The organism is Streptomyces sp. NPDC127114, from assembly GCF_042677525.1.
Classification (GTDB): Bacteria; Actinomycetota; Actinomycetes; order Streptomycetales; family Streptomycetaceae; genus Streptomyces.
The window spans coordinates 1-57,671 of the sequence record NZ_JBHXTJ010000042.1 but is presented as its reverse complement, the minus strand read 5'-3'; the positions used below and the strand labels follow the sequence as shown (position 1 = coordinate 57,671).

The following is a 57,671-nucleotide window of genomic DNA, read 5'->3' as shown; positions in this document are numbered from 1 at the left end:
GGCGCGGTCAGGCGTTCGTCGAAGGCCGGGGCGGTCGGGGGCACGGAAGGCTGCTGCATGCCCCAAGCTTGGCACGGCGAGACCCTTGCCCGGCCGCGCGGGTAAGGTCTGCGCCTGTGACTGGAACATCTGCCGCTCTCACGCCGCCGGCCGACGCCATACCGCCGGTACGCCACCCCGACGCGCCCGCCCCCGGCGAGCTGCTCGGTGCGCACTACGAGTACTGCTTCGGGTGCGGCGGCGGGCAGCCCCACAGGCTGCACCTGGAGGCGCGGGCGGGCGAGGGCGTGACGGTCACCGCGGAGTTCACCGTGACGACCGACCACCAGGGCGCCCCGGGCCTCGCGCACGGCGGCGTCCTCGCCACCGCGCTCGACGAGACCCTCGGCTCCCTGAACTGGCTGCTGCGGGTCATCGCCGTGACCGGCCGCCTGGAGACCGACTTCGCCAGACCCGTACCCGTCGGCACCGTGCTCCATCTCCAGGCCGAGGTCACCGCCGTGCACGGCCGCAAGATCTACTCGACCGCCGTCGGCCGGATCGGCGGGCCCGAAGGCCCCGTCGCCGTCCGCGCCGACGCCCTCTTCATCGAGGTCAAGGTCGACCACTTCATCGACAACGGCCGCCCGGAGGAGATCCGGGCCGCCATGGCCGACCCCGACCAGGTCAGGCGCGCCCGCGCCTTCGAGGTGAACCCCTGATGCGCAATCCCGTCGACGTACTCATCCGCCGCGTGGACCCGGAGGTGCCGATCCCCGCGTACGGCCACCCCGGCGACGCCGGCGCCGACCTGGTGACCACCGAGGCCGCCGAGCTCGCCCCGGGGGAGCGGGCCGTGCTGCCCACCGGAGTCTCCATCGCGCTGCCCGACGGCTACGCCGCCTTCGTGCACCCGCGCTCCGGTCTCGCGGCCCGCTGCGGAGTCGCGCTCGTGAATGCCCCGGGGACGGTCGATGCCGGGTACCGTGGAGAGATCAAGGTGATCGTGGTCAACCTGGACCCGCGCGAGAGCGTGCGGTTCGAGCGGTTCGACCGGATCGCCCAGCTCGTCGTCCAGCAGGTCGAGAAGGTGCGCTTCCACGAGGTCGCGGAGCTTCCCGGCTCCGCGCGGGCCGAGGGGGGCTTCGGGTCCACCGGCGGTCATGCCGCCGTGGACGGCACTACGGGTGGGAATCGATACGCTTCGGTCGTATCCGACCGGGAAGGACAGTGACGTGTTCGGACGTCGCAAGAAGAGCGGTGCCGATGACGCCGCGGGCCAGGCCGAGCAGGTCGTCGACGCGGTGACCCCCGAGGACGGGGCGGACGCGACCGACGCTGCCGAGGGGCAGCGCCGGGTGAACCTTCCGCCGGCGCCCCGGCCCGACGGTCCCTGGGACATCTCCGAGGTCGGCAAGCCCGAGGAGGGCCGCGTCGACCTCGGCGGCATGTTCGTGCCCGGCGTCGAGGGCATGGAGCTGCGTGTGGAGGTGGCGGGCGACGCGATCGTCGCGGCCACCGTCGTGCTGCGCGACAGCGCCGTCCAGCTACAGGCCTTCGCCGCGCCCAAGAAGGAGGGCATCTGGGGCGAGGTCCGCGAGGAGATCGCGAACGGCATCACCCAGCAGGGCGGTGTCATCGACGAGGTCGAGGGTCCGCTGGGATGGGAGCTGCGCGCCCAGGTGCCCGTGCAGCTGCCGGACGGCAACCGGGGCGTCCAGCTCGTGCGCTTCGTCGGCGTCGACGGGCCCCGCTGGTTCCTGCGCGGTGTGATCTCCGGTCAGGGCGCGGTGCAGCCCGAGGCCGCCGGTCTCCTGGAGCAGATCTTCCGGGACACCGTGGTCGTCCGTGGCGAGGGCCCGATGGCCCCGCGTGACCCGATCGTCCTCAAGCTGCCGAACGACGCCCAGATGGTGCCGGACGGCGTGCAGCAGGAGGACCAGGGCGGCTCCCGCTTCTCGGGCGGCATGGGCCAGCTGCAGCGCGGCCCGGAGATCTCCGAGATCCGCTGACGCAGACGCAGACGCTGACGCAGACGCAGACGCCGATGCCGTGCGAGCGGCGGCTGACAGAGCCCGGTGGCCGCTCCCGAACGGGGGCGGCCACCGGGCTTTCCACAGCCCCGTCCTCCCCGCCGCCGCAAGCCCCCGGCGGGTTGTCCACAGGCCTGGCACGCGTCGCCGCCCTGTGCCCATACTGACGGCGCACGCGTTCGATCCAGGGGGGTATCACGGTGAGCGACAGCAACGCGCGGACCGGCACGGCCGTCGTCGACGACCCGGCCGGCGCGCCGATGGTCAGGGTGGAGAACCTGCACCGCTCGTACGGGACAGGGGCAGCCGCCGTGCACGCCCTGCGTGGCGTGTCCTTCGACATCCCACGCGGCGAGCTGGTCGCCCTGAAGGGCCGCTCGGGTTCCGGCAAGACGACCCTGCTCAACCTCGTGGGCGGCCTCGACACCGCCGACCAGGGACGCGTCGTCATCGACGGCACCGACCTCGCCCGGCTCGGCGAGGAAGGCCTCCTGCAGCTGCGCCGGGACCGGATCGGATTCATCTTCCAGTCCTTCGGCCTCATACCGATCCTGACCGCCGCCGAGAACGTCGGCGTGCCGATGCGGCTGCGCGAGGCCGATCCCCGGGAGCGCGAGGAGCGGGTCGCCCTGCTGCTCTCCCTCGTGGGGCTCGCCGATCACGCCGCCCAGCGCCCCGGAGAGCTCTCCGGCGGACAGCAGCAGCGGGTCGCCATCGCCCGCGCCCTCGCCAACCGGCCCGCGCTGCTGATCGCCGACGAGCCGACCGGACAGCTGGACGCCGAGACCGGCCTCGCGGTCATGGAGCTGCTCCGTGCCGTGGTGCGCAGCGAGGGCTGCACGGCCCTGGTCGCCACCCACGACTCCCAGCTCCTCGGCCTCGCCGACCGGGTCCTGGAGCTGCGCGACGGCGAGATCATCGAGCACTGAGACGGCGAGCTCAGGCGAATCGAGCGCCGGAGGCGGCGAGCTCGTCGAGCACCGAGACAGCGCGCGTCAGGATCACGTCAATACGTCCCCGCCGGGTCCGTACCCGTGCGGAATGTCCGATTGGCTGGACGTAAGGTCATGGGCATGGGACGCGGCACACTACGGATCTACCTGGGAGCGGCACCGGGCGTCGGCAAGACGTACGCGATGCTGTCCGAGGCGCACCGCCGCGTCGAGCGGGGCACCGACGTCGTGGTCGCGTTCGTGGAGCACCATGACCGGCCCCGCACCGAGGTGATGCTCCACGGCCTGGAGCGGATACCCCGGCGGCGGATCGAGTACCGCGGCACCGACTTCACGGAGATGGACGTGGACGCGGTGCTCGCCCGGCGGCCGGCGGTCGCGCTCGTCGACGAACTCGCGCACACCAACGTGCCGGGCTCGCGGAACGCCAAGCGCTGGCAGGACGTCGAGGAGCTCCTCGCGGCCGGGATCGACGTCGTCTCGACCGTGAACATCCAGCACCTGGAGTCCCTCGGCGACGTCGTCGAGTCGATCACCGGTGTGCGGCAGCGGGAGACCGTGCCGGACGAGGTGGTGCGGCGGGCCGACCAGATCGAGCTGGTCGACATGTCGCCGCAGGCCCTGCGGCGGCGCATGGCGCACGGCAACATCTACAAGCCGGACAAGGTCGACGCGGCCCTGTCCAACTACTTCCGGCCCGGCAACCTCACGGCGCTGCGCGAGCTGGCACTGCTGTGGACCGCCGACCGGGTCGACGAGTACCTGCGCTGGTACCGCGGCGAGCACGACATCCGCTCCACCTGGCAGGCGCGCGAGCGGATCGTCGTCGGCATCACCGGCGGCCCGGAGGGCCGCACGCTGATCCGCCGGGCCGCGCGGCTCGCGGAGAAGGGCGCGGGCGGCGAGGTCCTCGCCGTGTACGTCTCCCGCAGCGACGGACTGACCTCCGCCTCTCCGAAGGAGCTCGCGGTTCAGCGGACCCTCGTCGAGGATCTGGGCGGAACGTTCCACCATGTCGTCGGCGACGACGTGCCCCACGCGCTCCTGGAATTCGCGCGCGGCGTGAACGCCACGCAGATCGTGCTCGGCTCCAGCCGCCGCCGCACCTGGCAGTACGTCCTCGGGCCCGGCGTGGGCCAGACCGTGGCCCGTGAGTCGGGCCCCGACCTCGACGTCCACATCGTCACCCACGAGGAGGCCGCCAAGGGCCGTGGACTGCCCGTCGCCCGCGGCGCCCGCCTCGGCCGCGCCCGGATCCTCTGGGGCTGGCTGGTCGGCGTCGCCGGGCCCGTGCTGCTCTCCCTGCTGCTCACCCATGTCGACGCGGACCTCGGGCTCGCCAACGACATGCTGCTCTTCCTCACCCTGACAGTGGCCTCCGCCATGCTCGGCGGCTTCCTGCCGGCCCTCGCGTCGGCGGCCATCGGCTCCCTGCTCCTCAACTGGTTCTTCACCCCGCCGCTGCACCGGCTGACCGTCGCCGACCCGCTGAACATCGTGGCCATCGCCGTCTTCTTCGGCGTCGGCATGGCCGTGGCCTCCGTGGTCGACGTGGCCGCCCGCCGCACCCAGCAGGCCGCCCGGCTGCGCGCCGAGTCCGAGGTGCTGTCGTACCTCGCCGGCAGCGTCCTGCGCGGCGAGAGCAGTCTGGAGGCCCTGCTCGAACGGGTCAGGGAGACCTTCTCCATGGACTCCGTCGCCCTCCTGGAGCGCCAGGGCGACCTCGAACCGTGGACCTGCGCCGCGAGCGTCGGCAGCCGTCCCGTGTCGCGGCCCGAGGACGCCGACGTCGACATGCCCGTCGGCGACCACCTGGCGCTCGCCCTCAACGGCCGCGTCCTGCCCGCCGAGGACCGCCGGGTGCTCGGCGCGTTCGCCGCCCAGGCCGCCGTCGTCCTGGACCGCCAGCGGCTCGTCGACGAGGCCGAGGAGGCCCGCAAGCTCGCCGAGGGCAACAAGATCCGCACCTCGCTGCTGGCCGCCGTCAGCCACGACCTGCGCACCCCGCTGGCCGGCATCAAGGCCTCCGTGTCCTCCCTCCGCTCCGACGACGTCGAGTGGTCCGAGGAGGACCGGGCCCTGCTCCTGGAGGGCATCGAGGAGGGCGCCGACCGGCTCGACCACCTCGTGGGGAACCTCCTCGACATGTCCCGGCTACAGACCGGCACCGTCACCCCGCTGATCCGCCCGACCGACCTGGACGAGGTCGTGCCCATGGCGCTCGGCGGAGTCCCCGAGGGCAGTGTCGAGCTCGACATCCCCGAGACGCTGCCCATGGTCGACGTCGACCGCGGCCTCCTCGAACGGGCCGTCGCCAACATCGTCGAGAACGCGGTCAAGTACAGCCCCGACGGCGTCCCGGTCGCCGTCTCCGCCAGCGTCCTCGGCGAGCGCCTCGAACTGCGGGTCACGGACCGCGGCCCCGGGGTCCCGGACGAGGGCAAGGACGGCATCTTCGAGCCGTTCCAGCGCTTCGGCGACGCCCCGCGCGGCGCGGGCGTCGGCCTGGGCCTCGCGGTCGCCCGCGGCTTCGTCGAGGCCATGGGCGGCACCCTCGCCGCCGAGGACACCCCCGGCGGCGGGCTCACCATGGTCCTCACCCTGAGGACCGCCCTGGGCGGCGCCCCGCCGCCCCCGGAACCCGGCGCCGCCACGACGCCCCTCCGCAGCCTCACATGACCCGGACCTCCGCCCCTCCCGGGGCCGCACCCGCGACCGGTGACCGGGTCCCTCGCCCGGCCCGGCCCGTACCCGTGAGTGGTGACCCGGGCCTTCGCCGGCCCCGGCCCGTCCCCGTGCCCCGGGCCTTCGCCCGGCCCGGCCCGTACCCCACCTCGCCGGGCCCGTGACCCACGCGGCAGCGCCGTAGCCGTAGCCATATCCGTAACGACGAGCCGTACACGTACCCGACCAGCCGTACACGTAACGACGAACAGGAAGGTCCTCCTCCATGACCCGGGTCCTCGTGGTCGACGACGAGCCACAGATCGTCCGCGCCCTGGTGATCAACCTCAAGGCGCGGAAGTACGAGGTCGACGCGGCGCCCGACGGCGCCACCGCCCTCCGGCTCGCCGCCGAGCGCCATCCCGACGTCGTCGTCCTGGACCTCGGACTGCCCGACATGGACGGCGTCGACGTGATCAAGGGCCTGCGCGGCTGGACCCGGGTGCCGATCCTCGTGCTGTCCGCCCGGCAGACCTCCGACGAGAAGGTCGAGGCGCTCGACGCGGGCGCCGACGACTACGTCACCAAGCCCTTCGGCATGGACGAGCTGCTGGCCCGGCTGCGCGCCGCGGTCCGCCGGGCCGAGCCGGTCGGCCGCGAGGACGGCGTCGTGGTCGTCGAGACCGCCGGCTTCACGGTCGACCTGGCCGCCAAGAAGGTCCACCGGGACGGCAAGGACGTCCGGCTCACCCCGACCGAGTGGCACCTCCTGGAGGTGCTGGTCCGCAACAGCGGCCGCCTGGTGAGCCAGAAGCAGCTTCTCCAGGAGGTCTGGGGCCCCTCGTACGGCACCGAGACCAACTACCTGCGGGTGTACATGGCGCAGCTGCGCCGGAAGCTGGAGCAGGACCCTTCGCACCCGCGTCACTTCGTCACCGAACCGGGCATGGGCTACCGCTTCGAACACTGACTCCGGTGCCCGTTCCGGTGCGGGGTCCGGGGCCGGGTTCGGTGACGGCGGCGGCCGGTACGCTTTGAGGTATGAGTGCCGCACCGCGTACAGAGAAGCCCGCCGGACGCTTCCGCCGCATGCTCGACCGCCTTTCCACCTCCCAGGCGGAGCTGGAGTCGGTGGAGCTGCAGGAGGACTCCGCGGCCTCGGGGTGCACACGGATCTCCGACTGTTCGGACCGCGAGATAGTCAAGGTGACTGGTACGTTGCGCACGGTCACCCTGCGCCCTCGGGCGGGCGTGCCCGCGCTGGAGGCCGAGCTCTTCGACGGCACGGCGCCGCTGGACGTCGTCTGGCTGGGACGCCGCTCCATCGTGGGCATCGAACCGGGCCGCAAGCTGATCGCCTCCGGCCGCATCTCCATGAGCCACGGCCGGCGGGTCCTCTTCAACCCCAAATACGAGCTCCGACCGCTCGGACAGGAGTAGCCGGTGACGTCAGTCGACAAGCCGACCACCGACCAGGGCGCCGAGGCCGGCCCGGGCACCCCCGACCAGGGGGCCCAGACGGACAAGGCGGTGACCGAGGCCGCGCTGTTCGAGGCCTTCGGCGGAGTCCGCGGCATGGTGGAGACGGTCCTGCCGGGACTGCTCTTCGTCACGATCTACACGATCAACAAGAACCTGCACTTCTCGGCGATCGCCGCGCTCGGGGTCTCGCTCGTCCTCGTCGCCGTCCGGCTGATCCGCCGCGACACCGTCAAGCACGCCTTCAGCGGCGTCTTCGGCGTCGCGTTCGGTGTCGTCTTCGCGATGATGACCGGCAACGCCAAGGACTTCTACCTGCCGGGCATGCTGTACACGCTCGGCCTCGGCCTCGCGTACATCATCACGACCCTGGCCGGCGTGCCGCTGATCGGTCTGATCCTCGGCCCGGTCTTCAAGGAGAACCTCTCCTGGCGCACCCGTAACCCGGGCCGCAAGAAGGCCTACGCGAAGGCCAGCTGGGCCTGGGGCCTGATCCTCCTCGCCAAGTGCGCGATCCTCTTCCCGCTCTACTGGTGGGCGGACACCACCCAGCTCGGCTGGGTCCTCGTCGCCCTCAAGATCCCGCCGTTCCTGCTCGCGGTCTACTTGACCTGGGTGTTCCTCGCCAAGGCGCCGCCGCCGATCGACGTGTTCGCGGAGATGGAGGCCGAGGAGAAGGCCGAGAAGGAGCGCAAGGCCGCGGCCCAGGGCGGCCGCTCGGAGCGGTAGCCCCTCGCGGTAGCCCTCGTCTGCACGGAAGACCCTGAAACGGAAAGGGGCCCGGGACCTGTGACAGGTCCCGGGCCCCTTCCGCGTACCGTACGCGCTCCGGACGCGGCGCTGTTCGCGCTATTCGGCGCTCTCCCGGCGGACCGAGAGCAGCTCCTCCAGCTGCTCCTCGCGGGCCTGCGTGGCCACGAACAGCAGCTCGTCACCCGCCTCCAGGGTCTCCTCCGGGCTCGGGGTGAGGACCCGGGAGCCGCGGATGATGGTCACCAGGGAGGTGTCCTGCGGCCAGGCGACGTCCCCGACCTGCGTGCCCGCGATCGCCGACTCCGGCGGCAGCGTCAGCTCCACCAGGTTCGCGTCGCCGTGGCTGAAGCGCAGCAGCCGGACCAGGTCGCCGACGCTCACCGCCTCCTCGACCAGGGCGGACATCAGGCGCGGCGTCGAGACGGCGACGTCCACGCCCCAGGCCTCGTTGAACAGCCACTCGTTCTTCGGGTTGTTGACCCGGGCGACCACGCGCGGCACGCCGTACTCGGTCTTGGCGAGCAGCGAGACGACCAGGTTCACCTTGTCGTCGCCGGTCGCCGCGATGACCACGTTGCAGCGCTGCAGCGCGGCCTCGTCCAGCGACGTGATCTCGCAGGCGTCGGCGAGCAGCCACTCCGCCTGCGGCACCCGCTCCACCGAGATGGCGGTCGGCGCCTTGTCGATGAGGAGGACCTCGTGGCCGTTCTCCAGGAGCTCGCCCGCGATGGAACGGCCCACCGCGCCCGCGCCCGCAATAGCGACACGCATCAGTGACCGCCCTCCTCGGGACCCTCGGCGAAGGCCGCCTCGACCTTGTCGATCTCGTCCGTGCGCATCATCACGTGCACGAGGTCGCCCTCCTGCAGCACCGTCTGAGAGGTCGGCAGAATCGCTTCGCCCAGCCGGGTGAGAAAGGCCACGCGCACGCCCGTCTCCTCCTGGAGCCGGCTGACCTTGTGGCCGATCCACGCGGAAGAGGTGTGCACCTCGGCGAGCTGCACTCCGCCGCTCGGGTCACGCCACAGCGGCTCCGCGCCCGAGGGCAGCAGCCGGCGCAGCATCTGGTCGGCGGTCCAGCGGACCGTGGCGACCGTCGGGATGCCCAGACGCTGGTACACCTCGGCGCGCCGCGGGTCGTAGATGCGGGCGGCCACGTTCTCGATGCCGAACATCTCGCGCGCGACCCGCGCGGCGATGATGTTCGAGTTGTCGCCGCTGCTCACCGCGGCGAAGGCACCGGCTTCCTCGATGCCCGCCTCACGAAGAGTGTCCTGGTCGAAGCCCACACCCGTGACCCGGCGTCCGCCGAAGCCCGAACCCAGCCGGCGGAAGGCCGTCGGGTCCTGGTCGACGACCGCGACGGTGTGCCCCTGCTGTTCGAGGGTCTGCGCGAGAGCGGCTCCCACTCGCCCGCAGCCCATGATGACGATGTGCACGTCCCCTTACCCCGCACTCCTGATCGTCTTGCTGACCTGCGAATACACCCTGCTCACAACTTTCCTGGCCCGTATGGCCCGGGCCGTGGCGGACACGCACAGGCGTGCGCTCCGGTCCGAGCTTATGCGGCAACCCTGACGCCGACCCAGCCGAGGTGGCGATCAGCCCATTCGGGCGGGGAGCTGGGAGATTCGGTGCGGATCGGGGTGATGGTCCTCGTGGCCTGTTTCGAACGCTTACGATCCTCTGTTGTGTCCAAACTGACCGACGTGCCCAAACGGATCCTCATCGGACGGGCCCTGCGCAGCGACAAGCTCGGCGAGACCCTCCTCCCCAAGCGGATCGCCCTTCCCGTCTTCGCCTCCGACCCGCTGTCCTCGGTGGCGTACGCACCGGGCGAGGTCCTGCTCGTCCTCTCCGTCGCGGGCCTGTCGGCCTACCACTTCAGCCCGTGGATCGCGCTCGCCGTCGTCGTGCTGATGTTCACGGTCGTCGCCTCGTACCGGCAGAACGTGCACGCGTACCCGAGCGGCGGCGGCGACTACGAGGTCGCCACGACCAACCTGGGACCCAAGGCCGGACTGACCGTCGCCAGCGCCCTGCTCGTCGACTACGTCCTCACCGTCGCGGTCTCCATCTCCTCGGGCATCGAGAACCTCGGCTCCGCCGTGCCGTTCGTCGTCGAGCACAAGGTGGCCTCGGCGGTCGCCGTCATCGTGCTGCTGACCCTGATGAACCTCCGCGGAGTGAAGGAGTCCGGCGGCCTCTTCGCCATCCCGACGTACGTCTTCGTCTTCGGCGTCTTCGCCATGATCGTCTGGGGTGCCTGGCGCGGTCTCGTCCTCGACGAGACCATGACCGCCCCCACCGCGGGCTTCGAGATCAAGGCCGAACACGAGGGCCTGGCCGGCTTCGCCCTGCTCTTCCTGCTGCTGCGCGCCTTCTCCTCCGGCTGTGCGGCGCTCACCGGCGTCGAGGCCATCTCCAACGGCGTGCCCGCCTTCCGCAAGCCCAAGTCGAAGAACGCGGCCACCACGCTGGCGCTCATGGGCGGCCTCGCCGTCACCATGTTCTGCGGCATCATCTTCCTGGCCATGGCCACCGACGTCCGCATGGCCGAGAACCCCGCGCACGACCTGCTCCGGGACGGCAAGCCGGTCGGCGAGGGCTACGTCCAGGACCCGGTGATCTCCCAGGTCGCCGCCGCCGTCTTCGGCGACGGGACGTTCTTCTTCGTCCTGCTGGCCGCCGCCACCGCGCTCGTCCTCTTCCTGGCCGCGAACACCGCGTACAACGGCTTCCCGCTCCTCGGCTCGATCCTCGCCCAGGACCGCTACCTGCCCCGCCAGCTGCACACCCGGGGCGACCGCCTCGCCTTCTCCAACGGCATCGTCCTGCTCGCCGGCGCCGCCGCGCTGCTCGTCTGGATCTACGGGGCGGACTCGACCCGGCTGATCCAGCTCTACATCGTCGGCGTCTTCGTCTCCTTCACGCTCAGCCAGGTCGGCATGGTCCGGCACTGGAACCGGCACCTGAAGACCGAGAAGGACACCGCCAAGCGCCGCCACATGATCCGCTCCCGCGCGATCAACGCCTTCGGCGCCTTCTTCACCGGCCTCGTCCTGGTCGTCGTCCTCGCCACCAAGTTCACCCACGGCGCCTGGGTCGCCCTGCTCGGCATGGTGATCTTCTACGTGACGATGACCGCGATCCGCCGGCACTACGACTCCGTCGCCGACGAGATCCGGGCCGCCGAGGAGCGCCCCGACGAGTACGTCCGGCCCTCCCGGGTCCGCTCCGTCGTCCTCGTCTCCAAGCTCCACAAGCCCACCCTGCGCGCCCTCGCCTACGCCAAGCTGCTGCACGCCAACGAGCTGGAGGCGCTCACCGTCAACGTCGACCCGGCCGAGACGAAGGCGCTGAAGGAGGAGTGGGAGCGGCGCGGCATCAACGTGCCGCTGAAGATCCTCGACTCGCCGTACCGCGAGATCACCCGGCCGGTCATCGAGTACGTGAAGAACCTCCGCAAGGAGAGCCCGCGCGACGCCGTCTCGGTCTACATCCCCGAGTACGTCGTCGGCCACTGGTACGAGCACCTGCTCCACAACCAGAGCGCCCTGCGCCTGAAGGGCCGGCTCCTCTTCACCCCGGGCGTGATGGTGACCTCGGTCCCGTACCAGCTCCAGTCCTCCGAGGCCGCGAAGAAGCGGGCGCGCAAGCGCCAGGAGTGGAACGCGCCGGGCTCGGTGCGCCGCGGCCCGGTCGAGAAGGGCCAGAAGGAAACGGCCGGAAAGAGCAACTAGACTGGTGGGCTGCCGTCCGAACGGCGGCCCACCGTCACTTTTCCCTTGGAGCTCCCCGCCATGCAGAACACCCCTGTCGAGTCGCTGGTCGGGGAGGAGTACGAGGTCGAGGTCGGCCCGGTCGCCCACGGCGGTCACTGCATCGCCCGTACGGAGGCCGGGCGGGTGCTGTTCGTCCGCCACGCGCTGCCGGGGGAGCGGGTCCTGGCCCGGGTCACGGAGGGCGAGGAGACCTCCCGCTTCCTGCGCGCCGACGCGGTGGAGATCATCACGCCCTCCAAGGACCGCATCGAGGCGCCCTGCCCCTTCGCGGGTCCCGGCAAGTGCGGCGGCTGCGACTGGCAGCACGCGAAGCCCGGCGCCCAGCGCCGGCTGAAGGGCGAGGTCATCGCCGAGCAGCTGAAGCGGCTCGCGGGCCTGACGCCGGAGGAGGCCGGCTGGGACGGCACGGTGGTGCCGGCCGAGGGCGACAAGCTTCCCGCGGGCGAGGTCCCGCAGTGGCGCACGCGCGTCCAGTACGCGGTCGACGAGGAGGGCCGGGCGGGCCTGCGCAAGCACCGCTCGCACGAGGTCGAGGTGATCGACCACTGCATGATCGCGGCGCAGGGCGTCTCGGAACTCGGCATCGAGAAGCGCACCTGGGAGGGCATGGCGTCGATCGAGGCGATCGCCGCGACCGGCTCCCAGGACCGCCAGGTGATCCTCACCCCGCGCCCGGGCGCCCGGCTGCCCCTCGTGGAGCTGGACAAGCCGGTCTCGGTCCTGCGCGTCGAGGAGAAGGACGGCGGCGTCCACCGCGTCCACGGCCGCCCCTTCGTCCGCGAGCGCGCCGACGACCGCACCTACCGCGTCGGCAACGGCGGCTTCTGGCAGGTCCACCCGAAGGCGGCCCAGACCCTCGTCCTCGCCGTGATGCAGGGCCTGCTCCCGCGCAAGGGCGAGACGGCCCTCGACCTCTACTGCGGCGTCGGCCTCTTCGCGGGCGCCCTCGCCGACCGCCTCGGCGAGACGGGCGCGGTCCTCGGCATCGAGTCCGGCAAGCGCGCGGTGGAGGACGCCCGCCACAACCTGGCCGACTACCCGCGCGTCCGCATCGAACAGGGCAAGGTCGAATCGGTCCTTCCGCGCACCGGCATCACGGACGTCGACCTCATCGTCCTGGACCCCCCGCGCGCCGGCGCCGGCAAGCAGACCGTCCACCACCTGTCGGAACTCGGCGCCCGCCGCATCGCCTACGTGGCCTGCGACCCGGCGGCCCTGGCCCGCGACCTGGCGTACTTCAGGGAGGGCGGCTACAGGGTGCGGACGCTGCGGGCGTTCGACCTGTTTCCGATGACGCATCATGTGGAGTGCGTGGCGATTCTGGAGCCTGCCGAAAAAGGCCGCTGACCTGCAACTTTGTTGAGTGTGCATTATGTGCGTTACGCGCGTTACGGGCGACCTCTTGACGCATGTTCGACGCACGTGACGCACGTGACGCACGTTCGACGCATGAATGGCCCGTTGTCCGGCCCTTCGCTTCTCGACCGTGACGTTCCGTGATGCGGAGGTGGGTGTCGGACGGATGCCGTGTCAGGGGCCGTAGGAGCTTCAGTGCCCGAGGAAGAGCTTCAGGTCGTCGGCTCGTGGTTCGGGGAGGTCGGCACCCGGGGCGGCGTGCTCAGCGGGTCGAGGTGCGCCATGGTGGCTGCCGCCCAGTCGATTCATGCCTGGGATTCGGTTCGGGTTTGGCCCAGCGGCATGGTCTCGACGGTGTGCCTGCTTCGATCTCGTCGAGGCGCCTGCGTTAGGCGGCTTCGCCGCGAAGGGTGACCTCCTGTGTGAACTCGGCGAGCTGGTCTTCGAGGGAAGACGGTCGGGGTGCCTAGGCCCGCACGACGCGGAACGCCGAAGGGGCGCCCGGTGGGAACCGGGCGCCCCTTCGGCGTTGTCCTTCCGTACCGCTTCTGTCGCTCAGAGGGGCGGCAGGCCGTCCTCGTACCCCACGACCTCGAAGGTCCGGAGCATCTTGGACACGCTTTCCCTGATTGTTCCCCTCAGGAGGGGGATCGCGTTGACCAGGTACTCCCGGTCGTCGAGCAGGCTCTCCAGGACCTGGAAGTACACGGCGCCGCGGGTGTGCTCGGTGTCGATCGCGTAGACCTCCTCGACGAAGCCGAAGCACCTGCGCAGAAGGTCCTCGTCCCGCTCCGGCGTCGCCAGGGCGGGCTGGAGTACGGTCCTCACCAGTCCGTCGAGCAGGTTCCCGTAGAGGTCCGCCCCGGTGTCCGAGACCGGCAGCGCCTCACCCGGCCGGAGGCCGTACTTCTCCTCGAAGAAGGGCCTCGTCTCGGGAACCGTCTCGACCATGCGCGCGAGGATCTCGTCCGGGGTCACAGCTGATCTCCTCTCTCTGTCAGTAGTAGACAACGGGACACTCGCCGAACATGCCGCAGCGGAAGGTGAGCCCGGTTGCCGCCTCCGACATCCCCAAGGGGTCCAGGACCGATTCGAGAGTCGATTTGGACGCTTCTGCCCAACCGTAGTTGTAGACGTCCACGGGGTAGGACAGGACGGCGGCTCCGCTGCCGATGATGCCGAAGGCCTTGCCGAACCCTCGCAGGTTCTTCGCGTCGCCCTTCGGCTTGGGTGCCTTGTACGGGACGGGCTCGAATTGCTGTCCGGTGATCTCGGAGAGCGCTGCCGTCTTCAGGACCTCGGTCCGGGCCTTCTGCATGGCCCGCTTCATCCCTGGGTCACCGTCCACCACCGCCGCGACGTTGCCGGTCTTGTCGGGTGCGGTGAGGGCGTTCCACAGCTCGGCCGCCTCCGCGCGGGCCAGTTTCACGTCGGCGTCACTGAGGAGGGCCTTCTCGGCCTGAGCGGGCTTCATCAGTCCGGCCCGGGCCCTGTCGTTCGCCTCCAGGGCGTCCCCGAGACCCTTCATAGTCTCCCAGCCCTTCTGGACGTGCCACTGTGAGACGCCGTCCAGCCGCGTACCCGTGTTCATCTCGTGGAGCAGGGCCGTCGCGATCTTCCCGTCTCCGTAGACCTTCTGGGCCTGGGGCTTGGCGTAGATCTGCGCGAGCAGACCCTGGAGGACCGGGCTCGCCGCGGTGGGCACGGGAGCGCGCGGCTTGTTGGCGTCGGGAATGAAGGTGGTGACGGGAGGAAGGGGAGCGCCCGCCCGCTGGTCCCTGCGCTGGCGCTCCCAGTAGTCGTACTCCTCCGGGTCGCGCAGGCCCGTCGGGTCACTGCGGGAGATCGGACTGTTGTGGCTGTACGCGTATCCGTTCATCTGGAGCGGGTCGGCGTGGTCCACGACCGGGTCGGCGGAGACGAAGCGGCCGGCGGCCTGGTCGTATTCGCGTGCCCCCATGTGGGTCAGGCCGGAGGCGTCGTCGATGCCGACACCCAGGTAGGAGCGGTTGTTCGGCCAGGCGGAGGGCTTGGCGCCGCGCAGTTCGCCGTACGGCTTGAAGGTCCGGCGCGTGATGGGCTGCCCTGCCGTCAGAGCGATGACCGTGTTCACGGTTCCCTGGTGGTCGGCGAGGAGCACGTCCAGCTTGTGGCCGGTCGCGGCCCCGTTCACCGTGGACCGGATGATCGTCGGGGCGCCGGACTGGGCGTAGGCCCGGGTGGCCCGGGTGACCTTGCCCGCGGCGGTGGTCAGCTCGGTCTCGCCCAGGTAGAGGACGCTGCCCGTAGGCGTGTTCTCCAGCAGGCGGTTGCCCTGCGCGTCGTAGACGTATTTCGTCGTGACGCCGTTGTCCTTGATGGTGCCCAGGCGGTTCTCCTCGGTCCACGTCAGGTCCTGGGTGCCGCCCGGCAGGGTGCGGGTGGTGGTGTTGCCCGAGGCGTCGTACATGTACGTGCTCGTGCCCCCCGCCTGCGTGGAGGCGACCGAGGTCATGGTGTGCGGCTGCGCCAGGTATGACGGGATGGTCCCGTTGCCCGTGACGATTTTGCCGTAGCCGTAGGTGTTCTTGACGTCCTTGGCCGTGTCGCCCGCGATGTCGTGCGCGAGCAGCGTGGCGCGGTTGCCGATGACGTCGAAGGTGTAGCTGTCCCAGTAGCCGGTCGCACCGCCCGAGACGGTTCCGGCGACGGGAGCGGCGCTCTTCAGGGAGTCGGTGAGCGCCGCGTCCGGGGCCGTGGCGTCACCGACGGTGTCCGGCGCGTCCGCGACCGGGCCGCGGGCGGCCTTGGCGTCGGACCGGTAGCCCCAGGACCAGCCGCCCGGGCTCTGGCAGGCGGCGCCGCCGGCCGCGTTCGCCAGGTTCGAGGACCAGGCGTGGACGAGCTCGCCCAGCGCGTCGTAGGTGTAGCACTGGTTGTCGTTGGTGGAGGTGCCCGCGTCGGTCATCTTGCGGCCGAGCGAGGTGATCTTGCCCGAGTGGTCGTACGAATAGCGGGTGTCCAGCACCCGGTAGGAGTTGGCGGTCTCCCGGTCCACGACGGTACGGCGGACCTGCCGGGTGTTGTCGTGCAGGAAGTTCGTCGTCCACACCCGGTGCGGCTGCGGGCCGCTGACGGTCCGCAGGGGCTCGCCGTACGGCGAGTAGGTGACGTCCGCCGTGTACCAGGTGGCACCCGAGGTGGACTCGGCCAGGCCGTCGCTGTTGTAGCGGGTGACGACCTTCTCCGCGGCGAGGCCGCCTGCCGCCGGAAGGGTGGCGGTGAGGAGCTTGCCGCTCGGGGTGTAGGTGTACGTGTAGCCGTACGTGCCCGAGACGCCGGTGGTCATCGGGTTCGCCGGAATCACGGTCTCCCGGCCGGTGGGCCGGTTGCCCATGTCGTATCCGGTGACGCGGCTGATGTAGTCGCCGCCGGCGTCGTGCCTGACCGAGGCGACGGGCAGGCCCAGGCCGTTCGGCAGCGAGTCGTAGGTGAACTCCTTGGCCGGAGCGGCGCTGGCGGAGCCGTAGCGCACGGCGGTCACCCGGCTGAGCTCGTCGTACGAGGTGAACGTGGAGCTGCGCTGGTCGACGATGCCCGTGACGCGGTCGGCCTCGTCGTAGGTCATCGTGGCGGTACCGGAGTCGGGGTCGGTCTTCTCGACGACTCGGTGGCGGGCGTCGAAGGTGAACGACCAGGCGTTGCCCGCCGGGTCGCTGATCTTGGTGCGGTTGCCTCTGGCGTCGTACTCGTACGTGGTACCGCGCGACAGCGTCGAGGTGGTGTTGGTGTACTGCAGGATCTTCGTCACCCGGCCAAAGGCGTCCCGGTACGTCTTGGTGGCCGGATCGCTGACGCCCGCGGGGCGGATGTACGTGGTGTTGTCGCCGTACGTCGTGGTGCCGTTGTGCAGGAACGTGTCACCGTGGTATGTGGCCACGCGCACCGTGCGCTCCAGGCCGTCGTAGAACGTCCTGGTGAGGCTCGGCACGAGCGTGTTGGACTTGCGCTTGAACAGCCGGGTGTTCGGGGAGCCCAGGGTGAGGTACTCGCTGGTCTTCTCCCAGACCAGGCCGTGGTCGTTGTAGCGGGTGTCCACGATGATCCGGCCGGGGCCGTGGGCCTCGGACTGGGTCTGGACCTGCCGCATCAGGCCGTCGTAGATCGTGACGTGGGTGTCGTAGGTCCCGTTGTCCTTGATGGTCTTGACGGTCACGGCGGACGGCTTGAGGACCGTCGGGGACGCGTCGGCCATCTGGTAGGAGATCTCCACGTCCGGTGTCTGGGTGCCGGACGAGCGGGCAACCGACCAGCCCTTCACGAGCCGGCCGAAGACGTCGTACTCGTTGCGCACCACACGGCCGTTGGGGTCCGTGACGGTGAGCGGCAGGCCGCGTCCCGGGTCGACGGTCGTGACCGTCCGGTGGCCCTTGGCGTTGATGGCCGTGGTCGAGGTGACCGGACCGCCGGTGTCACCCGGTGTGTACTGGGTCTCGGCCGTGCCCGAACCGGGCGTGGTCACCTTGCGGACACGCCCCAGCGGGTCGTACTGCGTGGTGGAGGCCACGGTGTAGCCGGTACCGGCCGCGTCGGACTTGGACACCGAGGTGGCCAGGCCCTTGACGGGAGTCGCGCCGTACGCGAGGCCGTCGTAGGAGGTGCGGGTGGCGCTGATCAGCTGGGTGGCCGGGTCGGCCGAGGCGTAGGCGGCGCAGGAGGTCGCCACCGTGCGCACGGCGACCGGCAGGCCGGCGAGGCCGACGGCCGGGTTGTGCGCGTAATCGGTCTTGGTGCAGCTGTAGTCGCTCAGCGTCTCGCTGGTGCCGTTCGGCTTCACCAGCGCGGTCTGCGTCTCCAGGGGCAGGCCGGTGGCCGGGTCGGCCTCGGTCACGGTGCGGATGGCCTGCCAGCTTGCGCCGACGGTCTGGATCTCGTCGGTCTGCTTGACGCCGACGCGGTGGGCGAGCAGCGGACCGGAGCCGCCGTCACGGGCGCGTGAAGCCGTCTGGACGGACCAGGGGATGGTGGTGGTGCGCTTGAGGATGCGGCCGCCGGCGCCGCTGTAGGCGATGGATTCGGCGGTCTGCCCAGCGTACTGGGGCGCGTCGTCGGCGGCCAGGGTCACCTTGCCAGTGGAGTCCTTGACCACGCCGCCGGCGCCGCGGAAGTAGCGGGTGACGTTGTACGACTGAGCTTCCGGGTCGGTGCTCTTGGAACTTTTCACCTCCCCGCCCTTGATCGTGGTCACGGTCTGGTAGCCGCGCCATTCGCTCCACGTGCGCAGATCGGGCTTGGTGAACTCGTCGTCGCTCTTGGACCAGGCGGCGTCGGCGTACTTGTACTGGGTGACGACCTGCTTCGACAGGCCGGTGATCCGGTCGGTCTCGATGACCTTGGCCACTACGTACTTGTTGAACCAGGCGATCTTGGGCAGCTTCTCTTCGCCGTCCGGGGACCAGCGCACCGGGTAGCAGGTGCCGTGGTTGGCCTCGGGGGCGACGGACGGCTGGGTCACGCAGCCGCCGGTGTAGACGACCTCGATGTCACCGCCGTGCTCGGTGGCGACGACGCCGATGCGCGGCCGCTTGAAGCCGGGGCGGGCGTCGTTCGCGGACCGGGGCACCAGGTTGGGGAGCTGCTGGTCCTTCAGGCGCCGCAGCGGGTCCTTGGGGGCCAGGTCGTTCGGGTCGACCACGTATTCCTTGAAGGTGACACCCGACTTGGACATGAGGGTGCCGCTGCTGGAGCCGGGGGCGTACGCGTAGCGCTGGATGGAGTTCAGCCAGAGGCCCGGGGAGGTGTCGTACCAGTCCCTCGGGAAGGAGTGGTTGAGGACGTACGAGTCGATCTTCTGCAGGCCGGTGGTGCCGGGGCGGTGGCCGTAGGTGTCGATCTTGCCCAGGCGAAGCCGGTTCCAGAAGGAGGGGAAGACCGGGCAGAGCTTGGAGTCCGCCTTGCAGTTGAGGTTGCCGGGGCTGTCCCACCAGGGGCGGAAGGCGGCCGGGTCGTCGGTCTTGTCGAAGTTCTCCGACGCGCAGATCGCGGCGCCTTCCAGGCACCGCTGCGACAGGTAGAAGTCGACCTTGGCCGAAGGGGTTCCGCCGAGGTTGTCGTTGCGCAGGCCGTATTCGATGGAGTCCGGCAGACCGCCGCGGGTGTACTTCTCCGGGGTCTTCGTCTTCTTGTTGACCGCGTAGTAGTTCGTGGACGCGTGCCAGTTGACGATCATGGCGTTGCCGTGGACGTCCACCGCCTTGTCCAGGCCCCAGCGCCAGGCCTGCTGCTTCCTCGCGGAGCCATTGCAGCGCGAGTCCGCGAAGGCGGCGGCGTGGCAGGGCTCGCCCGGGTGGTTGCCGAAGACGGGGGCGGTGAACACCGAGTCGGTGTCCGCGTGACCGCCGCCGACTGCGTTGAGGCCGAAGTAGTACTTGGTGCCCTCGCGCGTGGTCACCTCCCAGTACTCGCCGTCGTTGTCCGGATTGGTCCCGCCGGTCTTGAGCTCGACCCGCAGGCCATCGTCCTTCATCGGACGGTACAGATCGGGTTCGCCGGCAGCGGGCTCGCCCACACGCACGAGTTCGGTCGTCTGGCCGTTGAGGGACATGACCGCGTTGAACGAGGTCCAGCACAGGTCGGAGGTCTGCTGTTCCTTCGCCGTGTTGTTGGGCGCCTCGCCGCCGACCTCCTTCGTGTCGTCCTTGCAGGTGCGGTAGCGCCGCTCGATGTGACCGGGGTCGTAGTCCCAGCCCTCACCGGCCCATGAGGCCTGCGGCGAGGAGGTCGCGGTCTTCCCGTCCACCGTCTGGGAGTTGTACTCCAGAGCGATGGACGGCGCGGGTCCCGCCGGAGCCGGTGGCACAGACACTGGGTACGACCAGGTGAAGGCGCCGGAGGAGCCGCCGGCCGCCCACTTGCCGCTGGGGATGAGCGGGGTCGCCTTGAACGAACCGCCCTCGCCGGCACCCGAGTCCACGGTGCCCACCACGGCCTTGTCGCCGCCCGCGGCCACTGGAGTGACGTAGGCGGCCTGCATGATGCCCGAGGGGGCGGCGGCGGCCGGGGCGGAGACCGGGGCGACGGTGCCGTCGGCTGCCGTGTCCACGGTGGCCGTGACGGACTTCGTCACGGGGTCGTTGACCGTCTCCAGCTCCTCGTACGCCTGACACTCCTCGACGTCCGGGGTGGTCAGGTAACACTCGGGGAACTGCACCAGGCGCAGGCGGGAGGCCCAGTCGGCGCCGTAGAGGTTCTGGTACGCGGCGTAGTCCAGCTGGACCGCGACGGGCACCGAGCCGGTGGCGGGCGCGGTAACGGTCAGCAGCGCGCCGTCGACTTCCTGCGCGGCGGGCGCCGTACGGTCCTGGATCGCCACCTGCCAGGTGCCCGTGGGGGCGGCTTCGCCCGCTGCCTGGCCGAGCTTGACGGGCAGGTCGTCGGCGGGCTGAAGCGCGACCGGGGTCGCCGATGCGGTGGCGGCCGCGGTGGTTGCTGCCGCGGTGCCGTTCGTGAATACGGCGGGCTCGACGGCCGCGTCACCGGTCAGCGCCGCGGGTTGGACCGGCGCCTCGAATTCGACGGTGCCCAAACCGGCGGCGGGCGGCGTGATCGTACCCGCGGGTGCCTCGGCCAGGTTGAGCGGGGCCTTGGCGCCGATGCGGTCGAGGCCGGTGCTGCCGTCCTTCTCGGGGACGAAGTTCCGCTTCTGCAACGCGTCGAGGGCGAGTGAGTCGCGCGGGACCTCGGCGCGTGCGGGGTCCGGCGGTTGCGCCATCGCCGTGGCTGGAAGGAGCAGGGAGATCAAAGCGGCGCTTGACGGCACGAGGTAAGTGCGCAGGCGTCTTCGAACGGATGGCTTTGCTGGCACGCGAGTCCCCCCGGACTGCTGAGCGGAAGCTGGGCAGGACCCGGCCCGCCCAGGTGTCACAGGACAGGCGCGATTGTGCGCAGCTCAACAGCCGTAAAACCAGCGTAAGAATGATCAAGTGACAGTGATCACGTTACGTAGCAGGCAGCAGTGGCACGAAAGGAAGGGATGCGATGCAACCGCAGTTTGCGGGACAGTCGCGTGGATTGAAGCTCAAACCGATCACCACGCGGCAGTATTGTTGTAATCCCTCTAAAACGCCTGCAATTCACAGTAGTTATCGCACTGTTTGGCCGGTTTAGAGAGTGCGGCGAGGGTGGCTGGGGGCCTCTCCTCTCGGCACCGAGCCGCGGTTCCTCCGCTCGCCGGTGCTGCCGCTGGACACTCTTCGCAATCGAACGCGGGTGACGGGGCCCCTCCCGTGGGTGATGATCTGCTCGCACTGGAATCGGTTCGGTCTGCCGTCGCACGGCCGGGCCGGAGGGGGAAGGGGAATCTTGCTCATGACGAGCAGATGGCGCCGCATGTCTGGACGAAGAACGGTCGCGGCTGCCGCGGCTGCCGGCGTTCTCGTCTCGGGGCTGGCGTATGCAGGGTTCAACGGGGACGAGGAAGCGCTTGATTCGGCCAAGTTGCCGGGCGTCGGGCAGGGGACTCCCCTCAGCGAGGACCAGGCCGCCCTGCAGGCCGCGAAGACCGGGAAGCCCGTTGAGGCGACCGCCCTGCGCACGGCGTACTCCACCACCTGGGCGAAGCCGGGCGGCTCGCTGATGCGGCGCGTCCACTCAAGTCCCATACGTGCCAAGGCCGACGGGGTCTGGAAGGCCATCGACACGGACCTGAAGCGGGTGGGTGGCGGCTGGTCGCCCAAGGCGACGAACACGGCGATGGTGTTCTCCGGGGGCGGCAAGACCACAGCGAAGCGGGCGACGCGCGCGGTGCGCCGGGTCTCGCTCATGCCGGCCAAGGGCATCACTCCCGGCACCGGCAACACTCTCGCCACGATCGACGTGGGCACCCACTCCATCGTGCTGACCTGGCCCGAGGCGATTCCGACGCCGATCATCGACGGTCCCCGCGCGCTGTACCCCGAGATCCTTCCGGGGGCCGACCTGGTGCTGACCGCCGGCGACAGCGGCTTCGCGCAGCTGCTCGTCGTCAAGAACAAGGCGGCCGCCGCCGACCCGCGCGTGGCTCGGCTGGCGTACGGCCTGTCCTCGACCACCCTGAGCTTCGAGCTCGACGCGGTCACGGGCGTCGTGTCCGCCGTGGACGAGGGCGGCGAGGACATCGCGGAGTCCCCGACTCCGCTGATGTGGGACAGCGCGGGCGTTCCCGCGCAGACCGACGGGCAGGCCGGCAGCGATGCCACCGCCCCGGCCGAGGTGCTGCCCTCGGAGTCCGCGGGGACCGCCCCGGCGGAGCCCGAGGAGTCCGAGTCACCCACACCCGAGCCCTCGGATTCGATGGTCGACGACGACGCGGGAGACCCGTTCAAGGAGGTCCTCCCCGGCGCCTCCGACGAGACGCCGGACCCCGCCGAGACCGCCGGCGACTCGACCCTGCCGCCCGTACCCGACGAGCCCACTCCTGAGCCCACGCAGTCCGGAGCGGCCGCGACACTGTCGCTGACCTCGCTCAACGGCCCCCAGCCGGACTCCCACGGCACACTGGTCGAGACGCATCTCGACGGCGGCAACTGGGTGCTCATCCCGGACCAGGATTTCCTCAACGATCCGAGCACCGTCTACCCGGTCTTCGTCGACCCGTCGGTCAGCAAGCACACGAACGACTGGACCACGGCCTACAGCCGGCACCAGAACGCGAGCTTCTACAACGGCAAGAACTTCAACAAGGGCGGCACCGACGAGGCGCGCGTCGGCTACGAGTCCGACACCTGGGGCACCTCCCGTTCGTTCTTCACCATCGACTGGGACCCCGACCTCAAGGGCGCGAAGGTCGAGAAGGCCATCCTGCGGACCCTGAACACGTACTCCTGGTCGTGCAACAAGCGCAGCATGTCGGTACACCAGACGGGCGCCATCAGCTCGAAGACGAACTGGAAGAACGCTCCGTCGATGAACGACGGGAACCAGATCGGCCGCGACAGCTTCGCGCACGGCTACAAGACCGGCTGCCGTGACGAATACGTGGCGTTCGACGTGAAGTCCACGGCGCAGAAGGCCATGAACTACGGCTGGCCCACGCTCACCCTGGGCTTCAAGGCCACCAACGAGCACGACCAGTTCGCGTGGAAGAAGTTCCGCGCCAACGGCGGCCACGACCCCTACATCGACCTGCACTACAACCGGCCTCCGGACGCACCGACCGGCCTGGACCTGGATCCGGATCTGAGCTGCGACACCACCGCCCCGTACATCAGCCTCGGCGCGTCCCAGCTCACATTGTGGGCGAGCGCCAAGGACAAGGATGGCAACCTGGGCTCGGTGGACTTCACGCTGTGGGCGAGCAAGCTCGGTTCCAGCGGTCCGAACCTACTCGGCGGTGCCGGACGCAAGGGCGTGGGCAGCAGCACCGGTTCGGCCACGGCCTACGCCGGCCCGTTCCAGACCGGCAGCACCGGGCTCAATCTGGTCAACGGCGAGACGTACTCGTGGCGGGCGAAGTCCGTCGACAAGTTCGGCTCCAGCTCTGCCTATTCGCCCGACAAGGTCCCGTGCCGGTTCGTCTTCGACAACCAGCGGCCCACGGCACCGACGGTGAAATCGACCCAGTTCCCGGACGGCGACGCCTCGGACAACGGCTTCGGCAACCAGCCCGAGGACTCCACCTGGAGCACGGTGAAGTTCGGCACCGCTGGATCCTTCACCCTCAAGGCGGCCCAGACGGACGTCGTGAAGTTCGAGTACGGCTTCAACCAGGGAGCGGTACAGGGCTCGGTGGCCCGCACCGCGGGCGCGGCGGTCACGACCGAGACGACGCTCAGCGGCGTCAAGCCGCCGCAGGCCGGCCCGAACGTCCTTTACGTGTGGGCGGTGGACGGCGCCGGGCACCGCTCGGATCCAGTGAAGTACCTCTTCTACGTCACCCCGCGCGACAAGGCTGACGCCCCCGGCGACTTCACCGGTGACGCCCTGCCCGACATGTTCATCGTGGACGGCAACGGCAAGCTCCGCATGTACCCCGCGGAGGCGACCGCCGCCGACCCGGCCAAGGGCACCGGCGACATCGGGTACTCGATGTCCGGCGCCTACCGGGCCAATCCGGCCAGGAACCCGGACGGCACCGACAACCTCCCGATGTACGTCGGCACGCCGTCGGGTTACTGGAACGGCGCGCTCATCACCCACCTGGGCGATGTCTACGGCGGCGACGGCCTGCAGGACCTGGTCGCGAGGCTGGAGGGCAAGCTCTGGGTATACCCGGGTGACGGCTACGGCGCGGTCAACACCGACAGACGGCAGGAGATCCTCCTCCCGGCGGGCACCCCGGACCCGGCGACCTTCACCCAGCTCGTCTCCGTCGGGGACGTCACGGCCGACGGCAAGCCGGACTTCTTCGTGACTGTGGGCTCCGACCTCTGGGCGCTGATCGGCTACAACGGCGCGACGGTGGAGAAGACGGTCAGGGTGGCGTCGACCGTGTGGAGCGACCGGGACGTCGTGTCGGTCATGGACATCACCGGCGACGGGGTGATCGACATGATCTACCGCAACGACACGGCCGGTAAGCTCTACCTGCGGGTGGGCAAGCCGGCGGCGGGAGGGGGCCTGGACCTCGCCTCGATGGCCTCGGCCGCCGCTTCCGCCTCGCCGAACGGCGTCGACATCACGTATGGCGCGAGCGGCTGGCAGGCCGCCAACGTCCGGCTGCTGCTGGGCACTCCGGACGTGAACGGCGACGGCATCCCGGACATCTGGACCATCCGGGGCGACGGCGCGGTCCGCTTCTACGCCGGCACACGGGGCGAGATGTCCCATGCCGGAACGCAGATCGTCGGCAACAGCAACGGGGTGGGCTGGAAGAACAAGCAGGCCATCGGCTGACCGTCAGAAGCAGCCGGGCGGCCGGCCGGATTCCGACGCTGTTGGCGAATCCCGGGCCTGAGCGTGACGTCGGCCTTCAGGACCTGATTGTGGTCGTGAAGGCCGACGTTGTGTTTGGGGAGGGCGTCTGTGTCGTTGTGTGTGGAGGAGCCGGGGGAGGTCCCGGCGGGGACGGTCCGGGTGGCTCGCAGGGCGCTTCCCAAGACTCGCGCGACACCTCGGGGCCCGAGAGGGACTGGGACTAGCACATGGACCAGGTCGCCGTAACGGCGTTGACGCTGCCCGAAGACCTGGATGACCTGCCGCGGCGGCTGCGTGGGCGCTTGGACGAGCCCCTCGGCGGCGCTCCGCCGTGGTGAAGGCGTCTGGGGAGCTGGAAACGATCGGCGTCGGCGGAACGGGAGGCCGGCTCGAGGGTGAGCAGGGGACGCAGCCGATGACCCGGCACACCGTCGCCGGCGAGAACCCGAACAGCCACGCGAGCTGCCTCATGGCGGGGTCGACCGTGGCCATCTCCGGCTCGGCCTAGCAGTCGTTGACGTCGAGGTCGTCCGGGCACCAGGCCGAGACGTATCCGATGCGGTCGATCAGATCCGGGCGCGCGTTGGCCACGGCCGTGACACCGCCACGGCTGTGGGCGACGAGGATCACGGGACCGTTCCACTGGGCCCATTCGAGGGTCCCGATCAGGTGCGCGACGTTGTCGGCGAGCGTGACCCCCTCGATCGAGTGATCGAGCCGGGCGCGGTGGCCAGCCCGTCGGGGTCCCGAGGCGACTGATAGGCGCGGGTGTAGGTCGCCTGAAACCCGTGCCCGGGCAGGTCGACGGCGACCGAACGGTGCCCGAGGAGGCCGAGTTCGACCTGAAGGGGCGCGAAGGAGAAGGAGTTCGCGAAGGCTCCGTGAACCAGTACGAAAGTCGGTTGCCTGTGTGTACTCACCTTCTGGCCGCCGCGGTTCGGCGTCGGCCATGGTGGGACCCCCCCGGCGCGGCGAGCCGGCTCGGGGCCGAGGAACGTGCCCACGTCCGCGGCATACCGTCCCCCGCTGCGCGGGACGTCCTCGTGCGTGGAACGCGTCACTCGGCCAAGTGCGGTCAACCGCTGCGCCTGGCGGGCATGGGGTGGACCTTCGTGCGATGTCCGAGGATTCCCATAGTGCGGCGGAGCATCACCGTCGAACGGGTCCTCACCGACAACGGCTTCTGCTCGACCGCACCCTGCTCGACGAATGGGGTTGCAGGCGGCCCTACGCGATCAATCCGATGTTCGGCGCAGGACCAGGCAGAGGAAGCCGAAGCTGTCCCGGTATCCGTGCAGCCACTGCGAGCGCCGGGCGGTGGCCGTCTCCAGGACCTGTGCACGAGCCGGATCGGCCGGGTGGTCCAGAGCCCATGAGGCCAGCGAGCCCCAGCAGGCCCACTCGTAGGCGTCCAGCTCACTGCGGGTACTGACATGGCCGTGGACGGGGGTCCACCCGTCGGCGACGACACGGTCCACCGTGGTCGCCAGGTCGTCGAGGTCGCCGAACATCTCGATGGCCTCAGTGAGCTTCTCCCACGGCCCGAGGACCGGGTCTGCGGCCAGCCACGGCCGGTCGCCGAAGACGTGGTCGCGGACGTTGTCCACCGGCGCAACCGGTGCCGTCATGGCCAGGGCGCTCTGGCAGGGGCCGTCGCCGAGCGTGTACTGGGCTTCCGCCAGCTGCGCCGCCACCGGATCACTTGACCACCAGAGGGTCTGGGCGTCACCACCGGTCAGGGACACCGAGGCGCCCGTCACGTCGAGCAGGTCCACGCATGCCCGGCACAGCGCGGCCGGCGTGTCGATGCCGGAGGTGCCCACCATGGAACCCGCCAGGACCTGCGACAGCCGCTTGAGGTCCTCGGGCCCGAACGGCGGACCCGCGTCCTGCGGGAAAACCGAGAAGTCCCCCACGGGCACCTCACCTCCACTGGCCACTCGCGTCCATTCTCACCCACCCGCTACCCGCTGGACGTGCCACGACACCGCAGGACAGGGCGCTTCAGGCACAGGGGTGCGACCGGTGACGGGCCTGCCGGATTCCGGCTGCCTGATGCACCAGCGCACGCGCGGCAATGACCCGGCGAAGCCGCCGCACCGGCGCCGCTCCGTCGCCCCGAGGTCCGAAGTCGCCGTCCGCCGGGCCGGCAGGACGCGCGCGCAGCGCCGGGGCGCCGGGCCGGTGCCCGCCGGACGGGGCGCGGCCGGGGGTGAGGGCGACCACGGTGACCTCCCGCTGGGCCGCACACGCGTCGACCGCCGACATGGCCTCCGCAAGAGCCGGGCGCGGAGCGCAGTCCAGGTCCAGGACCACAGAGCCGACCCCCGCGCCGATCCCGGCCAGCGCCTGCAGGAGGCGCTCCGCAGACGCCGCACCGCCGGCCGGGCCCGTCTTCGGGCACAGCGTGACCACCGCCACGGATCCGTAGAGGTGTACCAGCACCATGTAGGACTTCACGACGGGCTCCCCCTCGTGCGGGGTATCAGCCCTGGAAGCGAGAAGAGGCAGCGGGGGCTGCGCGGAACGCGTCCCGCCAGGCGGGAGGTGTTCATGTCCGGCGATCAAAGCCACCACAAGCACCAGGTGGTGCTGTTGTCCATCGACGGCGGCGCTCCAAGCGACGGAACCACAACGGTCCATCCCCTCCACCATCCCACACCCTGCCTCGGTGGGGTGTGAGTGCTGTTTTTCGACTGACGAATCCGGGTGTACGGTGCCCGGCCCCTGCGCCCGCAGTGACGACGAGACCCCGGTGGTACCGGGATCGCCTGCCCCCGTGCGCGGCCCGCTGCCCGCTCTTCGAGCGGCGAGAGGCGTCACTCTCGATCTGCCGGGCATACGCATGACCTGCGGACTCGCCAGTCGGGTCCGGGTCGGTCGGGCGTTGCCCGTGTCGTGACAGGAGCTGTGCATGCGCACCGTAGGAGTCGAAGAAGAGCTGCTGCTCATCAGCGCCACGACGGGCGAGCCGCTCGCGGTGTCGCCGGCGGTGCTGGCGGCCCAGGCGGTCGGCGGGGGCGGGGAGGAACACGGTGCGTTCGAGAAGGAGCTGCACCAGGAGCAGCTGGAGTTCGCCACCCGGCCCATGAGCGACATGCGCGAGCTGCGCGACGAGATCGTGCGGCTGCGCGGGGAGGCGGCGCGTCACGCCGCCAAGGCGGGCGCCCGGGTGGCGGCCCTGGCGACCTCGCCGTTGCCGGTGGAACCGTCACGCAACCTCGGCCCCCGCTACCGGTGGATGGCGGAGCAGTTCGCCCTCACCACGCAGGAGCAGCTCACCTGCGGTTGCCACGTCCACGTCTCGGTGGAGTCCGACGAGGAGGGCGTCGCCGTCCTGGACCGGATCAGGCCCTGGCTGTACCTCCTGAACGCGATCAGCGGCAACTCGCCGTTCTGGGACGGACAGGACAGCGGGTACAGCAGCTATCGCAGCCGGGTCTGGAACCGGTGGCCGTCCGCCGGGCCGTACGAGCCCTTCGGCAGCGCCGAGGGCTACCACGAGCGGGTGAGCGACATGCTGGCGACCGGGGTCCTGCGCGACACGGGCATGATCTACTTCGACGCCCGGCTCTCGCACAGCTACCCGACCGTGGAGATCCGCGTCGCCGACGTCTGCCTGGAGGCGGACACCACCGTGCTGGTGGCGACCCTCGCCCGCGGGCTCGTGGAGACCGCCGCCCGCGCCTGGCGCGACGGCGAACCGCCCGCCCGCATCCCGGCCGGACTGCTGCGCCTGGCGTCCTGGCGGGCCGCCCGCTCCGGACTCCAGGGCCCGCTCCTCGACCCCCGCACGATGCGCGAGACGCCCGCCGAAGCGGCCCTGGAAGTGCTGCTGGAGCACACCGACGCGGCCCTGCGCGACAGCGGGGACCGGGACGAGGCGCACCGAGCCCTCGCCGCCCTGCTCGCCCACGGCGGCGGGGCCCAGCGTCAGCGCGAGCTCCACAGCGGAGGATGCGACCTGGGCGAGGTCGTATTGGAGTGCGTACGGATCACGGCCGGCGAGGCCGCAACAAGTCCCACGAGCTCGTCCGGGCCCGGGTCGAGCACGTCTTCGCCCGCATGAAGACCTGGAAGATCCCTCGCGACTGCCGCCTCGAAGGCGACGGCGTCCATCCCGCCGGGCTCGGCATCGTCCGAAAGCACGATCTCGCCCGCGCCGGGCAGGGCAGGGCCAGGGGGCAGCCACGCTTCCCGCCGTCCCTCGCTACGAAGGGCCGGCGTTGCCCTACTGCCAGCCCATGTTTCCCTGCGCCGTGGCGGTGGGGACGGACGGGGCGGGCGCGGCAGCGGCCGTCGAGGCGGCGAACAGCGGGGCGACGAGGGCGAGTGCGAGGACCGCGGCGGCCTGGGCGATGCGCATACGAGACATGGGGTTCTTCCGTTCCTGAGCGTGGTCGGCACGTCGGACACGTGTCCGGGATCGGTCGCGCCCCGCGGTGGCGCCTTCCGGTCCGAGCGTCTTCGGGATGGGTGTCCGTTCGGGCAGGAACTACTTTCGCCGCACGTCGGCGGAGGGTGAAGGGCCGGCGAATGGACGGAAACGGCAGCGGCCGTTTGTGGCCACCTGCTGCGGGGCAGCTCGTGTCGATCGTCGGGCGGCCTGCTTGACGCCGGGCTTTCCGTGTCCCGCCGGACCGGCCCCGGGAGCCGTAGCCCCGGACGGTGCCTCGTCGGTCCTCACTGTCCGTTCCTCACTGTCCGTCGAGGACGAGCAGCGGGGCTTCCGCGCGCAGGAGAATCCAGCCCGACAACTCCGGGCGGCTCTCGACCAGCCGGGCGCAGACGGCTGCCGCGCTCGCTTCCGCCCGGGCCAGCGAGTCGCCGACGAGGAAGAGGCCCAGCACTGGTGCAGAGGGCACGTCGCCGTGCACGCTGACGTGCTCCACGCCGTCCTCGGGACGGGCGCACGCGTAGACGAGAGCGCGCACGCCGGGGGGCAGTTCATCGCCCGGGGCCGGCGGTTGCAAGTGCGCGTGTACGAGGTACATAACCCCTTCCTCCTGCCCTCCCACTGCGGGCATATGATGATCCTTTTGTGCTGGAGATGAGCAGTTCCGGGGGGAATCGCATGCTGTCCGCGCTGGGTCTCGACACGATGGCGGAATCCGTCTACAGGGCCATGCTGGCCGCGCCGGGAGACGGGGTCGCGGCCCTGGCCGCCCGCGTCGGCGCGACCGAACAGCAGATACGTGACGGACTCGACGTCCTCAGCGAGCTCGCGCTGGTCCGGCCGTCGGCCGAGAACGGGGGACTGCGCGCGGTCTCGCCCGACCTCGGGATGGAAGTCCTGATGGCCCGGCAGCAGGCCCGGATCGCCGCCCAGCAGCAGCGGCTGGAGGCCTCCCGCGCGGCCGCCGCCCAGTTGATCTCGGAGTACGCCGACCTGCGCCCTGCCGGCGCCAGCCCGGGAGTCGAGCAGTTGATCGGCCTGGACCGGATACGGGACCGTCTCGCGCGGCTGACCCGTGAAGTCCGCCACGACGTGATGACTTTCGCGCCTGGAGGGCCTCAGACCGAGGAGAACATCACCGCGTCCCGGCCGCTGGACGCCGAGCTGCTGGGACGCGGGGTGCGGACCCGGGTGGTGTACCTGGACAGCGTCCGCCACCACAGGCCGACCGTGGAATACGCGCGCTGGATGGCCTCGTCGGGTGGAGAGGTCCGCACCGCCGCTTCCCTGCCCACCCGGCTGATCATCGTGGACCGGTCGACCGCCGTGATACCCGTGAGCAGCGAAGACACCGCGGGCGGCGCCGTCGTGCTGACCGGACAGGGAACGCTGACCGCGCTGTGCGCGCTGTACGAGAGCGTGTGGGCCGCGGCGCAACCACTGGGGGAGACCCCCGTCCGTGACGCCCACGGCCTGAGGGCTCAGGAGGCCGCGCTCATCTCCCTGCTCTCCGAGGGGCACACGGACGAGACGATCGGCAAGCGGCTGGGGGTGTCCACGCGTACGGCCCGGCGGATCGCGAACGACCTCATGGAGCGGCTGGGCGCGCGCAGCCGGTTCGAAGCGGGCGTCCGGGCCGTCCAGCACGGATGGCTGCCCGCACGACCGCGCTGACCGCGCCGGGCCCGGGAGATCGCTCCGGTCGTCCGACGGGCGGCTCGTGCGGGCCGCTGAGAGGTGAGCAGGCATTCGTGATCCCGGAACGGGTGGTGGCGGAAAGAGCGGTTCATGGGCTGCGGGCCGTGCTGCCGTCTCGTCGGCGCCGCCGGGCGACTCCAGTCTTCCCGCGTCCCACCGTCCGCGGAAGCCCGGCCCGCTGGCCTGAAGGGGCCTGGACCGCAAGCGTCCAGCCCGGGCGGGGCGTGACCGGTCATCCGCAGGCCCGCCCATGACTCCTGGTACGGCGCTGAGGTGAGCGGCGCCGCGGCGTGCTGCCCGGGCGCCCTCCGGGCCCCACCGCGATCCCGCCCGGTGTTCTCGACCGGGCGGGTACCTCCTCCGCCCCCTCACGGGCATGCGGCAGGCCGGGACTCCCCACACTGCGCCGGGCAGACCACCCGGCCAGATCGGGCCAGGGACGCTTCCGGCCACCCGTATCCCCTTCCCCCCGCGTTCCCCGTGCGCCGAGAGTGGTGATCGCCGCCAGGGGGCGCAGCGTGACCCGGCCGGCACGCCGCAGGACACCTCGCCGCGGGACTCGTATCCGAAGTCCTGTGCGACGTACCGGGGTTGCGGCCACCGACCACGAGGGTCCGTCGGGCCGGGAGCACGTCCTGGCAGGGATCACACCGCAGGGGAAGGGAGTCGTGATGGCTCAGCGTTCACGACAGTTCAGCAGACGTCAGATACTCGCCGCGTTCACGGGGGTGGCGGCAGCGTGCGTGCTGCCCGAGTGCACCGGGCTCTCCCTCCCGGCGTACGCGGCGGGCGGTGCGCCCTCCCTGCCCGCGGGTTCCGGTCTGCCGGACACCGAGCGGGGCCGGGTCGTCTGGGCGTACCGGACGGGCGGGCGCGCCGTCCGCGCCGCGGCGGCCGCGGCCCTGGTGGGGAGCGCGGCGGACGTGACGGCGTTCCTCCAGGAAAGGCTGCCCGCGGCCCGGGCCGAGGACAACCGGTTCACGCTCACAAGGTCCCTGGTGACGGCGGGAAGGGCCACCCGCGAGGGCATCGGCGCGGCGCTGTCCGGCGGCACGGCGGCGGTCGAGGCGTACCTCATGGGCGGGTTCCAGACCGCGGTGCGCGAGGACCTCAGGGTGGCCGTGACCACGGTCATGGCGCACGGCGGCCGTGCCGTGAGGCGCGAGGGCGCCGCCGCGCTGGACGCCGGGTCGGACTTCGCTCTCCGCGCCTTCCTGAGCGGCAGGCAGTTCACCGCTCAGGAGGAGGACGAGCGGGTGCGGGTGACGTCCATCCTCGTGACGGCGTCGCCGCAGGTGCGGGAGTACGCGCAGCGGGCGCTGGACGACGGGACGCCGCGGGCGATCCGGTGGTTCCTGGAGACGGGCCAGTACATCGCCCGCGCCCGTGACGAGGAAAAGGCGACGATCCAGCAGCTGGTCAAGGTCGTCGAGGCGGAAGGGCAGCGCGCCGGCCGCAAGACGGACGAGGCCGTCGAGCTGTCCGAGCAGGCGGTCAAGGCCGCCGAGAACGCGAAGAAGGCGGCGCTGGAGGCGAAGGCCGAGGCCGAGGCCGCCGAGAACGACGTCCAGCGCTCCGCCAAGGCTGCGAACAAGGCGGCTCAGGCCGCCAGGGGCGCCGCGGCGGCCGCGGCGACCGCGGTGTCGGCCTCGCGGACCGCGCAGGCCGCCTCGCAGCGCTGCGTCGCGGCCGCGCAGGCCGCTGCCGCAGCAGCCGCAGCGGCGGGACGCGCCGCGGCTCAGGCCTACCATGCGGCGATCGGTGCCTCGAAGGACGCCTCGATGGCGGAGGCGGCCCGGACGGCGGCGCGGGCGGCGACGGCCATGGTCCAGTACGTCCGCACAGTGGCCCAGAAGGCGGGGCTCGCCGCCGTCGCCGCCGAAGCGGCCGAGGCAGCGGGCGCGGCCGCAGCCGGATCGGCGCTCAACGCGGCGTCGGCCGCCAGGGCTTCGGCCGACGCGGCCCTGGCCTCCGGCGCCGCGCAGTCCGAGGCCGCCACCGCGCAGCGGGAGGCCGCCGTGGCGGAGGCCGCCGCCGCCAGGGCGACGCAGGCAGCGGCCAAGTCCCGGACCCTGGCCGGCCAGGCGGCAGCCGCCGCCCACGTGGCGCGCGAAGCAGCCGAAAGTGCCGCCGATCACGCCGAGAAGGCCGCCGCGCGGGCTCTGGAAGCGGCGAACCATGCCGGTCAGGCGGTCGATTACGCCAACCGGTCGACCGAGGCCGCCAACGCGGCCGTCGAGGCGGCGAACAAGGCTGCCGCGGCGGTCGACAAGGCACGCGAGGTGGAGCGGGCGGCCCGCGAGGCCGAGACCGCCAGGCTGGCCGAGGAGACCGCCGAGGCGGTCGAGCGGGCGCGGCTGGAGGCGGACGCGGAGACGGGCCGGCTCGAACGGTACAACCGGGAGCGGACACAGGAAGCGCGCCTGTCCGCGGAGCTGCTCGCGCTCATCGCCTCCGCGGAGGCCGCACTGAAGGACGGCAGGACCGCCGAGGCCGTGGCAGCCGGGCGCAAGGCCGCGATGGGGCTCGTCGACCGGTCGGGCACGTGGACCCGGCAGGCCGCGGAGTTCGCCCTGGCCGGCTCGGACGAGGACGTCGTCCACTGGATCGACGCCGACCGCCTCATCGCCCTGCAGCAGGACAACATCGAGAACGTCGCCGCCATGGCCGCGATCTCCACGAAGAACGTGGCGCTGGCCGCGGTGGGCGTGCTCAAGACCGAGGACCACGCCAAGGTCAGGACGTTCCTGGAGAGCGGGGCGATCGAGGCGGCCAAGGAGGACAACCGGGTCGAGGTGACGACGGTCCTGGCCGACGAGAGCACCGGTTCCGCGGTGCGGCGTGCGGCCGTGGCCGCACTGGAGGCGGGCACCGCGCGGGCCCTGCACGACTTCCTGCACGTCGAGCGCGCGAAGGCCGTCCACGAGGACGACCGGGTGGCGGCCACCACACTGCTGCGGAACGGGGGCCCCTACACCAAGGCAGCCGCCACGATCGCCCTCGAGGGCGACACGCACATGCTGCGCCAGTTCGTCGCCACCACGCAGTACGAGTTCGCGCGGATCGACCACGACCACGCCACGCACGTCAGCGCGGTACGGGCGATGATCGCGGGCGCCGCCAGGACGGCCCAGGAGGCGCAGGAGAACGCGGCACGGGCTTCCGAGGCCGCCGCCCTCGCACGGGACGCCGCCGCGAAGGCGACCGAGTGGGCCGAGCTCGCCAAGGGGTACGCCGCGGCCGCGACGCTGTCCGCCGAGGAAGCGCGCAGGAACGCCGAGGCCGCCGAGGGGTCCGCGGCCCAGGCCGCCCGCTCCGCCGAGACCGCGCGTCAGGCCGCCGCCGCGGCGCGTCAGGCCAGCAGCGTGGCCCGGAGCGCGGCGACCCGCGCCGTGCGGTCCGCCACCGAGGCCGCCTCCCACGCCGCGAACGCCGCGGCTTCGGCCGCGGCAGCCCGCCAGGCATCGCTCGCGGCAGGAGCGAGCGCCGACGACGCCGCGCGGTCGGCCTTGGAGGCCAAGGACCTCGTCATCGAGGCCGCGAGGCAGGAGGCGATCCAGAAGGCGCTGGACAACGCGACGACCCCCATCAAGCCGGGCACGAACGGCCTGCCCGAGGGCGCCGAGAGCTGTCTGACGCCGTTCGGCAGCCCCATCGAGTCCGGCAACGCCACCAACCCGTGGGAGCTCGGCTGGAGCTGGCTCACCGGCAAGGGCCCCACGTCGCAGTGCTTCGGCCCGAACGACGACTTCACCCGCATCTACCGCGAGCACCAGCACACCCAGGAGGCGCTCGCCTACTTCGCCAACCGTACGCGCACGGGTGAGTACGAGCTCGGCCGCACGCTCAAGTACGACTACTCCCTCGGCGGGTTCGACGGTGCGTGGAAGTACCTCCAGGACTACGGGACGCTCTCCACGGCCGGTCTCACGGGCAACCTCGCGTACACGTTCCTGGGTTCCCACCAGGTCCGGATGACCCCCACCCGCAAGAATCCGGACGGCTCCGTCGTGTGGCGGTACACCGCCTACAACGAGTCGGACATCGAGTCCGCGACCCACCCCCCGGTCATCGGCTACACGGACTGGTGGAGCAACACCGTCGGTTCGCTCGTCGACAGGGTCGTCGGCGACTCCGGTCCGATGTCGCCCAAGACCCAGGTCATCGAATTCGACGTCACGCTGGGCCCGTGACGCCCGTGACGCCCGTGAAGCCCGTGACGCCTGCATCGCCTGCATCGCCCGGGAGGGCGGGCGCCGGGCGGCTCGTCGCCCTCCTGGCCGCTGTCGTGTCGCTCGTCTCGGCGTGCACGGGCTCCGTCGACCCCGACGAGCTGCCCGGCGTGTACCGCAACGACCGGACGGGTGCCGAGCTGCGGCTCGAGCCCGACGGGACGTTCTCCGCCGAGGACGTGGTGACGGACGAAACCTCCGTCCCCGCCGACTTCAGCGGCCGGTGGGAATGGCTCGGTAACCAGGCGGGCAGCGACTTCGTCTACCTGTCGGTCGACAGCGGCGGGCTCGGCTCGATCGCCGGCATCCAGCTCTACCCGAGCGGGGAGAACACCGTGGAGTTCCGTCCGGACCCGGACGGACCGCCCTCCCCGAAGCTCACCAGAGCGGCAGCGCCGTAGCGGCAGCCCGCCGCCTTCCGGACCGCGACTCGTCAGCCTCCCTCCCTTTTCGCAAGCAGCTTCGACCACGGGGCGGCGGAGAACTCTCCCCTGCCCCACCGGCACCGACACCGACACCGACTTCGAGGAAATTCAGGACTGTGATGAATTCACGCAAGGCATGGACGCGCACTCTGGGAACCGCGACCGCGGCCGGTGCCCTGGCATGGGCCGTGACGGCCACGGGCCAGCCCTCTGCCGCCCCCACCAGCGAGCCCGTCGCCGAGGCGGGGCCCGGGTACGCCATCGAGGACTACACCTACCCGAACGCCGACAAGATCCTGGCCGAACAGGGCTTCCTCCTCAAGCGCGGCGACGGTCACATCCTGCTCGCCGACTGCGCGAGCGAGACCAACCTCCTGAGATTCCTGGCCCGCGACCGGGCGGACGTCTGCTTCAAGGTCACCGGCGACAAGGGCTTCCTCACCTTGCAGCTCGAGTCGGTGCACGGGGTGCGGACCAGCGACGCCGGCAACACCCACCTCGAGATGACCGCCGAGAACGACCGCGTCGAGTACGACATCCCGGCGAAGACCTGGGAGGGCGTCGGCGAGTCCGTCGACGGCCGGGAGCACGTCCTGGTCGAGATCCGCGTCACCAAGTAGCCCGACAGCGGCGCACGTGAGGTTCACGACCCTCCGCGCCGCTCACGCCAGACCTCAGTCACCCGCCGCGGCTGCCGAACCGGACCACCACTGAACCGGCCAAGGTGACCTCACCGCCACGCAGGCGGCCCCCTCGATTCGACCGTCGGCCCTCACCGTCCGCGCCCCCGCGCGGCGGCTTGCCGACGCCCGTTCTCCTGAAGGAAGAAAATGTCCGAACCCCGTCCGCGTGCCGCGCGGATCAGCGGTCTGCTGGCCGTCACCGCCGCGACCTCCATGGGTCTGCTCCCGGCCACGCCCGCCCTTGCGGTCACCGGCGCCGAACCGGCCGTCGGCACTCACCCCTACGCCGTGCAGCTCAGCATCGGCGGCGAGGCCGACGGCCGCGGCTGCACCGGCACGCTGGTCGACAAGCTGTGGGTGCTCACCGCTGCCAGCTGCTTCGCCACCACTCCCGGAAGCCCGGTCCCGGCCGGCAAGCCGGCCCTCGCTGCCACCGCGACCCTCAGCGACGGCAAGGTCGTCCGCGTCACGGAGATCGCCCCGCGCGACGACCGTGACGCCGCACTCGTACGACTGGCCGCGCCCGTCAAGGGCATCAAGACCGCCACCCTGGCCGGGTCTGCCCCTGCCACCGGCGGCACCCTGACGGCCGCCGGCTTCGGACGCACCAAGACCGAGTGGGTCACGGACAAGCTCCGCACCGGCTCGTTCACCCTCGACTCCACCACCGCCGGTGAGCTCAGCATCACCGGCAAGGGAACCGACGCCATCTGCAAGGGCGACACCGGCGGCCCGCTGCTCAACGCCGACGGCGAGATCGTCGGGGTCAACTCGCGCTCCTGGCAGGGCGGCTGCCTGGGCACCGCAGCGACCGAGACCCGTACCGGCGCGATCTCCGCCCGCGTCGACGGCCTCGGCCCGTGGCTCGAGTCCACCAAGCAGCTCCCGGCCGTCCTGCGCGCCGGCGACACCCTCCAGCCCGGGGACACGATCGCTTCCGACAACGCGAAGCTGATCATGCAGACCGATGGCAACCTGGTGATCTACCACACCGCCGGTGGCCAGAACGAGGGCGGTGCCCTGTGGGCGTCGGGCACCGGCGGCAACCCGGGCGCGTTCGCGAAGATGCAGGCGGACGGCAACGTCGTGGTCTACAAGAAGGGCGGCGGCGAGTCCGACGCCGCCAGCGCGCTGTGGTCGTCCCGGACCTGGAACAACCCTGACGCCCGCCTGGAGCTGCAGGCGGATGCAAACCTCGTCGTCTACACCAAGGACGGCGGCCACGGCATCGGCGGCCACCTGTGGCACTCCGACACCTACCCGCGCGGGGACAAGCTCCCCGCCGACGGCAAGCTGATGCCCGGGTCCTGGCTGACCAACGGCAAGCAGGTGCTGATCATGGACATCCAGGGCAACGTCCTGATCCGTGAGACGGCCACCGGACGTGAGCTGTGGGGCAAGTACACCTGGGACTGGTACTCGTACCTGCACATGCAGAACGACGGCAACCTCGTCCAGTACAAGCGGGGCACCGGCAACGGCAGCGGGGGCCTGTGGTCGACCAGCACCTGGAACGGTGCCGGTTCGTACGCCACCCTGGACCCCAACGGCAGCCTGACCGTGCGCTGGAAGGAGGGAGGCCCGCGGTGGAGCAGCCTCAGCCTGCTCGGTGAGCAGTCCGGCCGCTGTCTGGACTTCAACGGCACCAACGCCGTGATCTGGGACTGCTGGGGCGGTGCCAACCAGCAGTGGGACTACACCGCGGCCAAGGAGCTGCGGACCTACAACGGCACCAAGTGCCTGACCGCGGAGCCCGGCGCCCCGCAGACGTCCCGCCTGACGGCCGAGCCCTGCGACGGCCGTGCCGAGCAGAAGTGGAACTACGACGGCACGACGATCGCCAGCGCGGTGAAGCCCGATCAGTGCGTGAACGTGTTCAGCGAGGCCACGGCCAACAACTCCGCCGTCGGTCTGTGGCAGTGCGGCGCCGGCGCCAACGCGAAGTGGCGGCGCGCCTGACGCACACACCCTCCAGCCAGCGGGGGCCGGCCAGAAGTGGCCGGCCCCCGCTCCGGCGTTTACGGCGCCGGACGAGGCGACGCCGGTGAGCACCCGGAATCGGCGGGCGCCCGGCTTTGGCCGCGGGCCTTTGGCGACGCTAGGGTGTCCCGCCTTGGCGGATCGCTCCCCTGGAGAAGGTGGGAATGGGGCTCATCGATGCGGACCACGCGGAGCTGGTCGTCGCGGCGCGGGCCGGTGACGTTCGGGCGCGCGAGGAGCTGATCGCCGCGTACCTGCCGTTGCTGTACAACATCGTCGGGCGGGCGCTGAGCGGACATGCCGACGTCGACGACGTCGTCCAGGAGACCCTGCTGCGCGTGGTGCGTGACCTGCCCGCCCTGCGTGCCCCGGAGAGTTTCCGGTCCTGGCTGGTGTCGATCACGCTCCGCCAGATCAACACCCACTGGCAGCGGCAGCACGCCCTCGCCGACCGGACCACGGTCATCGACGAGGCACGCCGGATACCGGACGCCGGGGCCGAGCCCGTGGACGTGACGATCCTGCGGCTGCACGTGTCGGACGAGCGGCGCCGGGTCGTCGAAGCCGGCCGGTGGCTCGACCCGGACCACCGGGTGCTGCTGTCGTTGTGGTGGCAGGAGTGCGCCGGCCTGCTCAGCCGGGAGGACATGGCCGCCGCGACGGGGCTCACGACCGCGCACATCGGAGTGCGCCTCCAACGCATGCGCGAGCAGCTGGAACTGTGCCGGACGATCGTCGCCGCGCTGGAGGCCGACCCGCGCTGCCGGCAGTTGGACGAGACCGTCGCCGGCTGGGACGGTCACCATGCGTCGGTGTGGCGCAAGCGGATCGCGCGGCACACCCGTGACTGCCCGGTCTGCATGGCGGCGTCGACCGAACGGGTTCCGGCCGAGCTGCTGCCGCTCGGTCTCACGACGCTGGCGGTTCCGGCCGGACTCATCGCCGCGCTGGCCGCCAAGGGCCTGCTGTCGGGTACGGCGGCGAGCGCCGCCGGGCTGGCCGCCGCCCCCGTCGCCGTCGGCACGGCGACGGGGGGAGGCGGTCTGCACGGCGCGCTGATCGGCAAACTCCAGACGGTGACCGCTCATCCGCTGGTGAGCCTCGCGACCGGCGCGGTGCTCATCGCCGGGACCGCCACCTACGCGGCCTGGCCCGAACCGGCGCCGCGAGTGCCCGGGGTCATCGCCGCTCCCACGGTCGGCGAACCCGCGCCGACCCCCTCGCGCACCACCACCTCGGCCGGACCGTCCCCGACGAGTCCGTCCCCGGTGAGCCCGCCCTCGGCCGGCCCGTCCGCCGTCGCGGGCACCGTTCCGCCGGGCCTGCAGTCGCTGGAGTCCGCGGACAGTCCCGGCCGGTTCGTCACGTACACGGGCGACTTCGCGGCGCTCGGAAGCGTCGCCGCGTCCAGCAGCGCGCAGGCACGTCAGCGGGTCACCTTCACGGTCGTCGGGGGACTGGCCGACACGCGGTGCGTCACCTTCCGCGCCGCGGACGGCCGGTATCTTCGCCACCACTACCTGCGGCTGCGGCTGAGCGCCGACGACGGCAGCGCACTGTTCCGTGAAGACGCCACCTTCTGTCCCCGTCCCGGGGCGGTCGCCGGGTCCGTGACCCTGCACGCGCACAACTATCCGGGATCGGTCCTCCGCCACCGCGACGGCGGCATCTGGCTCGACGGCTCCGACGGCACGCGGGCCTTCGCCGGCCAGGCTTCCTTCATCGTGCGCAGCCCCCGGGCCTGAGCACCGCTCCTCGGGCGGTCCCGACCGAGTCGCACTGTCACGGCCGGTGCCTGTTCGGTCCGATTCCTTGCGTCTGCTGCACCAGGCCGTGACCGGCGTTCGTCGTCGATCGGTGCGGCGCCCCCCTTTTTTCCACGGGCGCGAGCAGGCCACGGCGTCCGGCATAACGCTTTCTGCCTGCGAGATGCATCACCGGGCGATCCTGCGGACGGCGCGAGTTTTCTGTTACGAGACCGCGTGCCCGGAAGCCTCCACTTCAGGGGTGTCCTTCCCGCCCGCCCGTCATGACGCGCCGGCGCGGCAGGGTCCCGACTTCCCCCACTGACGTATCCCCTGAAGAAAGCCCCTCACATGACGCGACACACCCACGAACCCCGGGCGACCGGTACGCAGGGCCCCCGAGGAGAATCATGAAGGGCCTGCACCGGCTCCGCCGGCGACGCCGGACCTGGGCGGTCGGACTGTCGGCCACGGCGCTGGTGGCCGGCGTCGTGACGCTCCTCCCCAGCTCCGCCGGAGCCGCGGGCCTGGGTGCCCAGGCGGCCCCCTCGGGCCGGTACTTCGGCACGGCCGTGGCCGCCGGCAGGCTCGGCGACTCCGCGTACACCGCGATCGCGGACCGGGAGTTCACCATGGTCACCCCGGAGAACGAGATGAAGTGGGACGCCGTCGAACCGTCCCGCGGTCGTTTCGAGTTCGGCGCCGGGGACCGGATCGTCGATCGCGCCCTGGCGCGCGGCCAGCGCCTGCGCGGCCACACCGCGGTCTGGCACTCGCAGCTCCCCTCCTGGGTCGGCTCCATCCGCGACGCGGGCACCCTGCGCGGTGTGACGAACCACCACATCACGACCCTGATGTCCCACTACAAGGGCAAGGTCTACGCCTGGGACGTGGTCAACGAGGCGTTCGCGGACGGCGGCACCGGCCGGCTCCGCGACTCGGTCTTCCAGAGGGTGCTGGGCGACGGCTTCATCGAGGAGGCGTTCCGCACAGCCCGCGCGGCCGACCCGTCGGCCAAGCTCTGCTACAACGACTACAACATCGAGAACTGGTCGGACGCCAAGACCCAGGGCGTCTACCGGATGGTCAAGGACTTCAAGGCCCGCGGCGTGCCCATCGACTGCGTCGGGCTCCAGAGCCACTTCGGGGCGGGCGGCCCGCCGGCGAGCTTCACGACCACCCTGGCCGCCTTCGCCGCCCTGGGCGTCGACGTCCAGATCACCGAGCTGGACATCGCCCAGGCCTCGCCCACTCACTACGCGAGCGCGGTCAACGCCTGCCTGTCCGTGGCCCGTTGCACCGGCATCACGGTGTGGGGCGTCCGAGACAGCGACTCCTGGCGCAGCGGCGAGAGCCCGCTGTTGTTCGACAGCGGTGGCAGGCCCAAGCCCGCGTACACCGCCGTCATGAACGCTCTCCGGTCCGGCTCCGGTACCACCCCGGGCAGGCCGACCGAGGGTACGGGGGAGATCAAGGGCGTTGCCTCCGGCCGCTGTGTCGACATCCCCGGCTCCGCCACCGCCAACGGCACCCGGGCGCACCTGTGGGACTGCGGTGGACAGACGGGCCGGCGCTGGACCTACACCTCCGCCAAGCAGCTGAAGGTGCACGGCGACAAGTGCCTGGACGCCAAGGGCATGGGCACCACCAACGGCACCTCGGTGATCGTCTGGGACTGCAACGGCGGCGCCAACCAGCAGTGGAACATCCACACCAACGGCTCGATCACCGGCGTCCAGTCCGGGCTGTGCCTCGACGCCGTCGGCGCCGCCACCGCGAACGGCACCACGATCTAGCTGTACGCCTGCGCGTCCGTCGACAACCAGAAGTGGACCTGGACCACCCCGTCCGGGACGGGCGGCGGCACGTGCGCCCTTCCGTCGACGTACAAGTGGAGTTCGACGGGTCCCCTCGCGCAGCCGTCGAACGGGTGGGCCGCGGTGAAGGACTTCACCCACGTGATGCTGGGCGGCAAGCACCTGGTCTACGCGTCGAGCGCCTCGGGAACCTCGTACGGCTCGATGGCGTTCAGCCCCTTCACGAACTGGTCCGACATGGCGTCGGCCGGTCAGAGGAAGATGAGCCAGAACGCGGTCGCGCCCACCCTGTTCTACTTCGCGCCCAAGAAGATCTGGGTCCTCGCGTACCAGTGGGGTGCCTCGCCCTTCAGCTACCGCACGTCGAGCGACCCCGCCGACCCCGACGGCTGGTCCGCGCCGCGGCCGCTGTTCACCGGCAGCATCCCCCGCACCGAGTCCGGCACCGGCCCGATCGACCAGACCCTGATCGCCGATGAGAAGAACATGTACCTGTTCTTCGCCGGCGACAACGGCAGGATCTACCGGGCGAGCATGCCGATCGGGAACTTCCCGGGCAGCTTCGGCTCGTCGTACACGACGGTCATGAGCGACACGGCGAAGAACCTCTTCGAGGCGCCGCAGGTCTACAAGGTCCAGGGCCGGAACCAGTACCTCATGATCGTCGAGGCCCGGGGCGCGAACGAGCGGCGCTACTTCCGCTCGTTCACGGCCACCAGCCTGAGCGGTGCGTGGACCCCGCAGGCCGGCAGCGAAAGCAGCCCCTTCGCGGGCAAGGCCAACAGCGGCGCCACCTGGACCGACGACATCAGCCACGGTGACCTGATCCGCACCAACCCGGACCAGACCATGACCGTCGACCCCTGCGATCTGCGGTTCCTGTACCAGGGCAAGTCCCCCACCGCGGGCGGACCCTACGACCGGCTGCCGTACCGGCCGGGCGTCCTCACCCTGCAGCGCTGACCTGCCCGATCCACCGCCGTACAAGGAGAAACACCCCCCCATGAACAACCCCACCAACGCCGGGCGCCGCGGACGTCACCGCCGTCGCAGGACCGCCACCGCTCTGCTGCTCGGTGTGCCCGCCACCGTCGTGCCGTACCTCCTGTTCGTGCAGGACGACTCGCAGGCCGCGACGGTCGACGACAGCGCCTACTACAAGCTGGTCTCGGTGCGCAGCGGAAAGGTGCTGGACGTCAACGCCTTCTCCACCGCCGACGGCACCCGGATCCAGCAGTGGACCGACCAGAACACCGCCAACCAGCAGTGGAGGCTGAGGTCCACCGGCGACGGCTACTACGAGCTGGTGAACCGCAACAGCGGCAAAGTGCTCGGCATAGCGGGCGATTCGACCGCGCAGGCGGCCGCCGCCGAGCAGCAGACCGACAGCTCCTCCACCTCCCAGGAATGGCGGATCGACGAGGTGAGCGGTTCCGACGCCGTCACCTTCACCTCCCGCAGGAGCGGCCAGGTCCTGGACGTCCGGGGAGGCTCCACGGCCGACGGCGCGGCGGTCATCCAGTACGGCGGCCATGGCAGCACCAACCAGCAGTGGAGGCTGGTGAGGACGGCCGAGGCCCCGGCCCCCGGGACCGGACCGTACGTGTGGAAGAACGCCCAGGTGGTGGGCGGCGGTTACGTCACCGGGCTGGTGTTCAACCCCCGGGAGAGGGGGCTGCTGTACGCGCGTACCGACATGGGCGGCGCCTACCGCTGGGACGCCGCGGCCGAGCAGTGGATCCCGCTCACCGACTGGATCGGCGAGAAGGACTGGAACCTGCTGGGCATCGACGCGCTGGCCACCGACCCCGTCGACCCCGACCGGCTCTACCTCGCGGCCGGCACCTACACCAACGAGTGGGCCGGCAACGGCGCGATCCTGCGCTCCACCGACCGTGGCCGCACCTTCCGGCGCACCGCCCTGCCGTTCAAGCTGGGCGGCAACGAGGACGGCCGCGGGGCCGGCGAACGCCTGGCGATCGACCCCTCGGACAACCGCACCCTGCTCCTTGGCACCCGCAAGAACGGCCTGTGGCGCAGCACCGACAGCGGTGCGACGTGGAGCCAGGTCTCCTCGTTCCCCGTCAAGGACGGTGCGGGCAGCGGTGCGGGCATCTCCTTCGTGACATACGGCCCGGCCGGCAGCAGGACGGTCTACGTCGGCGTCGCCGACAGGTCCACCTCCCTCTACCGCTCCACCGACGGCGGCAGCACCTGGCAGGCCGTCCCCGGCCGGCCCACGGGCCAGCTGCCGCAGCACGGAGTCCTCTCCGGCGACGGCTCGCTGTACCTGACGTACACCGACGCCCTCGGACCCAACGGCGTGACGGCGGGCTCGGTATGGAAGTACGCACCGGTCGGCGGGACGTGGAAGAACGTCTCCCCGTCCCAGGGCGGCTACGGGTTCTCCGGCCTGGCCGTCGACCCGCGCAAGCCGTCCACGGTGATGGTCACCACCCTCGACCGCTGGTGGCCCGAGGACGAGATCTACCGCACCACCGACGGCGGTACCACCTGGAAGGCGCTGGCGGACAAGTCGGTACGGGACGCCTCCGCCGCTCCGTACGTCGGCACCCACACCGGGCACTGGATGACCGCCCTGGCCATCGACCCCTTCGACTCCGGGCACGTGCTGTACGGCACCGGCAACGGCATCTGGCGCAGCAAGGACGCCCACGCCACCGACAGCGGCGGCACCAGCCACTGGACCGCGGGGGCGCGGGGCCTCGAGGAGACCGCGCTGATGGACGCGATCGCCCCGCCCGGCGGTGCCGCCGTCGTCACCGCCATGGGCGACCAGGGAGGCTTCCGCCACGACGACCTCACCAAGGTCCCGGCCGGGCGCCTCGACAACCCGATGATGGCCAACAGCACGGACATCGACTTCGCCCAGGCCAACCCCTCGGTGATGGTCCGCGTCGGCCACGGCGGCGCGCAGGACGGCGCCTACTCCACCGACGGCGGCACCAGCTGGAGCGGCTTCAAGGCCGAGCCGGTGGCCGCTGCCCGGGACGGCCGCATCGCGCTCGCGGCCGACGGCTCGACCATCGTGTGGACCCAGGCAGGCCAGGCCCCGTACCGCTCGACCGACAAGGGAGCGAGCTGGTCGAGGGTCGGCGGGCTGGGCACCGACGCCGTCGTCGTCGCCGACCGTTCCTCGGCCAGGACCTTCTACTCGCTGGCCGGCGGCACGCTCTACGCCAGCACCGACGGCGGCGCGACCTTCACCGCCCGGGCGACCGGCCTGCCCGCCGGCCGGCTCACGGCGGTCCCCGGCGTCGCCGGAGACCTGTGGATCGCCGGCGGCGGCCAGGGGCTGCTGCACTCCACCGACGGCGGCCGCACCTTCACCGCGCTCAGCACGGTGCAGTCCGCCTCCGCCCTCGGCTTCGGCAAGGCCGCACCCGGCGCCTCCTACCAGGCCCTGTACCTGATCGGCACCGTCAAGGACGTCACCGGCGTCTTCCGCTCCACCGACAAGGGCGCCACCTGGCTCCGCGTCAACGACGACGCCCACCAGTGGGGCAGCATCGGCGGCGTCGGCGTCATCACCGGCGACCCGGACACCTACGGCCGCGTCTACATCGGCACCAACGGCCGCGGCCTCCAGTACGGCGACCCGTCCTGATCCCCGCACCGAGAGGGTTCCGCGACTTGGGCGGATCCTGTCCCTCTCTTGTACGGGCGTTGTACGACGGCTAACCGGCGGGCCGGGACAGTGGGTTCACTCCCTCGTTCGACGGGAGTGGACCCAGGTTCCCCTACTGCAGGGATGTGTGATGAAGCGTCGGATATCCGCACGGGCCGCCCTCGGCACCGCTGCCGCCACTGTCACCGCGCTGGTCGTCGCCGGTACCGTCACGGTCGGTGTCGGTGTCGCCTCGGCGGAGCACCGGGATACGCGGGCCGCCTATGGTGCCGGGCAGGTGGTGCAGGGGCGGGAGGCGACAGGGAAGGAGATAGCCGCGCTCTTCGACGGCTGGAACGCCGCGCTGCTGACGGGTGACGCGGAGAAGGTGGCCGACCGGTACGCCGTCGGCGCGGTGCTGCTGCCGACCGCCTCGGCCCGGATCCGTACCGACCGGGCCGGGATCGTCGACTACTTCGAGCACTTCCTGGAGAAGAAGCCGAGGGGCGAGAAGATCCGCTCGGTGATCACGGTCCTGGACCGGGACTCGGCGATCGACGCCGGTCTGTACGCGTTCCACCTCACCGACCCGAAGACCGGTGAGAGGACGCGGGTCGAGGCCCGCTACACGTACGCGTACGAGAAGCGCGGCGGGAAGTGGCTCATCGTCAACCACCACTCCTCTGTGCTGCCGGCCGGGAGCTGAGCCGCAGCGCGATCCGCACGCACAGTCCGCCGCCCGGAGCGTCCCGCAGGGTCACGGTGCCGCCGTCGTCGGTCACCAGCTGCTTGACGATGGAGAGGCCGAGGCCCGAGCCCGAGCGGCCCGTCAGGCCCTGGCCGCGCCAGAAGCGGTCGAAGGCGCGGGCCTGCTCCGCGGCGGACATGCCCGGGCCCTGGTCGAGGATCTCCAGGGCAACCTCGTCCGGGTGGACCTCGGCGCGTACGGTGATCACGCCTCCGTCGGGGGAGACCTCCAGGGCGTTGGAGAGGACGTTGTCCAGGACCTGGTCGAGGTTGCCGGGGCGGGACAGCACCCGCGGCCGGTCGTCGAACTCCCCCGAGAGCACGATCGTCACACCGCGCTCGTCGGCGGCCGGCCGCCACACCGCGAGCCGTTCCTCCACCGTCTGCCGCAGCGGGGCCGGCTCGGCGGCCGCGACCTTGGCCTCGGCCCGGGCCAGCACCAGCAGGCCGTCGACGAGACGGCTCATCCGCACCACCTCGGCGGTGGCCAGCTCCACGTCCTCGTGGACGAACTCGTCGTCGACGCCGTCCGCGATGTTGTCCAGGGACAGCCGCAGCGCGGTCAGCGGGGTGCGGAGCTGGTGCGAGGCGTCGGCGACGAAGATGCGCTGGGCGGCGACGAGCGTGTCGAGCCGCTCGGCGCCCTGGTTGAGGGTGCGGGCCAGCGTCTGCGTCTCCGGCGGGCCGGTGACCGGTGACCGCGCGGTCAGGTCGCCGTCGCCGAACCGGGCAGCCATGGCGTTGAGTTCGCGCAGCGGCCGGGTCAGCCGACGGGCCGCGAGGGCGCCGAGACCGGCCGCCACGGCCAGGACCGCTACGGCGAGGATCGCGCGGAAGCCCCAGATGGTCCAGAGGCGTTCGGTCAGCTCGGAGGTCCGGTACGTGATGCGGACGGCACCCACGACCTCGCCCGCCCCGGCGCGGGAGCGCGCGGGCTCGGTGACCGTCAGCCGCGGCCCCCAGACAAAGGTCGCACCCCAGTCCACGGTCGGCTTCCCCTCGTCCAGCGCGCGGGCGAGGGCGGCGTCGTACGGTTCGCCCGGCCGGGCCGGCAGCGGCAGCGTGCCGACGGCGCCGCCCTCGGCGGTGATCGCCTCGACGGCGCCGGGCGTGGCGCTGCCGTACGCGTCGGCCATCTCGACCAGCGCGGCCTGCGAGGCGGGAGCGGGGTCGGCGAGCAGCCGGGCCATGGTGGCGGCCTCCCGGCTCACGGACAGTTCGGTGTCCCCCCGCAGCTGGTCGGTGAGGGTGAAGGCGACCGGCACGGTGAAGGCGGCGACGGCGACGGCGACCAGCAGGACGTAACTGACGATCAGCTGCCGGATCACGACGGGGACCCGGCCCGGCCGTCGGTGCCGGCGCCGCCCTCGACGACGACCAGGCGGAAGCCGACGCCGCGCACCGCCTCGACGGCGATCGCGCCCGCGAGCTTGCGGCGCAGCGCGGCGACGTGGACGTCCAATGTCTTCGTCGGGCCGAACCAGTTGGCGTCCCAGACCGCTTCCATGATCTGCTCGCGCGACATCAGCGCGCCCGGCTCCTCGGTGAGGAAGGCGAGCAGGTCGTACTCCTTCGGCGTGAGTGCCACCTCGGCGCCGTCCAGGTGCACCCGGGCCGCCTTGCGGTCGACGGTCAGCCGGGACCCGTACCGGTCGGGGCCGGCGGTCTCCGGCGGGGTCATGGGGCGGACCCGGCGCATCACCGCCCTGATCCGGGCGACCACCTCGCGTACGCCGAAGGGCTTGGACACGTAGTCGTCGGCGCCCAGTTCGAGGCCGACGACCCGGTCGGTCTCGTCGCTGCGGGCGCTGATCACGATGATCGGAACGCCGTCGCCACGGCCGTGCAGGGCGCGGCAGACGTCGAGTCCGTCGGTGTCCGGCAGCCCGAGGTCCAGCAGGACCAGGTCGTACGTGCTGTCCGCGGCCAGCGCCGCGTGCCCCGTGGCGACCCAATCGATCCGGAACCCGAAGCGGATCAGACCGCGTCGCAGCGACCGGGCCACCGACTCGTCGTCTTCCACCAGAAGTATGCGCACGGACGCACCCTAGAGGGACCTGTTCAGGGGATGGACCTGATGGTCTTCATCGTGAGACGGGACGTGGGTCGCAGGACCTGGGGACGTCCGCTGATGCCGCCGGTGAGGAAGGCTGCGCCGGCGGCGTGGTCGGCGACGGCGGCGCGCCCTCGTCGGTTCCTATGACATCCTCGCATTCGCGATGGAGGGTCCCACGACGTTGTTGCAGATGAGCGAGAATCGCGCCTACGGTGTCGCATATGCAGTCCTACACCATCGGGCAGGCCGCGCGTCTGCTGGGCGTCAGCCCGGACACGGCGCGGCGCTGGGCCGACGCGGGACGGGTCGCGACCCACCGCGACGAGAGCGGGCGGCGCGTCATCGACGGGAAGTCGCTCGCGGCGTTCTCCGTGGAGCTCGCGCAGGGCGAGGACGACGACGCGCCGTACACGTCGGCGCGCAACGCGTTCCCGGGCATCGTCACCGCGATCAAGCTCGGCGACGTCGCCGCCCAGGTCACGATCCAGGCCGGGCCCCACCGCCTGGTCTCCCTCCTCACCCGGGAGGCCGTGGAGGAGCTGGGACTGGAAGTCGGCATGCAGGCCACCGCCCGCGTGAAGTCGACCAGCGTGCACATCGACCGCACCTGAGACCTGACCCTCACGCAGTTCCGAGACACCTCGGCCGTCGGCGCGACCGGCCCTTCCCGCATCTTCCACCTCCGAGGAGTTCCGACCTCCATGTCCCTCACCCCGACCGGACGCCGTACCGCTGCCGCCGTCCTCACCGCCGCCCTGCTCGTCCCGCTCGCCGCCTGCGGCAACGACGAGCCGAAGAAGGACACCGGCGGCTCCACGGCCTCCGGCGCCACGAACGGCGCCCCCGCCGCGCACCTCACCGTGCTCGCCGCCGCGTCCCTGACCGACGTGTTCAAGACGGCCGGCGCCGCGTACGAGAAGTCCCACCCGGGCACGAAGATCACCTTCTCGTTCGCCGGCTCGCAGGAGCTCGTCGCCCAGGTCTCGCAGGGCTCGCCCGCCGACGTCCTGGTCACCGCCGACGCCAAGAGCATGGACAAGGTGAAGGCCGACACCGGCACCCCCGTGATCATCGCGAAGAACCGGCTGGTCATCGCCACCGGCAAGGGCAACCCGCACAAGGTCGGCGGCCTGAAGGACCTCGCCGACACCAAGCTGAAGGTCGTCCTCGCGGCGCCGGAGGTCCCGGCCGGCAAGTACAGCAAGCAGATCCTGGACGCGCAGAAGATCACGGTGAAGCCGGTCTCCCAGGAGCCGAACGTGCGTGCCGTGCTCAGCAAGGTCGAGCTCGGCGAGGCCGACGCCGGCCTCGTCTACAAGACCGACGCCGAGAGCGCCAAGGACAAGGTCGACGCCGTCGAGATCCCCGACGCGCAGAACGCCGTCGCGAAGTACCCGGCCGCCACGCTCAAGGACTCCGGGAACGCCGAGGCCGCCGCCGCGTTCGTCGCCTGGCTGTCCTCGCCCGAGGGCCGGAAGATCCTCCAGGACGCGGGCTTCCAGAAGCCGTGACCGACGGGATCCCCGATCCCTCCTCCTCGTGAGGGCCTGTCCGCATCGGGGGGTCGGACAGCCCCTCCGCCTCACGCCCTCACCTCCCCGGGACCATCGATGAAACGAGCAGCCACCCGCGTCGACGGAAGCCGTACCGGCAGCCGTCGGCCGCCCCTCGCGCTCGTGCTGCCCGCCCTGCTGGCCGTGGCGTTCCTGGCGCTCCCCCTGATCGGGATCCTGGCGCGGACCGAGTGGGGCGAGCTCGGCGACCACCTGACGTCGCCGGGCACGGTCGAGGCGCTGAAACTGTCGCTCCTCGTCTCCTTCTGGGCGCTCGGCCTCTCCCTGCTGCTCGGCGTCCCGCTGGCATGGCTGCTGGCCCGGGTGCCGTTCCCCGGCAAGGCGTTCGTGCGCTCGCTCGTCCTGCTGCCCATGGTCCTGCCGCCCACGGTCGGCGGCGTCGCCCTCCTGCTCGCCTTCGGCCGGCGCGGACTCCTCGGCCCCTGGCTGGAGAGCACCTTCGGCGTCACCCTGCCGTTCCACACCTCCGGCGCCGTCGTCGCCGCCACCTTCGTCGCGATGCCCTTCCTCGTGATCAGCCTGGAAGGCGCCCTCGGCGGGCTCCGGCCGCGGTACGAGGAGACGGCGGCCTCCCTCGGCGCCTCACCCGTCAGGGTCTTCTTCACCGTCACCCTGCCGATGGTGGTGCCCGGGGTCGTCGCGGGCGCGGCGCTCACCTGGGCACGGGCGCTGGGCGAGTTCGGCGCCACGATCACCTTCGCCGGCAACCTCCCCGGCACCACCCAGACACTGCCGCTCCAGGTGTATCTGCTGCTCCAGGAGGAACCGGAGGCCGCCACCTCCGTCTCCCTCCTGCTCCTCGCCATCGCCATGGGCGTCCTCGTCGCCCTGCGCGGCCGGTGGACCGGCACTCCCGCGGACCGTACGCGACGTGCCGTCCCCGAGCCGGGGCCGGACGCGGCCGCTCCCGGCACGACCGTCGCCGGCACCGCCGGGCCCGATGCGGCCGTCCCCGGCCGGGCTGCCGCCGATGCGGCCGTCCCCGGCCCGGCTGCCGCCGGTCAAGCCGTCCCCGGCCCGGCCGCCGCCGCCACGCCCCCCGCCGCGGATCCGTCGGCCCTCGGTGCCGACCGATGGGCGCTGCACGCCCGGGTCACCGGCTTCACCCGGCTCACCCTGGACGCCGAACCCGGCACCACCATCGCCGTCGTGGGCCCCAACGGCGCCGGGAAGACCACCCTGCTCCGGGCCCTCCTCGGCCTCACGCCCCGCGCCCACGCGGACCTCACCGTCGGCGGCACCGACGTCACCGGCCTGCCGCCGCACCGCCGCCGGGTCGCCTGGGTGCCGCAGGACGGCGCCCTCTTCCCGCACCTGACGGCCCTCGCCAACACCGCGTACGGGCTGCGCGCCCAGGGCGTCCCGCGGGCCGAGGCGCGCCGTGAGGCCCAGGCCTGGCTCGACCGCCTCGGGGTCGGCCACCTGGGGCACCGGAAGCCGACGCAGCTCTCCGGCGGCCAGGCCCAGCGCGTCGCGCTCGCCCGGGCGCTCGCCGCCCGGCCCCGGCTGCTGGTCCTCGACGAGCCGCTCGCCGCGCTCGACCAGACGACCCGCGCCCACGTCCGGCACACCCTGCGGAGCCACCTGGCCGGCTTCGGCGGCGTCTGCCTGATCGTCACCCACGACCCGGTGGAGGCGGTGTCGCTCGCCGACCGCGTCCTCGTGCTCGACGGGGGCCGCGCGCTCCAGGACGCCGCCCCGGCCGAGGTCACCCGCCACCCCCGCTCGCCGTGGGTGGCCCGGATGCTCGGCCGCAACGCGTGGCCCGGCACCGCCACTCCCGACGGCCTCGCCCTCGACGGCGGCGGCATCCTCGTCGCGGCCGAACCGCCGCCGCCCGGCACCCCCGCGCTGGCGATCGTCGCGCCCGAGGCGGTGTCCGTGCACCGTGACAGGCCCGCCGGCAGCCCCCGTAACGTCTGGGCCGGCACCGTACGCGAGATCACCACCAGCGGCAGCCGGCTGCGGGTCCTGATCACCTCCGACCTGGCCCCCGACCTGGTCGCCGAGATCACCCCGCAGGCCGCCGCCGAACTCGGCCTGGCCGACGGGGTGTCCGTGTGGACGAGCGTCAAGGCGACCGAGACCACGATCGTCGCGCTCTGACGGCGACGACGCGGACGAGGGCCGTCTCCCGCCGTCCCGGCCCGTAGGCCGGAAGGACCTCGCGCGCCGGTCGCGGTGTCCGGCACGGGTGACGGCGGACGCGGGGAGAACGGGCGGGCCTCCGGCGTCTCCCGACCTGTCGCGTGGAGCGGGAATTCCGTTGCTGCGGACGCCTGTTGTCGCCTGCATGACTCTCGGAGTAACGCTCAGCTCGACCTCCCGGCAGCTTCCCGTCGACAGCACCGTGGCGCTCGCGCGGGAGGCGCGGGACGCCGGACTGCACTCGGCGTGGTTCGGCCAGACCTTCGCGTACGACTCGCCGTCGCTGGCCGCGATCGTCGGGCGCGAGGTGCCGGGCCTGCACGTGGGGACGGCCGCGATCCCGATCTTCGGCCGGCATCCGCTGCTCGTCTCCAGCCAGGCCCAGACGGCCCAGGCGGCCACCGGCGGCCGCTACCACCTCGGGCTCGCCCTCGGCACCAAGCACCTCACCGAGACCGGGTTCGGCCTCCCGTACCAGCGGCCCATCAAGCTGCTCCGCGAGTTCCTCACCGCCCTGCGGCCCCTCCTCGAAACGGGCGAGGCCGACTTCCACGGAGAGCTGCTCACCGCGACGACGCCGTACTCGGCGGCGGTGCCGGGGGCCCGGCCCCCGGTGCCGGTGCTGGTCGCCGCGATGGGGCCGCAGGCGCTGCGCGTCAGCGGTGAACTCGCCGACGGGATCCTGCCGTTCCTGGCCGGGCCGCGTGCCCTCGCCGAGCACGTCGTCCCGGCCGTGACCGCCGCGGCGGAAGCGGCGGGCCGGCCCGCGCCCCGGATCGTGGCGCTCGTGCCCGGCGCGGTCACGTCCGACGCCGAGGGCGTGCGGCGGCGTGCGGCAGAGGCGCTCTCGCTCTACGAGCGGGTGCCCTCGTACCAGCGCGTCATCGAGCTCTCCGGCGTCGACCGGGCCGCCGACCTGGCCGTCCTGGGCGACGAGGAGACCGTCGCCGCCGAGGTGCGGCGCTACCGCGAGGCGGGGGCGACCGAGGTCGTGTTCACGGCGACGGACCTGAGCGGCGAGGACGACCGGCGCCGCACCTGGAAGCTGCTCGGCGAGCTGTCGGAGGGCTGAGCCGGCCGCGTCGGACGCGGGGCGGTGCGGGCGGACGGGGCCCCGGCAGGACTCCACGCCGGACGGGCCCCGGCAGGACTCCACGCCAGAGGGGCCCCGTCAGGACTCCGGACCGGACGGGCCCCGTCAGGACTCCAGTACCTCCACGTGGTCGCCGATCGCGACCACCAGGACCCGCGAGTCCGGCCCGGTGGAGCGCCAGCGGTGGCGGACGCCGCCGGACAGCAGCAGGGTGTCACCGCGGCCCAGCCGGTGCACCCGGCCGTCGGCCTCCACCTCCACCGCGCCGTCCGCCACGTACATCAGCTCGTCGTTGCGGTGCCGGAACTCGCGGTCCGCCTCGTGCTCGCCGGTGAACTCCAGGGCGTGCAGCTGATGGCGGCCGCGCACCACCGGCCGGACGCGCGCCTCGCGGTCGAGGCCGCTGTCGTCGGCGGCGCGGACCATGTCGACCGTGCGGGTCTCGTCCGAGGCCGCGAGCAGCTGCACCGCCGTGGTCCCGAGGGCGTCGGCGATCCGCTGCAGCGACCGCATGCTGGGGCGCGCCCGGTCGTTCTCGATCTGACTGAGGAACGGGGAGGAAAGACCGCTGCGCGCGGCCACGTCGGCGAGCGTCAGGTCGAGTGCCCGCCGCCGTCGGCGTACGGCAGCCCCCACCCGCGGTGTGTTCGCGGCCTCCATGATCGTGTCCCGCCCTTCCCCGCCCCGTGGCGCCGTTCTCCCTGGTCGAGTGCGCCTGACGGCACCCTACGCGGCCCGCGGCGGGAACCCGGAGACGGTTTCGTACTCCTGACACACGCCCGTCACACAACGCCCCTACCGTCAAAGTCGGTTGTTCTCATCAAAGAAAGTTTGAAGCGCGCTCACGCGCAGCGAGGAGATCCGACGTGCCCGCCGTACCCCCGATCGACCAGAACTCGCGCCGCCGGCGTCCCACCGGCCTCATCGCCCTCGACGAGACGGCCGTGTCCGAGGGCTACACCCTCTACGCGCCGCTCACCGGCAGCGGAGAGGTCTACCTCGTCGACCTCCACGGCCGCACCGTCCACCGCTGGGACCTGCCCTACCGCCCCGGCCGCCACGCCCGACTCCTCCCCGACGGCACCCTCGCCTACAACGGCGTGCTCCCGGGCGAGCGGGCCCTCTTCCCGATGTGGCACAAGTACCGGGGCGGCGTCATGCTCCGGGCGGCCCCCGACGGCACCGTGCTGCGGGAGCACCGCGACCCCCTCCAGCACCACGACGCCCACCACCTCGACGACGGCCGCATCCTCTACACCGCCCTGGAACCCCTGTCGGGGGCGGATGCGGCGGCCGTACGGGGCGGAGTACCCGGCTCGGAGGCCGCGGGCGGCGTGGTGTGGGCCGACACCGTCAAGGAGGTCGGCCCGGACGGTGAACTCCTGTGGTCCTGGCGTGCGGCGGAGCACCTGGACCGCGAGGAGTTCGCGCTGCACGAGGCGTACGCCCGCGAGCACTGGCCCCTGATCAACAGCGTCACGCCCCTGCGGGACGGCAACATCCTCGCCAGCCTGCGCAGCGTCTCGGCCGTCGTCGTCATCAGCCGCGACACGGGCGAGATCCTGTGGCGCAGCCGCCCCGGCACGGTGAGCCAGCAGCACGCGCCCACCGAACTGGACGACGGCCGGCTGCTGGTCTTCGACAACGGCGTCTTCCGGCCCGGCCACGACGTGCCCTACTCCCGCGTCATCGAGATCGACCGGGCGGGCGGCGACGTGGTGTGGGAGTACCACGATCCGGCCCGCGAGTTCTTCTTCGCGCCCTTCATGGGCTCCGCGCAGCGCCTGCCGAACGGCAACACACTCGTCACCGACTCTCCGTCCGGGCGGCTGTTCGAGGTGACGAAGGACGGCTACCTCTGCTGGGAGTACGTCGTCCCGTACTTCGCCGGCTACGGCGAGAGCGAGGTACGCGGCCTGTTCCCGTCCGAGCCCAACGCCGTCTTCCGCGCCTACCGTTACGCCGCGGCCGACATCCCGTGGCTGGAGACGACGGCATGACGACCACCACCCCGACCCCCACGGCGGCCGGCTCCTCCCCGGAAGCCGTCGACGCCCGCGTCCCGTGGCGGCGACTGGTCCCCCTGTCGGCCCAGCACGTCCTGGCGATGATCGCCGCCCCGGTCTCCACCGTCTTCCTCGTCGCCGGCACCCTGAGGATGCCGCCGGACGCGACCGCCTCGCTGCTCAGCGCCGTCCTGCTGCTGTGCGGCGCGGGCGCGCTGCTCCAGTCCCTCGGCGTGTGGCGGATCGGCGGCCGCCTCCCCTTCGTGATGCTGCCCGGCGGGGCCGCGACCGCGCTGTTCCTCCAGATCGCCCAGGAACACGGGGCGCCGACGGCCACCGGCGCCGTCCTCCTCGCGGCGGCGCTGCTGCTCGCCGTACTGCCCCTGTACGCCCGTGTCGTACGGCTGTTCCCGCCGCTGGTCATGGGCGTGACCGTGCTGCTCATCGGCATCGCGATGATCCGGGTGGCCGCCCGGCTCGTCACCGGCCCGGACGGCACGGGCGAGCCCCGCGCGGTCCTCCTCGCCGCGCTCACGGTGGTGGCGACCGTCGCCGCGTACGTCCTGCTGCGCGGCGTCTGGCGCCAGACCTCCGTCCTCATCGGCATGGCGGCGGGCACGGCCGTGGCGGTGACGACCGGCCTCGGGACCTTCGCCCCCGCCGCCGGCAGCGGCTTCGCGCTGCCCGCGCTCCTGCCCTTCGGGGCGCCGCGGTTCGACCTGGTGGCCGCCCTTCCGCTGCTCGTGTTCAGCCTCACCACGCTGGCCGAGATCACCGGACAGACCGTCCTCAACAGCGAGACCGTCGGCCGGACTCCCGCTCCGGGACGGGACGTTCCGCGTGTCGCCCGCGCCGACGCCCTGGTCTCCCTGGCCGGCGGCCTCTTCGGCACGTCCCTCATGGTGACCAGCGCCGAGAACATCGGCATCGGCCGGCTCACCGGAGTCCGCAGCCGCTTCGTCACCGCCGGCGCCGGAGTGCTTCTGGTCGTCCTCGGCCTCGCCGCGCCGGTCTCCCGGGCGCTGGCCGGCATGCCCGAGGCGGTGGTGGGCGGCTCCGCCCTCGTCGTCTACGCGGTCATCGCCGTGATGGGCGTCGAGATGCTCCGCAGGGCCGACCTGTCCGGCACGGGCACGGGCTCGCTGACGGCCGCACTCGCGCTCACCGTGGGACTGCTGCCGCTGCTCAGCCCGGACCTGTACACGGGATTCCCCGCCTGGGCCCGCACGATCCTGGGCAGCGGCGTGGTCGCAGGCACCCTGACGGCCGTCCTGCTCACGGCGACGCTCGGCCGGTCCGGTCCGGGGAGCCGCCCGAAGGAGACGACCGGGCGGGAGGTGGCCGCGGGCGAAGACCGCGGGTGACGTTCAGCGGTGACGGGCGAGTTTGACCGCGGAGACGAGCAGGACCACGGCCAGGGCCGGGATGAGCACCAGGTCGGGGACCGCCCCGAGGAGCAGCCCGCCCAGCAGGGCGCCGGCGACGGAGCCGGCGCTCATCACCGCGGCGAAGCGGAGGTTGGCGCCGAGCACCGCGAAGCTGCCGTCACGGCTGTAACGGGCGAAGGCCACCAGCATCGTCGGCAGGGACACCAGCAGCGAAAGGCTGCCCGCCGCCTTGATGTCCACGGCGAACAGCAGCACGATCGTCGGGATCAGCAGCTCGCCGCCGGCCACGCCCATGATCGCCGCGACCACTCCGATGCCGAACCCGGCGACGACCCCGCAGGCGACCTGCGTCCACACCGGCAGCGCGAGCGCCTCCGGTGTGGTGCTGTGGGTGGCGACCAGGGCCGCGGCCATGAGCACCATCAGGCCGGCGAGGACCTTGTACAGCGTCGCACCGCGCATCCGCACGGCCCAGGCCGCTCCGGCCCAGGCACCCAGCAGGCTCCCGGCCAGCAGGTTGACGGCGACGGGCCAGTGAGCGGCCACCTCCGAGGCGGGAACCGCCGCCATCCGGGCGGGCAGCGCGACGAGGACCACCACCAGGCTCATCGCCTTGTTCAGGATGACCGCAGAGAGCGCGGCGAACCCGAACAAGCCGATCAGCAACGGCAGCCGGAACTCCGCACCGCCCAGGCCGATCATCCCGCCGAGCACGCCCACGGCCGCTCCCACGGCGAACACCAGGGGAGCGGAGAGCCGCGTGCGCGCGGGCAGGAGGTCGTCGTCGGTGGCCACGGCGGCATCATCCCCGACGGATGGATCAGGCCTTCACCAGCAGGCCGCGGCGGCGCAGGACGGTGCGTTCGAGGGGGCTGAAGACGAGGAGGTCGATGGCGACGCCGACGAGGAGGATGAGGATGATGGCGAGGAAGATGCCGGGCATGTCGAAGTTGTTGCGGCCGTTTTCGAGGAGTTGGCCGAGGCCGAGGCCGAGGTCGGGGGAGGAGGCGATGATCTCGGCGGCCATGAGGGAGCGCCAGGAGAAGGCCCAGCCCTGCTTGAGGCCGGCGAGGTAGCCGGGGAGGGCGGCGGGCATGACGATGTGCCAGGCGCCCTTGAGTCCGGTGGCGCCGAGGGTGCGTCCGGCGCGCAGGAAGAGCGGGGGGACCTGGTCGACGCCGG

40 protein-coding genes and 3 pseudogenes (1 of these 43 running past the window's edge) are annotated in these 57,671 nt (G+C 71.7%); 28 read left to right on the top strand and 15 right to left on the bottom strand.

Annotated elements, in window-relative coordinates; translation table 11 throughout:
* Positions 1-59, bottom strand: partial view of a DUF3093 domain-containing protein gene (locus tag ACFVGS_RS30600; RefSeq protein ID WP_385694984.1) — the start only. It extends 427 nt beyond the left edge of the window; 59 of the gene's 486 nt are visible here — the first part of the coding sequence; it begins with the start codon at positions 57-59; its stop codon lies off the left edge, out of view.
* Between the two features lie 57 nt (positions 60-116).
* Between ACFVGS_RS30600 and ACFVGS_RS30595 the strand changes: the two genes are divergently transcribed.
* The 8 genes from ACFVGS_RS30595 to ACFVGS_RS30560 all read left to right on the top strand — a co-directional run bounded on the left by ACFVGS_RS30595 (position 117) and on the right by ACFVGS_RS30560 (position 7,837).
* A complete protein-coding gene (locus ACFVGS_RS30595) occupies positions 117-701 on the top strand; it encodes a PaaI family thioesterase (protein ID WP_385694981.1) in 585 nt (194 codons plus the stop codon).
* Positions 701-1,213, top strand: a complete 513-nt coding sequence (gene dut, locus ACFVGS_RS30590) for a dUTP diphosphatase (RefSeq protein ID WP_128977708.1) — start codon at positions 701-703, stop codon at positions 1,211-1,213. Before ACFVGS_RS30595 ends, dut begins: the two co-directional genes overlap by 1 nt.
* A 1-nt stretch (position 1,214) precedes the next feature.
* On the top strand, positions 1,215-1,991 hold the full coding sequence (locus tag ACFVGS_RS30585) for a DUF3710 domain-containing protein (RefSeq protein WP_384418049.1): 777 nt from the start codon (positions 1,215-1,217) through the stop codon (positions 1,989-1,991).
* Positions 1,992-2,272: 281 nt separating this feature from the next.
* A complete protein-coding gene (locus ACFVGS_RS30580) occupies positions 2,273-2,941 on the top strand; it encodes an ABC transporter ATP-binding protein (RefSeq protein WP_385694991.1) in 669 nt (222 codons plus the stop codon).
* A gap of 144 nt (positions 2,942-3,085) precedes the next feature.
* Positions 3,086-5,644 (top strand): DUF4118 domain-containing protein, encoded by a 2,559-nt coding sequence (locus tag ACFVGS_RS30575; RefSeq protein ID WP_385694977.1) that lies wholly within the window; start codon positions 3,086-3,088, stop codon positions 5,642-5,644.
* 271 nt (positions 5,645-5,915) lie between these two features.
* Positions 5,916-6,599, top strand: coding sequence for a response regulator (locus tag ACFVGS_RS30570; protein WP_384418054.1), 684 nt, complete (start codon positions 5,916-5,918; stop codon positions 6,597-6,599).
* A 71-nt stretch (positions 6,600-6,670) separates the two neighbouring features.
* Positions 6,671-7,069, top strand: coding sequence for an OB-fold nucleic acid binding domain-containing protein (locus tag ACFVGS_RS30565; protein ID WP_384418057.1), 399 nt, complete (start codon positions 6,671-6,673; stop codon positions 7,067-7,069).
* 3 nt (positions 7,070-7,072) lie between these two features.
* Complete coding sequence (locus tag ACFVGS_RS30560; protein ID WP_384418059.1) at positions 7,073-7,837, top strand: DUF3159 domain-containing protein; 765 nt, start codon at positions 7,073-7,075, stop codon at positions 7,835-7,837.
* A 120-nt stretch (positions 7,838-7,957) separates the two neighbouring features.
* Here the strand turns inward: ACFVGS_RS30560 and ACFVGS_RS30555 are convergent, their stop codons facing one another.
* Entirely contained in the window at positions 7,958-8,632 is a 675-nt protein-coding gene (locus ACFVGS_RS30555; RefSeq protein WP_384418062.1) for a potassium channel family protein, read from the bottom strand.
* Positions 8,632-9,300 carry a potassium channel family protein gene (locus ACFVGS_RS30550; protein ID WP_384418065.1) on the bottom strand — a complete coding sequence of 223 codons (669 nt, stop codon included), beginning with the start codon at positions 9,298-9,300 and terminating at the stop codon, positions 8,632-8,634. The genes ACFVGS_RS30555 and ACFVGS_RS30550 overlap by 1 nt, the downstream gene beginning before the upstream one ends.
* A 252-nt stretch (positions 9,301-9,552) precedes the next feature.
* Here ACFVGS_RS30550 and ACFVGS_RS30545 point away from each other — a divergent pair, with 252 nt between their 5' ends.
* Positions 9,553-11,604 carry an APC family permease gene (locus ACFVGS_RS30545; protein ID WP_384418068.1) on the top strand — a complete coding sequence of 684 codons (2,052 nt, stop codon included), beginning with the start codon at positions 9,553-9,555 and terminating at the stop codon, positions 11,602-11,604.
* Positions 11,605-11,664: 60 nt separating this feature from the next.
* On the top strand, positions 11,665-12,993 hold the full coding sequence (locus tag ACFVGS_RS30540) for a class I SAM-dependent RNA methyltransferase (RefSeq protein WP_385694973.1): 1,329 nt from the start codon (positions 11,665-11,667) through the stop codon (positions 12,991-12,993).
* Positions 12,994-13,557: 564 nt separating this feature from the next.
* On the opposite strand, the gene ACFVGS_RS30535 is transcribed toward ACFVGS_RS30540, so the two are convergent.
* Complete coding sequence (locus ACFVGS_RS30535; RefSeq protein WP_385694970.1) at positions 13,558-13,980, bottom strand: hypothetical protein; 423 nt, start codon at positions 13,978-13,980, stop codon at positions 13,558-13,560.
* Positions 13,981-13,999: 19 nt separating this feature from the next.
* Entirely contained in the window at positions 14,000-20,752 is a 6,753-nt protein-coding gene (locus tag ACFVGS_RS30530; RefSeq protein WP_385694967.1) for an RHS repeat-associated core domain-containing protein, read from the bottom strand.
* A gap of 617 nt (positions 20,753-21,369) precedes the next feature.
* Here ACFVGS_RS30530 and ACFVGS_RS30525 point away from each other — a divergent pair.
* On the top strand, positions 21,370-24,852 hold the full coding sequence (locus ACFVGS_RS30525; protein WP_385694965.1) for a DNRLRE domain-containing protein: 3,483 nt from the start codon (positions 21,370-21,372) through the stop codon (positions 24,850-24,852).
* A 528-nt stretch (positions 24,853-25,380) separates the two neighbouring features.
* Here the strand turns inward: ACFVGS_RS30525 and ACFVGS_RS30520 are convergent.
* From ACFVGS_RS30520 to ACFVGS_RS30510, 3 genes and pseudogenes are all read right to left on the bottom strand, one after another.
* A pseudogene (locus ACFVGS_RS30520) lies at positions 25,381-25,793 on the bottom strand (alpha/beta fold hydrolase); the annotation flags it as partial.
* A gap of 315 nt (positions 25,794-26,108) precedes the next feature.
* On the bottom strand, positions 26,109-26,789 hold the full coding sequence (locus ACFVGS_RS30515; protein ID WP_385694962.1) for an SAM-dependent methyltransferase: 681 nt from the start codon (positions 26,787-26,789) through the stop codon (positions 26,109-26,111).
* A gap of 88 nt (positions 26,790-26,877) precedes the next feature.
* Positions 26,878-27,333 (bottom strand): hypothetical protein, encoded by a 456-nt coding sequence (locus tag ACFVGS_RS30510; RefSeq protein ID WP_385694960.1) that lies wholly within the window; start codon positions 27,331-27,333, stop codon positions 26,878-26,880.
* 454 nt (positions 27,334-27,787) lie between these two features.
* Here ACFVGS_RS30510 and ACFVGS_RS30505 point away from each other — a divergent pair, with 454 nt between their 5' ends.
* The gene (locus ACFVGS_RS30505; protein WP_384418107.1) at positions 27,788-28,942 is read left to right on the top strand and encodes a glutamate--cysteine ligase; all 1,155 of its coding nucleotides are present in this window, start codon (positions 27,788-27,790) and stop codon (positions 28,940-28,942) included.
* A pseudogene (locus tag ACFVGS_RS30500) lies at positions 28,888-29,040 on the top strand (IS5/IS1182 family transposase); the annotation flags it as partial. The gene ACFVGS_RS30505 and the pseudogene ACFVGS_RS30500, both read left to right, overlap by 55 nt.
* 64 nt (positions 29,041-29,104) lie before the next feature.
* On the opposite strand, the gene ACFVGS_RS30495 reads toward ACFVGS_RS30500, so the two are convergent.
* Positions 29,105-29,248 carry a hypothetical protein gene (locus ACFVGS_RS30495; RefSeq protein ID WP_384418187.1) on the bottom strand — a complete coding sequence of 48 codons (144 nt, stop codon included), beginning with the start codon at positions 29,246-29,248 and terminating at the stop codon, positions 29,105-29,107.
* A gap of 322 nt (positions 29,249-29,570) precedes the next feature.
* A complete protein-coding gene (locus ACFVGS_RS30490; RefSeq protein WP_384418110.1) occupies positions 29,571-29,867 on the bottom strand; it encodes a hypothetical protein in 297 nt (98 codons plus the stop codon).
* An 80-nt stretch (positions 29,868-29,947) separates the two neighbouring features.
* On the opposite strand from ACFVGS_RS30490, the gene ACFVGS_RS30485 reads away from it, so the two are divergent.
* From ACFVGS_RS30485 to ACFVGS_RS30445, 9 genes and pseudogenes are all read left to right on the top strand, one after another.
* Complete coding sequence (locus tag ACFVGS_RS30485; RefSeq protein ID WP_384418113.1) at positions 29,948-30,943, top strand: helix-turn-helix transcriptional regulator; 996 nt, start codon at positions 29,948-29,950, stop codon at positions 30,941-30,943.
* 695 nt (positions 30,944-31,638) lie between these two features.
* Positions 31,639-35,160 carry an ALF repeat-containing protein gene (locus tag ACFVGS_RS30480; protein WP_385694955.1) on the top strand — a complete coding sequence of 1,174 codons (3,522 nt, stop codon included), beginning with the start codon at positions 31,639-31,641 and terminating at the stop codon, positions 35,158-35,160.
* Positions 35,157-35,600: a hypothetical protein gene (locus ACFVGS_RS30475; protein ID WP_385694952.1), complete on the top strand. Its 444-nt coding sequence runs from the start codon at positions 35,157-35,159 to the stop codon at positions 35,598-35,600. Before ACFVGS_RS30480 ends, ACFVGS_RS30475 begins: the two co-directional genes overlap by 4 nt.
* A 143-nt stretch (positions 35,601-35,743) precedes the next feature.
* Positions 35,744-36,244: a hypothetical protein gene (locus ACFVGS_RS30470; protein WP_384418121.1), complete on the top strand. Its 501-nt coding sequence runs from the start codon at positions 35,744-35,746 to the stop codon at positions 36,242-36,244.
* A 210-nt stretch (positions 36,245-36,454) separates the two neighbouring features.
* Positions 36,455-38,266 carry a trypsin-like serine protease gene (locus ACFVGS_RS30465; protein ID WP_385694949.1) on the top strand — a complete coding sequence of 604 codons (1,812 nt, stop codon included), beginning with the start codon at positions 36,455-36,457 and terminating at the stop codon, positions 38,264-38,266.
* Positions 38,267-38,451: 185 nt separating this feature from the next.
* Positions 38,452-40,032 (top strand): sigma-70 family RNA polymerase sigma factor, encoded by a 1,581-nt coding sequence (locus ACFVGS_RS30460; protein WP_384418127.1) that lies wholly within the window; start codon positions 38,452-38,454, stop codon positions 40,030-40,032.
* Between the two features lie 410 nt (positions 40,033-40,442).
* Positions 40,443-42,812 (top strand): annotated as a pseudogene (locus ACFVGS_RS30455) (non-reducing end alpha-L-arabinofuranosidase family hydrolase).
* A gap of 40 nt (positions 42,813-42,852) precedes the next feature.
* Positions 42,853-45,477, top strand: coding sequence for an RICIN domain-containing protein (locus ACFVGS_RS30450; RefSeq protein ID WP_385694947.1), 2,625 nt, complete (start codon positions 42,853-42,855; stop codon positions 45,475-45,477).
* 151 nt (positions 45,478-45,628) lie between these two features.
* Complete coding sequence (locus ACFVGS_RS30445; protein WP_385694944.1) at positions 45,629-46,183, top strand: SgcJ/EcaC family oxidoreductase; 555 nt, start codon at positions 45,629-45,631, stop codon at positions 46,181-46,183.
* On the opposite strand, the gene ACFVGS_RS30440 is transcribed toward ACFVGS_RS30445, so the two are convergent.
* Together ACFVGS_RS30440 and ACFVGS_RS30435 are read right to left on the bottom strand one after the other, a co-directional pair.
* Positions 46,146-47,552 (bottom strand): ATP-binding protein, encoded by a 1,407-nt coding sequence (locus tag ACFVGS_RS30440; protein WP_384418139.1) that lies wholly within the window; start codon positions 47,550-47,552, stop codon positions 46,146-46,148. The two genes, ACFVGS_RS30445 and ACFVGS_RS30440, sit on opposite strands and share 38 nt — an antisense overlap.
* Positions 47,549-48,262, bottom strand: a complete 714-nt coding sequence (locus ACFVGS_RS30435) for a response regulator transcription factor (protein ID WP_384418142.1) — start codon at positions 48,260-48,262, stop codon at positions 47,549-47,551. Before ACFVGS_RS30435 ends, ACFVGS_RS30440 begins: the two co-directional genes overlap by 4 nt.
* 239 nt (positions 48,263-48,501) lie before the next feature.
* Between ACFVGS_RS30435 and ACFVGS_RS30430 the strand changes: the two genes are divergently transcribed.
* The 4 genes from ACFVGS_RS30430 to ACFVGS_RS30415 all read left to right on the top strand — a co-directional run bounded on the left by ACFVGS_RS30430 (position 48,502) and on the right by ACFVGS_RS30415 (position 53,074).
* Complete coding sequence (locus ACFVGS_RS30430; protein ID WP_384418144.1) at positions 48,502-48,891, top strand: molybdopterin-binding protein; 390 nt, start codon at positions 48,502-48,504, stop codon at positions 48,889-48,891.
* Between the two features lie 90 nt (positions 48,892-48,981).
* Entirely contained in the window at positions 48,982-49,791 is an 810-nt protein-coding gene (modA, locus tag ACFVGS_RS30425) for a molybdate ABC transporter substrate-binding protein (protein WP_384418147.1), read from the top strand.
* A gap of 99 nt (positions 49,792-49,890) precedes the next feature.
* Positions 49,891-51,960 (top strand): ABC transporter permease, encoded by a 2,070-nt coding sequence (locus ACFVGS_RS30420; protein ID WP_385694940.1) that lies wholly within the window; start codon positions 49,891-49,893, stop codon positions 51,958-51,960.
* 187 nt (positions 51,961-52,147) lie between these two features.
* The gene (locus ACFVGS_RS30415; RefSeq protein WP_385694937.1) at positions 52,148-53,074 is read left to right on the top strand and encodes an LLM class F420-dependent oxidoreductase; all 927 of its coding nucleotides are present in this window, start codon (positions 52,148-52,150) and stop codon (positions 53,072-53,074) included.
* A gap of 126 nt (positions 53,075-53,200) precedes the next feature.
* On the opposite strand, the gene ACFVGS_RS30410 is transcribed toward ACFVGS_RS30415, so the two are convergent.
* Positions 53,201-53,755 (bottom strand): helix-turn-helix domain-containing protein, encoded by a 555-nt coding sequence (locus ACFVGS_RS30410; protein ID WP_384418157.1) that lies wholly within the window; start codon positions 53,753-53,755, stop codon positions 53,201-53,203.
* 206 nt (positions 53,756-53,961) lie between these two features.
* On the opposite strand from ACFVGS_RS30410, the gene ACFVGS_RS30405 reads away from it, so the two are divergent.
* Positions 53,962-55,095: an aryl-sulfate sulfotransferase gene (locus tag ACFVGS_RS30405; RefSeq protein ID WP_385694934.1), complete on the top strand. Its 1,134-nt coding sequence runs from the start codon at positions 53,962-53,964 to the stop codon at positions 55,093-55,095.
* Positions 55,092-56,465, top strand: a complete 1,374-nt coding sequence (locus tag ACFVGS_RS30400) for a uracil-xanthine permease family protein (protein ID WP_384418163.1) — start codon at positions 55,092-55,094, stop codon at positions 56,463-56,465. Before ACFVGS_RS30405 ends, ACFVGS_RS30400 begins: the two co-directional genes overlap by 4 nt.
* A gap of 3 nt (positions 56,466-56,468) precedes the next feature.
* On the opposite strand, the gene ACFVGS_RS30395 is transcribed toward ACFVGS_RS30400, so the two are convergent.
* Together ACFVGS_RS30395 and ACFVGS_RS30390 are read right to left on the bottom strand one after the other, a co-directional pair.
* Positions 56,469-57,284: a sulfite exporter TauE/SafE family protein gene (locus ACFVGS_RS30395; protein WP_385694931.1), complete on the bottom strand. Its 816-nt coding sequence runs from the start codon at positions 57,282-57,284 to the stop codon at positions 56,469-56,471.
* 25 nt (positions 57,285-57,309) lie between these two features.
* Positions 57,310-57,671: ABC transporter permease subunit (locus tag ACFVGS_RS30390; RefSeq protein WP_385694928.1), on the bottom strand; the 362-nt coding region annotated here is incomplete at its 5' end.

Coding starts and splice junctions, on each gene's coding strand:
- dut (WP_128977708.1), top strand. CDS start 701: ATGCGCAATCCCGTCGACGTACTCATCCGCCGCGTGGACCCGGAGGTG.
- ACFVGS_RS30580 (WP_385694991.1), top strand. CDS start 2,273: ATGGTCAGGGTGGAGAACCTGCACCGCTCGTACGGGACAGGGGCAGCC.
- ACFVGS_RS30575 (WP_385694977.1), top strand. CDS start 3,086: ATGGGACGCGGCACACTACGGATCTACCTGGGAGCGGCACCGGGCGTC.
- ACFVGS_RS30570 (WP_384418054.1), top strand. CDS start 5,916: ATGACCCGGGTCCTCGTGGTCGACGACGAGCCACAGATCGTCCGCGCC.
- ACFVGS_RS30565 (WP_384418057.1), top strand. CDS start 6,671: ATGAGTGCCGCACCGCGTACAGAGAAGCCCGCCGGACGCTTCCGCCGC.
- ACFVGS_RS30555 (WP_384418062.1), bottom strand. CDS start 8,632: ATGCGTGTCGCTATTGCGGGCGCGGGCGCGGTGGGCCGTTCCATCGCG.
- ACFVGS_RS30540 (WP_385694973.1), top strand. CDS start 11,665: ATGCAGAACACCCCTGTCGAGTCGCTGGTCGGGGAGGAGTACGAGGTC.
- ACFVGS_RS30530 (WP_385694967.1), bottom strand. CDS start 20,752: ATGGCGCAACCGCCGGACCCCGCACGCGCCGAGGTCCCGCGCGACTCA.
- ACFVGS_RS30525 (WP_385694965.1), top strand. CDS start 21,370: ATGTCTGGACGAAGAACGGTCGCGGCTGCCGCGGCTGCCGGCGTTCTC.
- ACFVGS_RS30505 (WP_384418107.1), top strand. CDS start 27,788: ATGCGCACCGTAGGAGTCGAAGAAGAGCTGCTGCTCATCAGCGCCACG.
- ACFVGS_RS30495 (WP_384418187.1), bottom strand. CDS start 29,248: ATGTCTCGTATGCGCATCGCCCAGGCCGCCGCGGTCCTCGCACTCGCC.
- ACFVGS_RS30490 (WP_384418110.1), bottom strand. CDS start 29,867: ATGTACCTCGTACACGCGCACTTGCAACCGCCGGCCCCGGGCGATGAA.
- ACFVGS_RS30485 (WP_384418113.1), top strand. CDS start 29,948: ATGCTGTCCGCGCTGGGTCTCGACACGATGGCGGAATCCGTCTACAGG.
- ACFVGS_RS30480 (WP_385694955.1), top strand. CDS start 31,639: ATGGCTCAGCGTTCACGACAGTTCAGCAGACGTCAGATACTCGCCGCG.
- ACFVGS_RS30470 (WP_384418121.1), top strand. CDS start 35,744: ATGAATTCACGCAAGGCATGGACGCGCACTCTGGGAACCGCGACCGCG.
- ACFVGS_RS30465 (WP_385694949.1), top strand. CDS start 36,455: ATGTCCGAACCCCGTCCGCGTGCCGCGCGGATCAGCGGTCTGCTGGCC.
- ACFVGS_RS30460 (WP_384418127.1), top strand. CDS start 38,452: ATGGGGCTCATCGATGCGGACCACGCGGAGCTGGTCGTCGCGGCGCGG.
- ACFVGS_RS30450 (WP_385694947.1), top strand. CDS start 42,853: ATGAACAACCCCACCAACGCCGGGCGCCGCGGACGTCACCGCCGTCGC.
- ACFVGS_RS30445 (WP_385694944.1), top strand. CDS start 45,629: ATGAAGCGTCGGATATCCGCACGGGCCGCCCTCGGCACCGCTGCCGCC.
- ACFVGS_RS30430 (WP_384418144.1), top strand. CDS start 48,502: ATGCAGTCCTACACCATCGGGCAGGCCGCGCGTCTGCTGGGCGTCAGC.
- modA (WP_384418147.1), top strand. CDS start 48,982: ATGTCCCTCACCCCGACCGGACGCCGTACCGCTGCCGCCGTCCTCACC.
- ACFVGS_RS30420 (WP_385694940.1), top strand. CDS start 49,891: ATGAAACGAGCAGCCACCCGCGTCGACGGAAGCCGTACCGGCAGCCGT.
- ACFVGS_RS30415 (WP_385694937.1), top strand. CDS start 52,148: ATGACTCTCGGAGTAACGCTCAGCTCGACCTCCCGGCAGCTTCCCGTC.
- ACFVGS_RS30410 (WP_384418157.1), bottom strand. CDS start 53,755: ATGGAGGCCGCGAACACACCGCGGGTGGGGGCTGCCGTACGCCGACGG.
- ACFVGS_RS30400 (WP_384418163.1), top strand. CDS start 55,092: ATGACGACCACCACCCCGACCCCCACGGCGGCCGGCTCCTCCCCGGAA.